The 57,671-nt window shown below is 36.8% G+C and carries 49 protein-coding genes (2 of these 49 cut by a window edge); 15 read left to right on the top strand and 34 right to left on the bottom strand.

Annotated elements, in window-relative coordinates:
* Both FW778_RS08660 and FW778_RS08655 read right to left on the bottom strand, forming a co-directional pair.
* Positions 1-1,442, bottom strand: partial view of a hypothetical protein gene (locus FW778_RS08660; RefSeq protein ID WP_150414200.1) — the 5' portion only. The gene continues 778 nt to the left of window position 1, outside the view; only the first 1,442 of its 2,220 coding nucleotides appear in the window; its start codon is at positions 1,440-1,442; its stop codon lies beyond the left edge, outside the window.
* A 24-nt stretch (positions 1,443-1,466) separates the two neighbouring features.
* On the bottom strand, positions 1,467-2,528 hold the full coding sequence (locus FW778_RS08655; RefSeq protein WP_150414199.1) for a COX15/CtaA family protein: 1,062 nt from the start codon (positions 2,526-2,528) through the stop codon (positions 1,467-1,469).
* Positions 2,529-2,660: 132 nt separating this feature from the next.
* Between FW778_RS08655 and FW778_RS08650 the strand changes: the two genes are divergently transcribed.
* Positions 2,661-3,296, top strand: a complete 636-nt coding sequence (locus FW778_RS08650; protein WP_150414198.1) for a ribonuclease HII — start codon at positions 2,661-2,663, stop codon at positions 3,294-3,296.
* 30 nt (positions 3,297-3,326) lie between these two features.
* Here the strand turns inward: FW778_RS08650 and FW778_RS08645 are convergent, their stop codons facing one another.
* Positions 3,327-3,935, bottom strand: coding sequence for an L-threonylcarbamoyladenylate synthase (locus FW778_RS08645; protein ID WP_150414197.1), 609 nt, complete (start codon positions 3,933-3,935; stop codon positions 3,327-3,329).
* A gap of 133 nt (positions 3,936-4,068) precedes the next feature.
* On the opposite strand from FW778_RS08645, the gene FW778_RS08640 reads away from it, so the two are divergent.
* Both FW778_RS08640 and FW778_RS08635 read left to right on the top strand, forming a co-directional pair.
* The gene (locus FW778_RS08640; protein WP_150414196.1) at positions 4,069-4,992 is read left to right on the top strand and encodes a PfkB family carbohydrate kinase; all 924 of its coding nucleotides are present in this window, start codon (positions 4,069-4,071) and stop codon (positions 4,990-4,992) included.
* Positions 4,993-5,054: 62 nt separating this feature from the next.
* Entirely contained in the window at positions 5,055-5,342 is a 288-nt protein-coding gene (locus FW778_RS08635) for a hypothetical protein (RefSeq protein WP_150414195.1), read from the top strand.
* A 21-nt stretch (positions 5,343-5,363) separates the two neighbouring features.
* Here the strand turns inward: FW778_RS08635 and FW778_RS08630 are convergent, their stop codons facing one another.
* Positions 5,364-7,976: a lamin tail domain-containing protein gene (locus FW778_RS08630; RefSeq protein WP_150414194.1), complete on the bottom strand. Its 2,613-nt coding sequence runs from the start codon at positions 7,974-7,976 to the stop codon at positions 5,364-5,366.
* Between the two features lie 87 nt (positions 7,977-8,063).
* On the opposite strand from FW778_RS08630, the gene FW778_RS08625 reads away from it, so the two are divergent.
* Positions 8,064-9,056, top strand: coding sequence for an aspartate-semialdehyde dehydrogenase (locus tag FW778_RS08625; RefSeq protein WP_150414193.1), 993 nt, complete (start codon positions 8,064-8,066; stop codon positions 9,054-9,056).
* A 35-nt stretch (positions 9,057-9,091) separates the two neighbouring features.
* On the opposite strand, the gene FW778_RS08620 is transcribed toward FW778_RS08625, so the two are convergent.
* The 4 genes from FW778_RS08620 to FW778_RS08605 form a co-directional block, all read right to left on the bottom strand.
* Entirely contained in the window at positions 9,092-10,393 is a 1,302-nt protein-coding gene (locus FW778_RS08620; protein WP_150414192.1) for a pyridoxal phosphate-dependent aminotransferase, read from the bottom strand.
* A gap of 20 nt (positions 10,394-10,413) precedes the next feature.
* Positions 10,414-11,580 carry an N-acetylmuramoyl-L-alanine amidase gene (locus FW778_RS08615; protein ID WP_150414191.1) on the bottom strand — a complete coding sequence of 389 codons (1,167 nt, stop codon included), beginning with the start codon at positions 11,578-11,580 and terminating at the stop codon, positions 10,414-10,416.
* 81 nt (positions 11,581-11,661) lie between these two features.
* Positions 11,662-13,452, bottom strand: a complete 1,791-nt coding sequence (locus FW778_RS08610; RefSeq protein WP_150414190.1) for an acyl-CoA dehydrogenase family protein — start codon at positions 13,450-13,452, stop codon at positions 11,662-11,664.
* A gap of 40 nt (positions 13,453-13,492) precedes the next feature.
* On the bottom strand, positions 13,493-13,954 hold the full coding sequence (locus tag FW778_RS08605; RefSeq protein ID WP_150414189.1) for a MarR family winged helix-turn-helix transcriptional regulator: 462 nt from the start codon (positions 13,952-13,954) through the stop codon (positions 13,493-13,495).
* A gap of 108 nt (positions 13,955-14,062) precedes the next feature.
* Here FW778_RS08605 and FW778_RS08600 point away from each other — a divergent pair, with 108 nt between their 5' ends.
* Both FW778_RS08600 and FW778_RS08595 read left to right on the top strand, forming a co-directional pair.
* Entirely contained in the window at positions 14,063-15,226 is a 1,164-nt protein-coding gene (locus FW778_RS08600; protein ID WP_150414188.1) for a glycosyltransferase, read from the top strand.
* 23 nt (positions 15,227-15,249) lie between these two features.
* The gene (locus FW778_RS08595; RefSeq protein ID WP_150414187.1) at positions 15,250-16,332 is read left to right on the top strand and encodes an ABC transporter permease; all 1,083 of its coding nucleotides are present in this window, start codon (positions 15,250-15,252) and stop codon (positions 16,330-16,332) included.
* A gap of 1 nt (position 16,333) precedes the next feature.
* Here the strand turns inward: FW778_RS08595 and FW778_RS08590 are convergent, their stop codons facing one another.
* Entirely contained in the window at positions 16,334-16,810 is a 477-nt protein-coding gene (locus FW778_RS08590) for an Lrp/AsnC ligand binding domain-containing protein (RefSeq protein WP_150414186.1), read from the bottom strand.
* Between the two features lie 807 nt (positions 16,811-17,617).
* Positions 17,618-19,216, bottom strand: a complete 1,599-nt coding sequence (locus FW778_RS08585; protein WP_202552118.1) for an IS1182 family transposase — start codon at positions 19,214-19,216, stop codon at positions 17,618-17,620.
* A 127-nt stretch (positions 19,217-19,343) separates the two neighbouring features.
* Here FW778_RS08585 and FW778_RS08580 point away from each other — a divergent pair, with 127 nt between their 5' ends.
* A complete protein-coding gene (locus FW778_RS08580; RefSeq protein WP_150414185.1) occupies positions 19,344-20,435 on the top strand; it encodes a DUF3644 domain-containing protein in 1,092 nt (363 codons plus the stop codon).
* Positions 20,436-21,515: 1,080 nt separating this feature from the next.
* On the opposite strand, the gene FW778_RS08575 is transcribed toward FW778_RS08580, so the two are convergent.
* Genes FW778_RS08575 through FW778_RS08555 form a run of 5 tightly spaced genes read right to left on the bottom strand, consistent with a single transcriptional unit; the run spans position 21,516 to position 32,270 of the window.
* Positions 21,516-22,139, bottom strand: coding sequence for a LemA family protein (locus FW778_RS08575; protein ID WP_150414184.1), 624 nt, complete (start codon positions 22,137-22,139; stop codon positions 21,516-21,518).
* Between the two features lie 38 nt (positions 22,140-22,177).
* Entirely contained in the window at positions 22,178-26,317 is a 4,140-nt protein-coding gene (locus FW778_RS08570) for a DUF6443 domain-containing protein (protein WP_150414183.1), read from the bottom strand.
* 35 nt (positions 26,318-26,352) lie between these two features.
* Complete coding sequence (locus FW778_RS08565) at positions 26,353-27,000, bottom strand: glutathione peroxidase (protein ID WP_202552117.1); 648 nt, start codon at positions 26,998-27,000, stop codon at positions 26,353-26,355.
* Between the two features lie 10 nt (positions 27,001-27,010).
* Positions 27,011-30,829 (bottom strand): RHS repeat domain-containing protein, encoded by a 3,819-nt coding sequence (locus FW778_RS08560; protein ID WP_150414181.1) that lies wholly within the window; start codon positions 30,827-30,829, stop codon positions 27,011-27,013.
* A gap of 13 nt (positions 30,830-30,842) precedes the next feature.
* On the bottom strand, positions 30,843-32,270 hold the full coding sequence (locus FW778_RS08555) for a hypothetical protein (protein ID WP_150414180.1): 1,428 nt from the start codon (positions 32,268-32,270) through the stop codon (positions 30,843-30,845).
* Between the two features lie 1,007 nt (positions 32,271-33,277).
* Here FW778_RS08555 and FW778_RS08550 point away from each other — a divergent pair.
* From FW778_RS08550 to FW778_RS08530, 5 genes are all read left to right on the top strand, one after another.
* The gene (locus FW778_RS08550) at positions 33,278-33,574 is read left to right on the top strand and encodes a helix-turn-helix domain-containing protein (RefSeq protein ID WP_150414179.1); all 297 of its coding nucleotides are present in this window, start codon (positions 33,278-33,280) and stop codon (positions 33,572-33,574) included.
* 37 nt (positions 33,575-33,611) lie between these two features.
* Positions 33,612-34,571 carry a CHC2 zinc finger domain-containing protein gene (locus FW778_RS08545; RefSeq protein WP_150414178.1) on the top strand — a complete coding sequence of 320 codons (960 nt, stop codon included), beginning with the start codon at positions 33,612-33,614 and terminating at the stop codon, positions 34,569-34,571.
* Positions 34,572-34,659: 88 nt separating this feature from the next.
* Positions 34,660-35,022 (top strand): plasmid mobilization protein, encoded by a 363-nt coding sequence (locus FW778_RS08540; RefSeq protein ID WP_150414177.1) that lies wholly within the window; start codon positions 34,660-34,662, stop codon positions 35,020-35,022.
* Positions 35,015-35,950 (top strand): relaxase/mobilization nuclease domain-containing protein, encoded by a 936-nt coding sequence (locus tag FW778_RS08535; RefSeq protein WP_150414176.1) that lies wholly within the window; start codon positions 35,015-35,017, stop codon positions 35,948-35,950. The genes FW778_RS08540 and FW778_RS08535 overlap by 8 nt, the downstream gene beginning before the upstream one ends.
* Before the next feature lie 12 nt (positions 35,951-35,962).
* A complete protein-coding gene (locus FW778_RS08530) occupies positions 35,963-36,508 on the top strand; it encodes a hypothetical protein (protein WP_150414175.1) in 546 nt (181 codons plus the stop codon).
* 322 nt (positions 36,509-36,830) lie between these two features.
* Here the strand turns inward: FW778_RS08530 and FW778_RS08525 are convergent, their stop codons facing one another.
* From FW778_RS08525 to FW778_RS08500, 6 genes are all read right to left on the bottom strand, one after another.
* Positions 36,831-38,117 carry a site-specific integrase gene (locus FW778_RS08525; protein ID WP_150414174.1) on the bottom strand — a complete coding sequence of 429 codons (1,287 nt, stop codon included), beginning with the start codon at positions 38,115-38,117 and terminating at the stop codon, positions 36,831-36,833.
* Between the two features lie 260 nt (positions 38,118-38,377).
* Positions 38,378-38,758: a response regulator gene (locus FW778_RS08520; protein WP_235906163.1), complete on the bottom strand. Its 381-nt coding sequence runs from the start codon at positions 38,756-38,758 to the stop codon at positions 38,378-38,380.
* 479 nt (positions 38,759-39,237) lie between these two features.
* Entirely contained in the window at positions 39,238-39,966 is a 729-nt protein-coding gene (locus tag FW778_RS08515) for a LytR/AlgR family response regulator transcription factor (protein ID WP_150414172.1), read from the bottom strand.
* Positions 39,963-41,015: a sensor histidine kinase gene (locus FW778_RS08510; RefSeq protein WP_235906162.1), complete on the bottom strand. Its 1,053-nt coding sequence runs from the start codon at positions 41,013-41,015 to the stop codon at positions 39,963-39,965. Before FW778_RS08510 ends, FW778_RS08515 begins: the two co-directional genes overlap by 4 nt.
* 6 nt (positions 41,016-41,021) lie before the next feature.
* A complete protein-coding gene (locus FW778_RS08505; protein WP_150414171.1) occupies positions 41,022-41,381 on the bottom strand; it encodes a DUF4288 domain-containing protein in 360 nt (119 codons plus the stop codon).
* 55 nt (positions 41,382-41,436) lie between these two features.
* A complete protein-coding gene (locus FW778_RS08500) occupies positions 41,437-42,228 on the bottom strand; it encodes a LiaF transmembrane domain-containing protein (protein WP_150414170.1) in 792 nt (263 codons plus the stop codon).
* Positions 42,229-42,433: 205 nt separating this feature from the next.
* Here FW778_RS08500 and trmB point away from each other — a divergent pair, with 205 nt between their 5' ends.
* The 3 genes from trmB to FW778_RS08485 are packed head-to-tail and all read left to right on the top strand — an operon-like array spanning position 42,434 to position 43,704.
* Positions 42,434-43,141, top strand: coding sequence for a tRNA (guanosine(46)-N7)-methyltransferase TrmB (trmB, locus tag FW778_RS08495; protein ID WP_150414169.1), 708 nt, complete (start codon positions 42,434-42,436; stop codon positions 43,139-43,141).
* Positions 43,128-43,346, top strand: coding sequence for a DUF5522 domain-containing protein (locus FW778_RS08490; protein WP_150414168.1), 219 nt, complete (start codon positions 43,128-43,130; stop codon positions 43,344-43,346). The genes trmB and FW778_RS08490 overlap by 14 nt, the downstream gene beginning before the upstream one ends.
* Positions 43,318-43,704, top strand: a complete 387-nt coding sequence (locus FW778_RS08485) for an MGMT family protein (protein WP_150414167.1) — start codon at positions 43,318-43,320, stop codon at positions 43,702-43,704. Before FW778_RS08490 ends, FW778_RS08485 begins: the two co-directional genes overlap by 29 nt.
* Positions 43,705-43,730: 26 nt before the next feature.
* Here FW778_RS08485 and FW778_RS08480 read toward each other — a convergent pair whose 3' ends face one another.
* From FW778_RS08480 to FW778_RS08420, 13 genes are all read right to left on the bottom strand, one after another.
* Entirely contained in the window at positions 43,731-44,339 is a 609-nt protein-coding gene (locus tag FW778_RS08480) for a DUF420 domain-containing protein (protein WP_150414166.1), read from the bottom strand.
* 27 nt (positions 44,340-44,366) lie between these two features.
* Positions 44,367-45,080 carry an SCO family protein gene (locus FW778_RS08475; protein ID WP_150414165.1) on the bottom strand — a complete coding sequence of 238 codons (714 nt, stop codon included), beginning with the start codon at positions 45,078-45,080 and terminating at the stop codon, positions 44,367-44,369.
* A gap of 85 nt (positions 45,081-45,165) precedes the next feature.
* Positions 45,166-45,603, bottom strand: a complete 438-nt coding sequence (locus FW778_RS08470) for a cytochrome C oxidase subunit IV family protein (protein WP_150414164.1) — start codon at positions 45,601-45,603, stop codon at positions 45,166-45,168.
* A gap of 48 nt (positions 45,604-45,651) precedes the next feature.
* Positions 45,652-46,389: a cytochrome c oxidase subunit 3 gene (locus tag FW778_RS08465; RefSeq protein ID WP_150414163.1), complete on the bottom strand. Its 738-nt coding sequence runs from the start codon at positions 46,387-46,389 to the stop codon at positions 45,652-45,654.
* Positions 46,390-46,485: 96 nt separating this feature from the next.
* Complete coding sequence (locus FW778_RS08460) at positions 46,486-47,040, bottom strand: cytochrome c oxidase subunit 3 (protein ID WP_235906161.1); 555 nt, start codon at positions 47,038-47,040, stop codon at positions 46,486-46,488.
* Between the two features lie 65 nt (positions 47,041-47,105).
* Positions 47,106-48,008, bottom strand: a complete 903-nt coding sequence (cyoE, locus tag FW778_RS08455) for a heme o synthase (protein WP_150414161.1) — start codon at positions 48,006-48,008, stop codon at positions 47,106-47,108.
* A gap of 88 nt (positions 48,009-48,096) precedes the next feature.
* The gene (locus FW778_RS08450) at positions 48,097-49,905 is read right to left on the bottom strand and encodes a cytochrome c oxidase subunit I (RefSeq protein ID WP_150414160.1); all 1,809 of its coding nucleotides are present in this window, start codon (positions 49,903-49,905) and stop codon (positions 48,097-48,099) included.
* A gap of 35 nt (positions 49,906-49,940) precedes the next feature.
* A complete protein-coding gene (locus tag FW778_RS08445) occupies positions 49,941-50,993 on the bottom strand; it encodes a cytochrome c oxidase subunit II (protein ID WP_150414159.1) in 1,053 nt (350 codons plus the stop codon).
* 140 nt (positions 50,994-51,133) lie between these two features.
* Entirely contained in the window at positions 51,134-52,369 is a 1,236-nt protein-coding gene (locus tag FW778_RS08440; RefSeq protein WP_150414158.1) for a quinol:cytochrome C oxidoreductase, read from the bottom strand.
* Positions 52,370-52,394: 25 nt separating this feature from the next.
* Complete coding sequence (locus tag FW778_RS08435; RefSeq protein WP_150414157.1) at positions 52,395-53,030, bottom strand: c-type cytochrome; 636 nt, start codon at positions 53,028-53,030, stop codon at positions 52,395-52,397.
* Between the two features lie 75 nt (positions 53,031-53,105).
* Positions 53,106-53,690: a DUF3341 domain-containing protein gene (locus FW778_RS08430; RefSeq protein ID WP_150414156.1), complete on the bottom strand. Its 585-nt coding sequence runs from the start codon at positions 53,688-53,690 to the stop codon at positions 53,106-53,108.
* A gap of 100 nt (positions 53,691-53,790) precedes the next feature.
* Complete coding sequence (gene nrfD, locus FW778_RS08425) at positions 53,791-55,242, bottom strand: NrfD/PsrC family molybdoenzyme membrane anchor subunit (protein WP_150414155.1); 1,452 nt, start codon at positions 55,240-55,242, stop codon at positions 53,791-53,793.
* A 69-nt stretch (positions 55,243-55,311) separates the two neighbouring features.
* Positions 55,312-57,671 carry the 3' portion of a TAT-variant-translocated molybdopterin oxidoreductase gene (locus FW778_RS08420; protein ID WP_150414154.1) on the bottom strand. The gene runs 856 nt beyond the window's last position, so only the last 2,360 of its 3,216 coding nucleotides appear in the window; its start codon lies off the right edge, out of view; it ends in the stop codon at positions 55,312-55,314.

Raw genomic sequence — 57,671 nt, 5'->3', positions numbered from 1 at the left:
AACGCATAACCCCTGTCTTTAACATAACGGTAAGGCCCAACCGAAAATTTTTGTGCAGGTGAAAGAAGATCCCTTGCTATCATCGAGGAAAAAACCGGGTTCAATAAATCTTTCGAAATATTATTTACATACTTTCCATTTTGTATATCAATATTTTTTCCAATAGCCTTTTGCCTTGCTAATTCCCTAAAGTAAGCAGCAGCCAGCATGCCACCTGAGGCACCGCTAATGAGAACTGTTTTTTTCATAATAGTTCCCTGGCTTATACTATCAAGTTGTTGTAAAATATTCATAGCAAAAGTGGCGCTTCTTACGCCACCGCCACTGAAATTAAATACAATCATTAACGGCTTTTTTTCTTCCTGCTTCGCTTTCCAGCGGTTAAGAATGCCAATCATATTATTTTTATCGGCCTCAATTTTTTCCGGAGTATTTAAAGCTTCTAGCGACTTCAGTGAATAATCCGGTCTCACAGTATGCGTATAATCGAGACCGAAAGCTTTATTGCGCGGATCAATTATATCATATTCATAAAGTGTATTAAGGACTATAAAAAGAAAGATGACAAACAAAATACTCCAACTTCTCATGAAATATGAAAGTGCGCCAATAACTGCAATCAACAAAGCAAACAATATGAGAATACTTGCCGCTGCCGGTACCTGGAAAATTTTATGATCAAGAAAGAAACCGATAAGCATCATAAAAATAAAAGCCAGCATTATAGTTATTATCGCAGAAAAATGATGTCTTTTAAATATAGTATCCAAAAACTCCTGGCTGTAATGGCCTACTTTCCTTGCTTTCCTAAACCTGAACCGCGTAGTTAAATAATGGCCTACCGGTAAACCAAAATTGTTTTCAAATATAGCGTCTTCATGTTTTTCAAACTTTTTATTTTCATCAAAGTCGATAAACCCGGGCTTAAAGGTTCTTACAATTCTTCTGTCCGCAGTAAAGAAGTAAGCGAAAGAGACTATCAACACTAACAAAAATCCACCGGTAAACCCTGCCGCAATCGCAATAAATTCCACAAGAGGAATTAACTCCATGTAACGGTCAAATGAAATTGCCTCAAAAAAATAAAGTACCAGGAAGCAGATTGGAATGATGGAATTATTGACGCAATATTTTAAAAAGGGTTTGGAATTTGTAGCGAGAAATCGGAAGCGCTGGCTGTGCAAAATGAAAGTGGTAATATTCCAGCTCATTATAAATATACCCGTCGCTATTCCTGTAATAGCTGCCCCTGCGGCATTCACATTACCTAAATACTCCGGAGCAAGAAATAAGGCATTTGCTCCAAATAATTTCATAAAATTACCTGTGATAGTTAAAAAGAGAATAAGCCAGAAAATAAGAAGTACCTGGGATTTCCTGAAATGAAGAAGTAATAGCTGGATAGGAAATGAATAATAAAAAATTTTTATAAATCCCTTCATAGAAACTATATTAATCCTTTCAATTTAACTATTATTAACCGGTAACGATTTTATAATATATAACATAAAAATCATAGACATTAAAAATAAGATAGCTACTAACTGATGGGCAACGCCAAACCATACCAGGTTATTGCCATACGGCGATGTTACTACGGTAGTTATACCGAGCAAAACCTGCACAATAATAAAAACTAAAGGAATAAGCCTTGTTTTACTAAATAATAAAGTTCCCTTAATTTTTATCGCTTTAAAAAACCATATCAATACACTTATTAAAATAATATACGCAATCCCCCTGTGAATAAACTGGATGGTAATTTTGTTATCGATAAAATTTTTCCACCCTGGCGATAAATTATTCATAGAATCGGGAATCCACTGACCATTTATCTGTGGCCATGTAGGTGCAGCCGTTGCCGCATGCAAGCCGGCCATAAAAGCTCCATAAATTAACTGAACAAAAAGAATAAAAAATATAATAAGTGTGGTCTTTCTTAATCCTTTATTTATAGTTATTTGATTGGGCTTAACCGATAAGCTAAGTGCAAACCATAAAGTGTAACAAAGCAATAGCAGCGCTGCCATAAAATGGGTTGCCAGCTCCATATGGCCCACAAACATTCTTTCAGGCACCAGCCCGCTTTTTACCATTATCCAGCCGATGATTCCCTGCATAATTCCTAAAAGAAATAAAATAATAAAAGGGCCTATCATCTCTTGCCTGAATTGTTTTTTTATAAGAAAATAAAAAAACCCAAATAAAAACACGAGGCCCATCAATCTTGCCCATGTGCGATGAAACCATTCCCAGAAAAAAATAAATTTAAAATCATGCAAAGAAAAATTACTGTTCATATAACGAAACTGATCGGTATGTTTATACCTGTTAAATTCATCCATCCATTGTGCTGTATTGAGTGGCGGCAATACTCCCGTAATTGGCTTCCATTCTGTAATACTCAATCCCGATTCGGTTAAACGTGTTATGCCTCCTAATAAAATTTGAACTATCAACATTATCACTCCAGCGAAGAGCCATTTTGCCACATTATTAGAAGTATTCTTTTTTAATTCAGCCTGCATATTTTTTTATTATTTCGTCGCAAAGTTAACCCTGTGAAGGGATAGATATTAAAACAATAATTATTGAAACGTGAATGTTGAAAAATCAAATAACGTATTTTGACAAACCTCTTTTACTTTTGACAAAATATTTTGCTGCTACCTTTTTATCATAATAAGTTTTGCGAGGCCGGTCTCGATGAGGCCGGGCGAGGTTGTTTTGCGGGCCCTGTATATGCCGCTGCTGTTATATTGCCGAAAGATTTTTATCATCCTTTGCTAAATGATTCAAAGCAATTAACTAAGGAAGAAAGAGAACAACTAAGGCCAATAATAGAAAAAGAAAGCATTGCATTTTCAGTTGCCAGTGTAGATAATGATGAAATTGACCGCATCAATATTTTACAGGCATCTTTCAAGGCTATGCATCTTGCATTAAAAAAACTAAAAAGCAATCCTGATATTTTATTAGTTGATGGGAACCGTTTTAAACGATACAAAAAGGTACCACATTACTGTATTATAAAAGGAGATGGTATTTATGCGTCTATTGCAGCGGCGAGCATACTTGCAAAAACATACCGGGACGAGTATATGATCAACTTACACAAAAAATATCAAGTATATAGCTGGCACAACAACAAAGGATATGGAACCGTTGAGCATCGCAATGCAATTAAGGAATATGGATTGTGCCGCTACCATCGCAAAAGTTTTAATATTTACGCTGCAGAAATAACCCATGATCTTATAATTGATGGTGAAATATATACTTCAGATATTTCATAGTCACCGTTTCACGTAATCTGCGGGCTTTTTTTATGCCCGCCATTCGCCTAATCCCTGACGCGTTACAATCCATTCATCGGTAGTGCAGTCTATAACTGTCGACGGCACGATACCTCCTGTACCTCCGTCAATAACATAATCTACCTGGTTTCCGAATTTTTCATAAATGATGTCCGGATCTGTGTATTCTTCTACCATTTCTCCTGGCAGTGATGCACTTAAAATAGGATTACCCAATGTTTCCAGGATTGAACGACATATAACGTTATCGGGTACACGAATTCCTACGGTATCTTTTTTGCTTTTTAAAATTTTAGGTACCAGCTTACTCGCCGGCAAAATAAAAGTGTAAGGTCCCGGCAAATAATTTTTAAGAACGCGGTATAAAGGCGTATCAATACTTTTGGTATAATCACTCAGATGGCTCAGGTCCCGGCAAATAAAAGAAAGTTGCGCTTTTTGAGGATCTATATTTTTTATTTTACAAATACGCTCAATTGCTTTCGGCTGATAGATATCGCAACCAAGTCCATAAATTGTATCTGTCGGATAAATGATGATGCCGCCACTTTTAAGGCATTCAGCAACCTGGGTCAACAGACGAGGTTGCGGGTTTTGGGGGTGGATGTGTAATAACATATATTACTTTACTGTAAAGTTAATAATTAAGATCTTTTTAATAGTTAAATTATGTGCAGTCAATTACTGTATAACTTCCAACATTAATCTTTTACATTTGCACCGCAAAACACAAATAAATCAGGAACTTTCTATGGCAATAATTACACTCGGAACAATGGCATTTGACGCGATCGAAACCCCTTTTGGAAAAATCGATAAAATTATTGGTGGCTCTGCAACTTATGTAGCTTACGCGGCCAGCCATTTATCGCAGCCTATTCAACAAATTTCCATTGTCGGCAACGATTTCCCTGAAGACGAAATGAGTGAACTTAAAAGAAGAGGTGTAGAATTAACCGGGGTGGAAATTGTAAAAGATAAAAAATCTTTCTTCTGGAGCGGAAAATACCACCTTGATATGAACACCCGTGATACTTTAATAACCGACCTTAATGTATTGGCAGATTTTAATCCTATAGTTCCTGAAGAATACCAGGGAGCTGATTTTCTAATGCTGGGGAATTTAATGCCTTCGCTACAAATAAATGTAATAAATCAACTAAGAAACAGGCCAAAATTAATTGTACTGGATACGATGAATTTTTGGATAGAAAGCGCAATTGACGACCTGAAAAAAGTTTTGCAAATGGTTGATGTGCTGATGATAAATGATAGTGAGGCAAGACAATTAAGCGGTGAATTTTCATTGGTAAAGGCAGCCAGGAAGGTAATGGGAATGGGGCCAAAATTTCTTATTATTAAAAAGGGCGAACATGGCGCTTTATTGTTTCATGATGATCATGTTTTTTTCGCCCCTGCGTTGCCGTTAGAAGATGTTTTTGATCCAACAGGTGCCGGAGATACTTTCGCAGGCGGCTTCATTGGGCATCTTGCACGTTCAAAAGATATTAGTTTTGAAAATATGAAAACTGCTATTATCGTAGGTTCTGCAATGGCGAGCTTCTGCGTTGAAAAATTTGGCCCGCAAAGACTAAAGGAAATTACTAAGAAAGATATTGACATTCGCTTGAAAGAGTTTGTACAACTGGTAAATTTTGATATTGATTTGGTATAATAATGTGCGATAGATAAAGTGTGATGTGCGACGCTAACCCTACCATTTTTTAAACTGTATTTATGCTGGAAATAATTATACTTATTTTTCTAACCAGGGAAATTGGAAGACTTGCGCATAGCAAAGGTCTTAAGCCAGGCACCTGGAAAATTTACACAGTAGTTGGCTGGATTACTTTAGAAGTCATTGGTGTCATCGCAGGCGTTATAATTTTTGGGAAGGACAATCTTTTTTCCATAGGAATGTTAGGCCTTGCTTTCGGCATCACCAGTTATTTTATAATTAAAGCGCAACTCAATAAACTTCCCGATTATTTTGATGATGATATCGATAACATCGGGAACAATTAACCATTTTAAAATAAGTTTCGGTTATTGATATTTTCGTGCCAGCACAATCGTATTTTTAAATTGCTTTTTCTTTCCCCCCGCATTAAAAATCTCTGTGTAAATAATATAAATGCCCTCTGACAATTTTCTGTTCTTATCATCCAATCCGTCCCAACGGAAATAACCTGTTATACCACTTAAGGAATTTTTTTGGAGATAACGCACTTCCCGGCCTTTAGCGTCAAATATGGTAATATTTGCAACATAACCCGGAGACGGAAAACTATAATTTATAGTTGCAAAATCATCTGTACCATCATTATCAGGAGAGAATACATCTGGCGTGACGGTAATTGTACCAGGCGCACCTTCGTTTAGGCTATATTGTGAGTTTTTATATCCCGGTGTTCCGTAGCCAAAAGAAGTTGCTGCTGAATGAAAATTACTTTGAACAGATGGTCCATCATAATTTATCCGTTCCAGGGAAACACCTTCCGTATTTGCAATAAGAGGGAACTGCCATTTATCAGAATAATCAACTTCATCAATTATATTACCCCGGTTGTTTAAAATAACTACATGCCCCGCGTCATCTGGAAAGGGCGGCATACTGCTTACCGGCATAAAGGCATCAGGATTAGTTGTTATGTATTGATTTTTTACCGAAAAGGCATCCGAAGTAAGAACTATAAAATCCTTGGGAAATAATAAATTGCCTTCTTTAGCCACTCGTTGAATACTGCTTATAATATTGCTGCCATTGCGGTTGGCGATATATAGGTGGCTTAGATCAATTATTTTTTGAGAACGGTTATACAATTCCACGTAATCAACTCCATCAGGTTTTGGATTGTATAGTATTTCATTAATAACGATATCTAAACTATCTGTCTCTTGTGCAATTCCAAACCGGGCACTGTTTTTTGAACCAATAACATTCCCTTTGCAATCCGCAATATTTGCTGCTGCAATTGTATAAATAGTATTAGGAACAATTGGAACATTTAAAGCTACGCTTACCTTGTCAAAAACAGGGGGAATGCCTGTCGCACTTATAGCAGTAATCCCATCATCGATTGTATAATTAGCAACTATAGATGCTTTCAAACTATCTAACGGTTCATCATAAACGAGGGTAATGGTTGTGTTATTTACTGCGAAAGCCCGCAAAAGTTTTGGGCCTGTTTCATCAATATTTACACCGTCTACTGAATTTTTACTGCTTGGAGTGCCGCCTGTTGCATTCATGCTGGCCTTCCAGTTACTGATGCCACTGCATGGATTTTTTGTGTCTATCATTTCCAACGTCCATCCCCCATCTTTTTTAAGTTCGTCTTGATACCATGCTGATGTGTATTGAACCGCGTGAATAGTTTTTCCATCCCTCGCATATAATGATATCATATCGCCGTCATTATCAAGAGAAGGGAAACTGGCAACTCCGAATGTAGTTCCAAATGGTGCAAGGCCGCCAACGGCAGAACCGGTACAAACAATTACAAAACTATCGGGTTGCAAAACAAAATCAGGCATTATTCCGCTTTGCCTTGTTGCATCAGCAAATTTCCATCCACGCAAATTAATTGCAAAGTCAGATGTGTTTCTTAACTCAACCCATTCGCTATTCGGCAATCCTGTCTGCGGTGTTGGATCAGCCATTATTTCATCAATTACTACATCATATTGTTGCGGTGTGTAAAAACTGAAATTTGCTGTGCCATTATTTATTGCATTTCCAGAAAGGTCTGTAACTCCATTTACAGAAAGCGTGTACGTAACGGCATTAGTAAATGAATTCGCAAACGTAAGATGCACCAGGCTGGGATTTACACCGTCAAGCGCTGCCGTTGATGGGCCCCCTAAGCTATTATTAGCGAAATAATTTGTTACCAACTGGCTGCTGTTTATTTCGACAGCTTCATTAAACAATACATCAACTACATTAGCAGATATGGCCGTTGCGGATTGCAGCGCAGGCGGCGTAACATCGGGTTCGTAGTTTTTAATTTCGATATCATCAAAAAAGTGCTTTTGAAAAAATGACGCTGTACTTTGTTTTATATAAAAACCAAAGAATGCTGACGAAGTATAAGTTGCGTCTGTAGCAGCGCCTTCGGTTGTATAACTGTTTCCCGTACCGGTTAAATCTCTAGAAAGAATCCATTGATTGGATGCATCCCTTATAACTTTTATTTTCATCAAGTTATTACTCTTATTCAAAATGCCACCAGTTCCATCAATTATCTTAGTTGTAATGCCATCATTATCTTTCCGGTACAGACATATCTCATCGTTGGTATCACCTATGCGAACAAAATATCCGGTAGTTGTATTTAGTGCAAGATCATCGTCAGACGCCGTTAAATAAACATCAACATAATTAGCGGAAGAGGGATTAAAAGCAAGCTGAATGTACATATCCCACTGAGCGGATGTAGCAAGAGAATTTGGTGCACTGAGAAAATAATTGCTATTTGCAACTGTGTTGTTACTTTGCAGTTGTAATGATGAATTCACAACAAAATCAGAAGTACCGCCTGACCAGGCCGGATTAGCAGTAAAATCCCCGTCATTAAAGTTTTCTGAAAGCTGAGCATGGGTAAAAAAGCTCATGAATAACATCATATAAAAAAATGCAAAATATTTTTTTATCATTAGTGCAGCTTTATTTAAAGATAACCACTTTATAGATTTGCATTTATTTAGAAATTATTAATTAAATCAAATATAAAAAACAGAAAAATGAAAATTGCCGTTGTGGGTGCCACCGGTTTGGTGGGAAGCAAAATGTTACAAGTGCTGGAGGAAAGAAATTTCCCCGTTTCAGAAATTATACCTGTAGCTTCTGAAAAATCAATAGGGAAAGAAATTACATTTAAGAATAAAAAATACAAAGTCGTATCTGCTGATGATGCTATTGCTGCAAAACCTGCTGTGGCAATATTTTCAGCAGGAGGAGGAACATCGCTCGCTTTGGCTCCAAAATTTGCCGAAGCCGGAATTACTGTAATTGATAATTCTTCTGCATGGCGCATGGATCCTTCAAAAAAATTAGTTGTACCCGAAGTGAATGCAAATGTTTTAACTAAGGAAGATAAAATAATTGCTAATCCCAATTGCTCTACCATACAGATGGTGCTGGTATTAAACCCGCTTCATCAGAAATACAAAATAAAAAGGGTAGTGGTTTCCACTTATCAAAGTGTAACGGGTACGGGGGTTAAAGCTGTGCAACAAATGGAAAATGAAAGAAAGAATGTCCAGGGAGAAATGGCATACAAATATCCGATTGATAAAAATGCTATTCCGCAAATAGATGTGTTTCTTGAAAATGGTTATACCAAAGAAGAAATGAAAATGGTGAATGAGACCAGGAAGATCATTGGCGATAATTCTATTCAACTAACGGCAACCTGTGTACGCATTCCTGTTATTGGCGGCCACAGCGAAAGTGTAAATATTGAATTTGAAAATGATTTTGACATTGATGAAGTAAAGAAAATTTTATCTGCTTCTCCGGGTGTAGTAATCCAGGATGATATCGAAAATTTCGTTTATCCTATGCCGTTAACCGCTCATGAAAAAGATGAAACTTTTGTAGGCAGAATAAGGAGGGATGAATCTCAGCCGAATACTTTGAACTGCTGGATTGTAAGTGATAACCTTCGTAAAGGCGCTGCTACCAATGCGGTTCAGATAGCAGAATATTTACTGGAAAAAGGAATAATCAGTTAAGAAATAAAACTAATTAAAGCATTAAGCAGATTTATCTAAGAGAGTTTGCTTAATGCTCCGTTTAACTGCTCCAGCATTGCAGGGATTTCTTCTTTTTTACAAGTGCCTACACTAAGGCGATACCAATCGGAAGTTTTTGGAGCTCCAAAGGCATAAAAAGGAACCACGGCTAATTTAGCCTCATTCAAGACATAAGAAGTAACATCAGCCTGGTTTGAAAGCATTTTCCCATCATTTGTTTTTTTACCAGCAAGGCTTATCTGTATGGTAAGATAAATAGCGGCCTGAGGTGCGCATGCATCCACAGTAAAACCTTCAGCTTTTAATTTTTGAAACCCTTTATAAATAAGTTGTAATCTTTCTTCCAGTTCTTTTTTAAAATGTGACAGGTACTTATCTATTACATCTTTTTGTAAAAGAAATTTCGCGGTAGCATGTTGTTCAGCCATTGGGCTCCACGCACCTATATGGCTGTTAATAGCTTTCATTTTTGCCAGTACATTTTCTGGACCTAACGCCCAGCCTACACGAACACCCGTAGCAGCAAAAGCTTTACTGATACCATCAATAAAAATGGTGTACTGTTTCATTTCCGGCCGTAAGCTAACTGGATTATAATGTTTGGTATCGCCAAACGTAAGTGTCCAATACATCTGGTCGTACATAAAATATAATTTTTTTTCATCATCTCCACGCCGCATATTTTCTTCAAGTACCATATCACAAATTTTCTCCAGCTCTTCCTTTTTAAACACAGTACCCGTTGGGTTTAGAGGAGAGCATAATGCGATAAGAACAGCATCTTCAATATGTGGCTGAATATCTTCTGCCGTTGGCATAAAGTTATTTTCGGCAGTAGTTTCTATTACCTCATGTTGCCCTTCAACAAAATGTACATAGTGATTATTGTTCCAACTGGGAACAGCATAAATAACTTTATCATCTCTGTCGACCACAGCACGGTATAATGCATATATAAGCGGGCGGCCACCTGCGGCAATGAGTATTTCTTTTGAATTATAATCGAGGCCTTCTCTTTCTTTTATAAATGAGGAAACAGATTCTCGCAAAGAAAGAATCCCATCCGCAGGAGGGTAGGTCGTGAACCCATGATGATATGCATTCACTATTTCTTCTTCTAGCTTTTTTGGAATTGGAAAAATAGAAGAATCAAAATCACCAATAGTAAAATTATAAATCGTTTCTCCTCCCGTAATTTTTTCTTTTATATCAGCTCCAAGCTTTACAATTTCAGAACCAATGAGCGTTTCTGAAAGATTACTTAATTTTCCTAAAGTTCTTTTTTCCGCTGTGTTTAATTTCTCGTTCACCTTCATATCGTTTTAAATAAATATACTTATAAGTTTTTTAAAAATTCCTCAATTCCTGCAATAATCCTTTGTGCAACCAAATTGCGAAATTTAGGATTGAGAATCTTTTTCTCATCGCTTTTATTACTGAGGAAAGCAACCTCCACCAGGCAATTTGGATAATCCGTTGGACCGCTTAACGAAAAATTAAAACTTCCTACATTACCATACTCTTTGAGGCCAGTTGCCTGCAACATACTTTTTAAAATAGCCTGGCTCAATGGCCTGAATCCAATATACCGGTAATAAGTGCTTACTCCACGTACAGTATCCATATCTGCGGAATTTAAATGAACACTTATTAACAGATCAGGATTTTGCTGCTTTAAAAAATTGATTCTTTCAGGCATGCTAAGAGTTGTGTCTTTGTTCCGTGTCATCACAACTTTTGCCTTCCTTAGTTTTAAGGCTGTTTCAAGTTGCTTTGCAATCAGCAAAGTATAGTCTTTTTCTTTGATATTAGTTGCAACACCGCTAGCGCCTACATTATCACCGCCATGGCCGGCATCAATTGCTATTTTAAGATTTTTTAAAGCCAATACTTTTGGTTGTCGTTTAACCCTTATCGTTAGTTTATTTAAAGAATCATAATAAATTGTATAGCCCCAAAACTGCGGATGTTTTAATTCAATAAAAACCCGCATTACATCATCTTCCGGCTGCTCATACCAGGCATTCTTAATTTCTTTTGCAGTAGATAATTGAGTAATCCAATTCGTATTACTCGTTACGCCAAAAATATCAACTACAATCCTTGACGGATGAATTTCCATAACACTACTGTAAGGAAGTTTTTCATCCAGTTTTACAGTTACGAAATCGAATAAAGAATCACCCCATACTTTCCAGCTATCCGTTAAATGCTCCAGGGTGTTAACGCCTATCGTTTCAATAACCTTGCTTTTACTTATATAAGCGGAATGTAATTTTGAAAGTTGTACTTTATAATCCGTATGAAAACTATCTACAACTTTTAAAATAATATTGCTGTCAAGAAATGTCATTTTAGCTCCTCCGAGCCGGTCTTCGCCTATACCATATTTTAAAAATGGCAATGAATCAGTTGTTTTTACATAAAAAAAATCAGGCGATTTAATTTGAGAAAAAGACAAAAAGATAGAAGAAGTGAAGAGTACAGAAAAGATAAATTTCATGCAATAAAGTTAGAACAAAAATCAAAAAGCTTTGGCTAAAAAACCAAAGCTCTCCATACCCGACTAATAAAATTAAATGGCTTAAAGCCTATAAATATTTTCTTCAATTAATTTATCCGCAATTAACCTCCTCGCATCTTTACTATTAAAAGGTTCTGTTTTAGTAAACCGTTTTAAACCAAGCAACATCATTTTTGGTTCATCACCTTCTGCAAAAGCATTGATTGCTTCCTTGCCACATTTGGCAATTGTATCAACTGCATCATTAAGATAACATTGCATCATTGCTACCTGTACTTTATTACTTTCTTCGCCATTTTTATCTGCTGCTTTCATTACACGAAGCAGGAAGCTTTCTGCAACAAAAGTTTCTATAGCCATATCAGCAATATTCATAATAATTTCCTGTTCATTAGTAAGATTGTTCATTAGTTTTTGGACCGCTGCACCAGCGACCATCAATATGCATTTCTTCATATTGACGATTATTTTTTGTTCTTTCGAAAAAGAACCTTCTTCGCCATCACCAAATTCGGGAATGCTCATTAATTCCTTTTGAACACTCATCGCAGGGCCCATCAGGTCAAGCTTTCCTTTCATTGCCCTTTTCAGCATCATGTCAACTGTAAGCAACCTGTTAATTTCGTTGGTCCCTTCATAAATACGGTTGATACGGCTATCACGATACGCCCTGCTGATGTTATACTCATCACTGTAACCATTACCGCCATGAACCTGTACCCCTTCATCAACAACAAAATCCAATGCTTCACTTCCATGAACTTTAAGGATGGCACATTCAATTGCATACTCTTCAGCTGCGCCTAGTAATGCTTCGTTGAATGGTTTACCCGATGCCAGCAATTCAGCTTCTTTTTCATCAATCCATTTTGCGGTTCTGTATAATGCACTTTCATCTGCGTAAATTTTGATAGCCATTTCAGCAAGCTTGTGTTTAATAGCTCCAAAATTTGCAATGGGTGTTTTAAATTGTTCCCTTGTTTTTGCGTATTGTATTGTTTCAGTTAAAGCGAGCTTTGCACCGCCAATGGCAGCAGCAGCTAATTTTAATCGCCCGATATTTAATATATTAAAAGCAATGATGTGTCCTTTCCCAACTTCGCCTAATACGTTTTCTACGGGCACTTTGCAATCCTGGAAATATAATTGTACCGTTGAAGAACCTTTGATGCCCATTTTATGTTCCTCAGGCCCTTGTGTAAATCCTTCAAATCCACGCTCAACAATAAACGCAGTGAATTTGTCTCCGTCGATTTTCGCAAACACCGTGTACACGTCTGCAAAACCTCCGTTGGTAATCCAGCATTTCTGACCGTTAAGCAAATAAAATTTCCCGTCGGCAGAAAGTGTTGCTGTTGTTTTAGCGCCCAAGGCATCACTGCCACTACCCGGTTCCGTTAGTCCGTAAGAACCTTTCCATGCACCGGTAGCTAATTTTGATACATACTTCTTTTTTTGCTCTTCGGTTCCAAAATATAAAATGGGCAAAGTGCCAATACCTGCATGCGCACTCATTGCAACACTGAATGAATAACCACCACCAAGCCCTTCGCTTACCAACGTGGAAGTCACAAAATCCTTTCCAAGGCCATTTAATTCTTCCGGCACTGATGCGCCCAATAATCCCTGCGAGCCCGCTTTATCCATAAGTGATGGCATCAGACCCGGCTCCATTTTATCAATTCGTTCAATAACAGGTAAAACTTCTGCCCGCAAAAACTGGTTACACATATCACGGACCATTAGTTGTTCCTCGGTAAAATCTTCAGGAGTAAATGTTTCAAACGCATTGCTTTGTTTTATCAGCCATTCGCCACCTTTTAAAAGTGAACCGGTTGTTGTAGTACTCATGATTTTTAATTTTATTAGTTAGGTATTTTTTTCAATCTTTTTATAAATCTGTTAAAGGAAGATTTGAGAGGTTATCGTATACTTTCTGTAAAACCTCCTTAGCTATTTCTATTTGCCCGTTTGTTACACCCTCCAACGCTTCGTTCAACGTTTTATTTGCTAACGCCATCGTTTTTTCCTGCAGGCTCAAAGCTTCTTTGGTTAAATAGATCAGGTTAATTCTTCTATCTTCTTTTGAAGGCACTCTTTTAACCAGCTTTTGTTTTTCAAGGTTATCCACCAACCTGGTTATGCTGGGTTTATCACGAAAGGTGGCATCACACAATTGCTGCTGGCTTTGGCCTTCCTGCTTCCACAAATGATACAGCACACTCCATTGTTCAATTGTTACTTCAATACCAGACTGTTTAAAGTTTTTCTGTAATCTTCTTGCGATAGCAGTGGAAGCTTTCCCGGTAATAAAGCTGTATAATTCCCCTTTCTTAAATTGGTTGTTTGGCATATAGTTGTTTATGCAACTACACAAATCTACTTATTCATTTGGTTCCAAAAAAATTATTTTTGCCAACGCTGCATTAAATAATTGTAAAATGCCGCACTAAATTATTTCATGATCTTATTGCTGATATCTCTATTGCTATTACTTCCCTATGTTATGCTGATCATTTATTACCGGCAAAGCTGGTTAGAGCTAAAGGAATATAATGTTCCGGAAGACCAAATACGGAAAAACGCTACGTTAATCTCGGTGATTATCTCTGCGAGGAATGAAGAAAAAAATATTGGTTCTTGTATTGCATCAATCATAAAACAAACTTATCCTGCCAATTTATTTGAAGTACTTATAGTAGATGATTATTCAGTTGATTCAACTGCCGCTATTGCCAATTCATTTAATCAAAAAAATATCAGGTTAATAAAACTCAGCGATTTTACAGCCAATGTAAACCTGAATTCGTATAAAAAGAAAGCTATTGAAACAGCCATTGATTTAGCCAAAGGAAATTTGATAGTAACTACCGATGCCGATTGTATTGTAAAGCCTGAATGGCTCAAAACGATTGCGTCTTATTATGAAGAAAGCGGAGCAGTTTTTATTGCGGCTCCTGTTGTTTATGCTAATGTATCAGCTACCGAATCAATATCAAAAAAGTTTTTTAAAATATTTCAGTCACTCGATTTTATGGCGTTGCAGGGAATTACCGGGGCTTCCGTTTATAAAAGAATTCACAACATGTGTAATGGCGCCAACCTTGCTTATGAGAAAAAAGTTTTTTATGAAGTAAATGGCTTTGAAGGAATTGATAATATTGCCAGCGGCGATGATATGTTATTGATGCATAAAATTCAAAAAATATATCCTGGTAAAATACGGTATTTAAAGTCAGCTAACGTAATAGTGCAAACGCAGCAATCAGAAACTGTAAAAGATTTTATTAACCAAAGAATCCGATGGGCAAGTAAGGCTGACAGGTATCCCGATATTAAAATTACTGCTGTGCTTTTTTTAGTATATTTTTTAAATGCATGGATTTGTTTTATTGCGGTTTATTCTATTTTTTGTGCTGAAGATTATTATTTATTACTGCTATTAGTTACAGTAAAAACTGCGGTAGAAGTTTTCTTTCTTTTCCCTGTAACGAAATTTTTTGATAAGCAAAAATTATTGTGGTGGTTCATACCTTCACAACCTTTCCATATTATTTATACTTTAATTGCAGGATGGTTGGGTAAATTTGGATCTTATACCTGGAAGGAAAGAAAAGTAAAATAAGTATCGATTGAAATAAATTAATAATGGCTGAATCTTTTTCTTTTTCGCAAAATGCATGGAAGCGGTTAAAAAAAAATAAAGGCGCAATGATCGGACTTTCGATTATTTGCCTTTCAGTATTAATTGGAATTTTTGCCTATTTCATCTCAACAGATTCAACTCCAAACGCCGACAGGCAAATTGTAGAAATACAGGCACGTAAGCCTGGTTTTAAACAGCTATTTTTAAAGATTAAAAAAGAAAAGAAAATTTCATCAACCGGCTTATTTAAACAGTTACTTTTCGGCAAGGAAGATAAATCGATTTTTATTCCAATAAATAATTATAAAGAAGCACCTGATTCAATCATAATAGAAAAATATATTGATGAAGGCGTTCAGGAAAAGGAAGCCTACCCAAAAAGCATTTTGGCTGAAAAAAATTATATCGTTTCAAAAACATTCTGGTTAGGCACTGATAAATTTGGCCGCGATATTTTAAGCCGGCTCATTGTAGGAGTTCGTGTAAGCCTTGCCGTTGGTCTTATAACAGTTTTAATTTCATTAAGCATCGGCATTATTTTAGGAGCTGTTGCCGGTTATTTTGGAGGAAGAACAGATAATATCATCATGTGGCTTATTAATGTAATATGGAGTATGCCCACTTTGTTATTAGTTTTCGGAATTACACTTTCCCTGGGCAAAGGCTTTTGGCAAATATTTATTGCTGTTGGGTTAACGATGTGGGTAAATGTTGCCAGAACGATTAGAGGACAGGTATTATCGTTGCGTGAAATGGAATACATACAAGCTGCAAAAGCCCTCGGGCTTAAAAACACGAGGATTATTATGCGGCATATTTTACCAAACGTTTTGGGGCCGGTAATTGTCATTGCCGCCTCTAATTTTGCGAGTGCTATTATAATTGAAGCAGGACTTAGTTTCCTCGGTGTAGGGGTACAACCGCCCACTCCAAGCTGGGGATTGATGATAAAAGAAAATTACAATTTTATAATAACACATAATCCCGCACTGGCGCTGGCTCCCGGTGTGGCCATTATGATATTGGTACTTGCCTTTAATCTTTTAGGCAACGGGTTAAGAGATGCGCTTGATGTGAGAGGATAAGTTAACTGACATCTTTGGCTACCAAAACACTACGATTAAAACTTTCCTCAAGGGAAATAAGTGTTTCGGTACGTTCTATACCTTTAATTTTTTGAAGTTCGTCGTGCAAAACATATCGAAGCTGGTTAATGTCTTTACAAACAATTTCTATGTACATACTATAGTTGCCTGTTGTGTAGTTAAGCCTTACAATTTCCGGAATCTTTTCCAGCTCTTTGGCAACAGAATCGTAAAGGGAACTTTTTTCCAGGAAGATTCCGACAAACGCGGTAATATCGTACCCCAATTGTTTTAAATTCACATTTAGTTTTTTACCTTTAACGATGCCAAACTCCTCCAGTTTTTTTATGCGAACATGTATTGTACCTCCGCTAACAAAGAGCTTTTTGCCAAGTTCTGCATAGGGCGTATCAGCATTCTGCAACATTTCCTGTATAATTTGCAGATCGAGTTTATCAAGATTTAACTTTGTGGCCATATTGGTTTTTTATTTTAAAAATATTTTATAAAAATAAACATTTTATTGAATTATTTCTATATTTATTAGATTTTATTTAAAATATTTTTTTAAATAAGCTCACTATATTAGATTTGCATTATAAAGTTCTTAAAAATTGTGGGGTGATGAAATTTTTGGCAGACATGCCCTCTTGTCTCGGGGGTGAGGATAACAGGATAAACGTAGCATAGAGCCGTGTTCCAATGCAAATTGGAATGCGACCAGGGTCGACCACTGAACTTTGTGCTATAGCTAACTGCCTCGTGGAGGTTCGATCCCTCCCCCTACAGCTCTATTTAGCCGTTAACATATTATAAATCAATATTTTAACGGCTTTTTTGTTTTTAGGAGTTTCACTAAAAGTTTCACTAACAACTCTCGTTTTTAATATCATCAGGTTCGTTTAGTTCATAACTCTCCAAGAGTTGTTGGTGATTGCTATGCAACAGGCCAGCAGCACGAACACCACAACAACGTCGATGTGTGGCTGCACAGATGCAGGGTATTGTTTTGGGAACACCAACTTCTGCATAATAAAATCTTTTGACTTATTGCACAAATTGCTTTGTAAAATAAATGGACTTATAACACAAATAATACTTTGGTTTATGCGGGCACAAGGATTGCTAACTCACCCACAGCCGCCCTACACCTTTAGCCAGGCAGCGTTCTTATATGCTTGCACCAAGACTAGGCTAACGTCGCAAGCAGCCCCTATCGTCAGACTGTGAAAAAACTATCTACTTTTAAATTACGGGCTTAAATTTTTTCGTGTAGGCCTTATAGTTACTCATTTAGGCTTGCCGCAAAAAATTTGCATCGGATTATCTTCAAAAAAACGGAGGGCACATTTTGGTTGTAATCGGCCTTGATAAGAGCTTTTTTAATGGCACAGATTACTTTATCGTAATCCGGTGTCCACTTTTCAATGGCCTTTAGCATGTTTTCTATGCCCAGGATATTTTTGGTTCGCATAAAGTTGTAACAAAACATGATGAGGTTCATTTCTCCATTTACTTTTTGCAACCCTTTTAATAAAGTGTGTGTATAACCCCAGTGTCGCTTGATGCTTCCGAATGGATGTTCGCAGATGGCTTGCCGTCGTTTATAATACTCAGGATTTCGTTTAATGTTGTTATCATATACGTCTACGGCATCCTGGTATTCACTTCGCTGGATGATGCGTTTGGGAAGTTTGGTGCATTGATTTTTTAAGTTGCACGTTTTGCAGGCATCAGTACGGTAGGTTTTGAAACGGAAGCTGGTTTCACCGGCTTCTCCTTTTTTATTATGCCATGTACCCAACGACGTTAGTACCGCTCCTGCAGGACAGGTATAACTGTCTGTTGCTTTATCATACTCAAAACTTTCTGCTAAAAACTCGTTGGCAATATGTTTTACCGGGGGTTGCTCTTTATAAGCCACATGGGTTATCATATTATCCAGGTGGCACTGCTGCAGTTCGGCACCAGTGTGATAGCCTTTATCGGCCAATACCATCAGTGTATCTTCTTTTTGTAATTGCAAATTAGCTTTGGCTTGTGTAGCGGCTTTGTACAATGCCTTACCATCATTGGTGTTGGTAGCCTGGGTATGTACAACCAGGTTGTGTTTATCATCTACTGCATTCTGCGTATTGTAAGCTACTTCCACAATGCTTTTTACAATGAGGATACTTCGGCTATCGGTATCCGTTGTACTGATCTGTTTGTCGGCGGTATCATTTAATTGCTGTTGTAGTGTATCGTATTTTATAGTACGTTCTTTCAGTTTGGCAAGGCCCTGGGCTATCTTTTCTTTTTTTATCAACAACTCACCGGTACCGTTAGTGTTTTCTTCTTTATCGAGTTCATCGAGTTCCTGCAGATACCTGGCAGTCTTATCTTCAATAAACTGCCGGTGCTTATCTATCTTCTTTTGATTGTAATTATTTTTTTTGCTGTTAACGGCTTTAAACTTGCTGCCATCTATACCAACAGTGCTTTTACCCAGCAGGCCTGCATCTCCAAGAAACTGAACATACAGCCGGAACATGGATTGCAAGGGAGCTGCATGTACTTTGCGAAAGTCGGCAATGGTATGATAGTTCGGCTGAAGATTTTGAACCAGCCATTGCAGTTCTATGTTACGGCTACATTCTTTTTCTAATTTGCGGCTGCTGCGGATCTTATTAAGATAGCCATACAAATACAGTTTTAAAAGTACAGCAGGTGCATAAGGAGGGCGCCCTTCGCTGTTGTGAACAGTTTTGGTAAAGCCCAATTTTTGTAAATGAAGTTTGTCAACAAAACCATCAATAAGCCTTACCGGATTATCAGCGCTTACCTGGTTTTCGAGTGTACTGAAATAAGTCTGATGACGGCTATTGCCTTGTATGTATTGCATACTTTATTTCTTCAAATATTATACAGCTTTTGAGTAATTAACATAGTGTGTATATTTGATAAGCAATGATAGTTTTTTCACAAACTCTCGTTGGCTGAAACCTTAATGAGTGCTTAATACTTTATAAATGCTTCTTAGAAAAGGGAAAAGCAAAACTCTTCTTGACAGCTCAATTAATTGCGCTCTTCTTGCTGTTGAAATATACAATAAGCCAAGGACCCCATTTCGTGTTGAAGAGTTCATTACACATATGATTATGGCCTGGACACGTCTTTTTCATTCACATTTTAACCATAAAAATGGTGATAAATTTTATTATAAGGAAAAGGGGCAGTATAAAATAGTTGATGGAGAAAAGAAAGCTTGGGAACTTAAAACATGTATTTTAAAATACGGGCAATTACAAGACGCTGTAAAATCCAATCTTGATTTTTTTATACGGCTCAGAAACAAAATCGAACATCGAAGTATAGATAAAGATGAAATTGGGATAATGATTTTTGGCGAATGCCAATCACTTCTTTATAATTATGAAAATGAGTTAATAAAGCTATTTGGAATTGAGTACGCCTTAAATGAAAATTTAGCCTATTCTCTTCAGTTTTCAAGAGTAAGAACTTCCAAACAAGTGCAAGCAAACAAAGAAATTCTCTCAACAGAAATTCAGGAGTTAAAGGAATTCATAGACCGATACAGAACATCTCTCTCAGATAACATATTCAATTCACAAGAATATAGTATTAAGCTTATTCAAATTCCAAAGATCTCCAACACTAATCGAAATGATATCGCTGTTGAATTTGTAAACTGGAATTCACTTTCTGAAAATGACAAAAAGAATTATGAAAAAGTTACTGCACTGGTTAAGGACAAAGTAATAAAAGCAGAAGTAATAAATCCAGGAAAACTAAAACCAGGTAAAGTAATTCAAGAAGTAAATAAAAAAATAAGTATTAAATTAAATCACGCCGATCATAAATGTATTCTTGCTATTTTAGGTGTCAGACCTTACAATGGGTTTGAGAAGAACCATGATCCTTTCGAAACAAATCCAAAATACTGCAACTATGATGAAGCACATGGCGATTACTTATATCAAGAAAAATGGGTAGAGTTTTTAATAAAAAATATATTGAATGGGAAGTTAGTACGAAACAACTGGCGTAAATATTTTGAACGCAAAGACAAAATTGATATTTCTTTTTTTGAAACAGAATAAAGGCTTCAGTCGATCGCATAAACAAGAGGGATTTCACCTCACGTCCTCACAGAACCTTACTTGATAATCATCACAGGCTATTCGATTATGCGTTCATTTGGATTAGTTACCTCGTCTATCCAAGAAAAGGCGGCAAAGAGATCTCCAAATTGGTAATTGGTACATTGAGTAGTTCACCTTTTTCTCGGCTTATATCCCGGATCAGAACGTGAGTTTTCAATTTGGTGAGAGTACTTAAACTGCACGTTACAAAGTAAAATCTTATCCAGATAAGCTGGCTTATCCCCTAGTAAATTTTTGGACTTCTGGTTAAGGGGAGCAATTAAAATCGTTCGAGATTCGAAGAAATTCCCATATTTAGCTATCTAATACTTTTATGAGGTCCAAAAGATGCTGGGAAGAATGACGGAGGATTATTGGGGAGGATTTTCTAACCGTTAAAACTAACGTGCGCATGAGGAATTTTTAATCCTGTGTAAAAGTTCCTCCCACTAAACGAGCATGCCCGGAAGCTTTTATCAAGACAGTTGCTGATCAAGTTGGTGAATCGCAAGTTGTTTTAGCAGCCTATAAAAAGTCTTTTACCGGGATACAAACCCTATCTGAAACCAACATAACCGGCAAAAATTATAGGTGATCTATTGCTGGTAAAAGATTCAAGTCAATTTCAATCTCCCTGTAAACTTTCTCCTTTACAGATACTTGCGAAGTTTAATCCTAGTGGCAATAAAAGTAGAAGCAACCCATGAAAGGACATAGACAGTACTTTGTTTGTTGTAATGGTTTGGCGCATCTATTTGCTGACAAAGCCGGCGATAGACCTATTTACCTTTTTATTATTTACTCATTAAGGGAAATCTATTTTAGTACTTCATTAAAATTTTTTTCATAAATTTTTATAACCAACATATTACGTAACACGCAATAATATTTACTAGCATTAGAGTAAGTTTTAAGGTAAAAAGAAAAAAGGCAGCCGTTAAGCTGCCCAAAATAATTGTTTTTATTCTTTTGAAATCCCGTATTTATATTCTTTTGAAAGTAAAATTTTGCAAAACAACATTTCTGATACATTACCAATTAAAGCGTATCCTTGTTTTTTGCCCATTCTGGTAATTTTTTACTTTTTTCAATAGGATCTTCATTTTTAATACCATATTTTATCGTAAAAAATTTCTTTTTAGAAAAACCATTTCTTTTTGCAAGAATAAAATTGGGGAAAGTTGATATATATTTATTGTTCTCTAAAACTGAATTATTGTAATCCGCAATAACGTTGTTCATCTCATTGTCACTTACTTTCAACTCTTTTAAAGTACCCCATCCCTCTTTATTTAATAACGAAGAATCAAGGGAAAATGCTTTTAGAGATTTCAAATACTCGTTGTTTAAGATATGCTCACCTTCTACAAAATCCAATGTGCAGCCCTTTTTATACAGAGCATAATTTTTATAAACCTTTTCTAAAACGACTCTTAAGCTATCAAAAATTTCGTTCTCTTTGTTTTTTTGTGCAATAATTTTTTTAAATAAATCATTACGCTCGTTCACGCCCTTATATAATTTTGCCCACTCTGAATCAACAATTTTTTGATTAATTTCGAAATTATTCAGAGTATTTAATCTTAGTAAGAAAGTTAGCACTGTTACAATTAAAAAAATTACGATTAGTGTTATAAAACAGCTTCTGCTTTTACCTTTCATATTTTTTAGAAAATTTAAAATTAAGACTTTAATTTATATTAATATGAAGAGTCCGCCCCGCCCCCACCACCGCGATAATCCGTGTCCGGATTTAAACTGTGATAAACATCTCCATCTAACATTTTTATGGTTTCCATCAATGCAGCGTCCTCAGCTCCCAACGTAATTGCCTTGGCACCAAAAGCGGCCGATGCAATTGCGATATAGCTATCAGTCAATTCGCCACCTGCTACGTCTTCCTTTATCCCTCTTACTAAGTCAATAACTTGGCTATATACTTCACTTGCCTCTTTGGAATCATCATCTCCATACGTTTCAACCAATGCGTCCCTTGTTTTTGTGAGAAGTTCGCCGGCACTTGTCACCTCAGCTAAAGCTTCCATCGTTAAGGAATAAGCCATTATACGTCGCTCATTTTGTTTATACGTGTTTGCAAGTTTCTTTGCTACCCTATTTCTCCATCCACCACCACCACCTCCTCCTCCACCTCCTCCTCCACCTCCTCCAAATCCAGCATAGAAACTACCGTCTCCAAATTGCGACATCAAAGCATCCCAAACAGCAAAGCTAATTCCAGCCGATGCTGTAGAAGGCATTGCTATAATCACTGCTTCTAATGTTTCCGGATTGTCTTGAGTTGAAAGCAATCCACTTGGGTCATTAAACCTTATAGGATCATTATTTGCATATTGATAAGATGTAACATTAGAAGACATCTCAGATAATGCATCTATTCCTGTAAACCGCCCAATCTGCGGATCATACTCTCTGTAAAAAGTCGCATACAAATTTACTCCATAGTCTTCTTCCAATTCCACTCCTCCATTAAATTTATTTTTACTATCCAATTTATTTAAGGCTTTATCACTTATACCTGCCATTTGCAATCCAAAAGGATAATAACTTTGTTCTTGCAACAATGGGCCAGTTGTATGTGTTACAATAAGATCATCAAAATATACATCCTGCGGGCTTTGGTTACTTACGTACACATAGAGGTATCCATTCTTTGCCATAGTTTGTAAAGATGGTGCCAACGCCTGTTTAGCACTGCCCGCCTGAACCTGTAAAGCTCCCATGCTGCCGGCTACATATCTAAACTGATCATCTAATAAAACCCAGTTAAGATAAGCTTTTGGTAATGATGAATTATAAGAGCGGGTCCCTAAAAACGATAATACATTTGGGCTAACCGTATTACTTAATGCCGTGGAATTTCCACTTCCTATTTTACCTCCACTTTGATTGGTAATCCCGCTTACTAATGTGGAAAGCAGATCCGTGACTAAAGTATTATCTGTTACAGGTGATTGTGTTGCCCCTGTATAATACGCGTAAGTACTAATCTGCACTTTATCACCCGCCATCACTTTTAAAATAATGGAAGGCCCGATTCGCCCCCCTGTCGTGCCTGTAAGCTTGCTTACATAATGATTGTTAGGATCGCTATCGAATGCTGAGGGTTTTGGTGATACCGTCCTTACGGGGTCATAAACATTGCTAAACAACGCTTCAACTGTAGCGCTATCCGCAGTTTCCATGGTAGCTGCATACGTTGCCGTATCTTTTCCTTCAGTAAGAACCGTTCGCACATTACCCAAATGGTCTCTTAAATAATAATCATATTCAAAAGCATAATAAATAGTGCCATTTGTATTATTTCTTTTCTTAGCCCATCGTATTCTTCCTTCTTCTGTGTTTACATATTGCAGGGTATCGTTCAAATAAACAAAACCATCGAGGTAAAGATAGTTAAGTGTTTTGCCGGTAGTATAATCATTTACCTGCTTACGTAATTTTGTTCCCGCTGCATCGTAATAATAATATAATGTTGCTTTGTTTGCAATAACCATGGAATCAGGCTTGTCTAATAAATTATACACATCGCCATTGCCATTGGCTGTAGTATGCATGTGGCGGTTATAGTCCTTAGTAATGTTGCCATTAACATCATAAGTATAATCGGTTGTAAGCGAAGAGTCTTTAAAATCTCCCATCGGGCTTGCATCTGCTATCCCATCACCCACTTTCTGCAACTGGTTACTGTTGGCAGTATAAGTATAGGCAAGTGAATCAATTGTTGTGGAACTTCCTATCAATAACCCTCTTTGTCTCATAGTGAGGATATTGCCCCCACCATCGTAAGTAAGATTACTAACGGTATAGTCTACACTCGAATTTGTCCAGGTGGTTGTATTTCTAATATTCTGGCTAAAATCTGCCTTGGTAAGCCGGTTGGCATTATCATAACTAAAGCCGTAAGCCCGTGCTATGGTATCGCCGCCAGCTTTCCATTTTACTCCGGCAATGGCGCCATTAAGCTGGCTATTGGTAAATCCAAAATCGTAAAAAAGATCTTCCCCAAAATAATTCGTCGCACTATTAAAAGTATCTACAAAGCCCTTATTGATACCGGTGAGCCAGCCTCTTATATTGTAAGCGTAAGCCAACGAATCAATACCGCTTCCCAGCACTTTTGATTTCAACTGGCCAAGTTCATTGTATGTGTTGGTGGCAATGGTTTTATCTCCTAAGCCATCAATATTTTTAACAATGGTTTTTATTCTGCCAACGTGGTCAAAGGTGTATTTGGTTAACAGCGTATGTGTTTGAGCGTTAGTACCCGATTTCTGCTGGTAAAGGTGGGTCCGTAATACGGCTCCGTTAAAGCGGTATTGTTTGGTAAGTACATCAGTGCCGCCGGTATAGTTGGTTTCTTTCATTTGAATTACTCTTCCATGATCATCATACAACGGTACAGTATATAAATACGTTGAGGTATTAAGGATTATTCTTTTACTGCCCGTTACGGCACCCCTTATCCGGCTACTAACGGTTATCGGTTGCGCATAATCAGGGTAAGTATTATAGCTAGTATTAAAATTGGTGCTATTTATATAAGTTGACACCAAACTGCTATTGGGTGCTCCGCCTGTTATCCAGCTATAGTCATCAAAATAGGTTTCGGATGTTATAGTGTAGGTTCCGGTGAGTGTGGGATAATCGTTAGCTCTTGCAGCCTGCGCAATAATACTGTCTTTAGTCAGCGCACTGGTAATAACGCCCGATCTGAAAGGCCTGCTTTGTCCATCGTATTTTACAAAAGCCCATTGGTTAGTTTGCCGCAGGTTTGGATCCTGTGTCATTACTACCCTATCAAACAAATCATAGGCAATATAATTTTTCCCTTTACCGGGGATATATTTCATGATAACTCTTCCTCTTGCATCGTAGAAATAAGAAAAGCACAACCCTGTTTTTATGGTAGGAACACCTGACAGATTCCAGTTAACGGTGGAGGTATTTAATGCATCCACTGCTTTTGGAGGAATTACCACCCGCAAGTGGTTCATTTCATCATAAACATAATAAGTACACAACCAACCGTAATGCCCGGTCGTTGGAGAGGCGCTCGCTTGTTGTTTGGTAAGAATTGTTCTACCCATTTCATCTCTATAGGTTACCGTTTTTACACCCCTTTCATCGGTCGTCTCAGTTACAGATAAGCTTCCGGCTGAATAAGCTATTGCAGTTGCGGGAACATCATCTTCATTGCTGATGGCAATCGTCCAAAGCCTTACGCTGTCCGACGTCACATTGGCTCTCCAGGTATTGCTAATGCCAACGTTGGCTCCCGTCCAGCTATTGCCTGGCGCGGTTGTTTTTAGCGCTCTTTGTAATGGAGTTGCATCATATGTTGCCTGGCTGTAATTGATCTGCTCTGAAGGGAAATTCGTTTTATAAAAAGTAGAATCATAAACAAATTGGGTGGATTTAAACTGCCCGTTGTTATTATTTCCTATTGTTTGCACGTAAGGTAAATAGCTATTAACTACCCTTCCAAATTCGTCATAAGTATTCGGGGAAACATAATCATTTTTTGCGGGTGAGGCTTGTTTAATAACCGTTTGCAATGGTCTGCTTAAAGAGTCGAAATATTGTGTTGTAATATTTACCGTGTCTGCCCATGCATTTATAGTTACCCTTGCCGAATCGGTTGTAGGCATAACGGGCACGAGTGTTCGCAAATATGAGGCAGATGGGGCAGGATTATAAGAAGGTAATGCATTTGGAGTGGCAGATGCCGGACCGGTAGTCGTAGTAGGTATATTACTTTGCGCTGTTAAATAACCAGCAATTGCCTGAAAAAAGATCAAAAACAGTATTTGCTTTCTCATGAGCTTTAGATTGGTAAATAAAATTGTCCTTTATTTTAATTTGTTATTACACCCTGCATATCCTGGCTCATCGGTTCAACTGACGGCATAAATGCACCTACCAGTTTGCCCGATCCGTCTACCAGGAATTTAAAGAAGTCGCCTTGCACACCGTTACTCATCATATTGTTTTGTTCAATGTGTGTAAGCCACGAATACAATACAGACTGGGCATCTCCCATTACGTTCATCTTCTGCGCCAGTATGTAATGAATGTGATAGTTACTCATTACAAACTCTTTTATTGTTGCATCATCACTACTTTCATTCCCAAATGAGTTAGACGGTATAGCAATGATGACGAGACTGTCTTTATATTTCTGGTACAATTGCTCCAGGCTATCATACTGGCTTACATAGCTGCTGTTAGTAGCAGTGTTTATTATTAATATTTTCTTCCCCTGGAATTGGTCCAGGTTTATAGCATTGCCATCAATGTCATTTAAGGGAAGGTTGTAAATAACAGAGGTATCCATCTCATTAGCAGATATGCGAAAAGTTCGATTGTAATTGCTTAATGTTTTCACCTTTGAAGGAGTAAACGCCGGATTGGAACTCTTGTCCAAAAGTTTTTTCGGAATACAATAAGTAATATCACAGAAGAAAATAAAGAGTATTAACAAGTTTGTCATTTTTGTGTTCATATAGTAAGTTTTAGAAGGGTATATAAGTTGAGCAGCCCAAAGAATGTCCATGTGAGGGATTATATTCAGTAAAATCTGCACTGTTACTGTTATTGGCAATCCAATGATAATGGTAAACGGATTTCCATGTCCAGTAATAAGTATTATCGGGATTAATAATTTTAATATACGCGGAATAGGTATAGCATATTTGGTCTGCAACGGTACATATGGAGCTTATTAACTGATAGTCCGGATGTGCAACCGGAACATAGCATCGGCAATAGTCTGTACCATGATTTGTAAATGAACTGTTATAGGTATCGCTGTAGATATTAGTATCCTGAAAAGTTGAATCAACTAAGCCGTCAACCAGACCGTCACACTGATAGTTTACTAAAGTCCATATAGGTCCCTGACTAATAACCATATTAGAATCAGAATAATCATATTTTTTGAGTATGTTTTTATCCTTATCCCTTACTAATTTTATCCGGTTCAGGTTATCGTATTCATTATACGTAATAGTATTATTGGCATCTGTAGTGCTCGTAACACCCACCATTGGCTCATAGGTGGTAGTAACCATATTGGCATCTTTCGGATGCAGGCGCAACTCGTCTATGGAGCCACTTCCACTCACGGTTACAGATGTTATTCCGGATAGGGTGGTGGAATAAAAATTCCATCCTTGCTGCGAAGCTATTACAGTTGACAAGGGGCTGCTATTCACGTTTACCGTAGTGCCGCTTTTTGCCCATACTGTAAGGAGATAATATGTTGTTGATGTAAGCCCTGATTTTGTAATATTTCCGCTGCTGAGGTTATAGCTCTTTTTGCCGGTCATCGCATTTAAGGAGTCTCTTGCAGTTCCGGTAATTGTCCAGTTCCCCGTCCCATCCGATTCAAAACTCGTGTAGGCTATATCGTTATAAGCAGCATTACTTACCTTAGCTACCGGAAATTGTTTGTTATAATCCATGATCACAGAGTTATTAATCCCTGAAAGTGCATTTTGAGCTTGTTGCAGATTTCCTTTATTATCATAGCTCACAAAATTGGCTTGCTTTACAAAATACGTCGTATTCCTGTTGAGTACTGCAGGATTGAAAGTGCCAATAGTACTTTGGGATACCGGCGCGTTAGACTGCAACGCATAAGTGGCAAGGGGTTTCAGGTAACCGGCGGTTGACTGGTAATCGGTGATACTTCCTGCAATTATCCTTGGATTTGCATCCCCGGTTATCCAGCTTTCGCTTGAAATTACAGGAGTTATGATGCTGCTGTCCCTGAAAGTTTTTATGGGCCCGCTGATGGTATAGTTATAGGGGTAATATAACCTGTTTTCCAATTGCAGACCCCGGGTCCGGTCATAGCTACGCACCGATTTTATTACATTATAATTAGTATCATAATAATAGTTGACGTAGGAAGTATTTTGTGAGCCATTGGGTTGAAATAAAGTATCGTAAGAACTGGCGAGATAAGCATGCCCGGTTACAGGATAGTATTCCTGGCCTATATATGTCCTTGTTCTGGGTGTCGCGGTATTATTTGGGTCACCATTTACATAGGTGTAGGTATTACCCAGCTTTAATGATTTGAAATTGCTGTTTCTATAAAATGAAGAATCAAACACATAATTATTTACGGTCCTTTTTATTAAACTTCCTGTGCTGTCATAAACAGAAACTTTTTTGGGAAGCCCGATGCCATAATCTCTTAAGTCCTGCGGAACATAAGGAAACGCTTCTGTGAATACCCCTGAATTTACATCCTGCAGGTTTGTGAATTCATAAACCGTTTTGCCGAGGTTATGGGTTGTTGTTCCTTTGTATACTTCCACGCGGCTATAACCTACAGGGCTTCCCTGCGCATAGTCCATAGTATTGACAGGTTCACCGCTTACTACTGTATAGCTGGTTGTGGTTAAGCCGCCAAAATTTACCGATTCAAGATAGTAATAGAAATAGCTTGGAAGATCTCCAAGGAAACCGGAACTTGTGCCATCTGTATTGATGTATTTGTATTGCTCAATTACAGGATTGGGGTCTATAGGCCCATCTCTCTTGGTGATCTTTTTTACCCTGATTCCACCTGCAAAGTTGGATATATGGGTATTGTCATATGTTTTATTCTCCCACTTGATATTGACAGGAAAGCTACCGGTAATTGTCGTGCCGGTGACCGCAGGAATGTTCAATTGATAACTACCATTGGGAACATTGAAAGAAAACGTGGCAATGCCTTCATAAAAAAGATTATAAAGCGAAATCGTGTCGGTTGCGTATGTGAGGGTGCCTGCTGTATTTTTTATGTAAACAATCAGATTTCCTGTTCCTGAAACAGGTATACTCCCCGTTCTTGATACGGTACTATCCAATATAAATGTTAACTGCTGCTTTGTGTTAAAGACCTGGTTTAGTGAAATAGTACCGGAATAAGCAGTGGTGGGAGAGATGGATACATTATACGGTGTTTTTATATAAGGATAATGGTCGTTTAATTCATAATCATAAGTGATAGTGCCCCCGGTTGGAAGAGTAACACTTTGTAAGGAACTATTTATTGCCGAAGCTGAATCAGGATTACGATCACTGGACCATGGATAGCCGTTTACTGACGGGAAATTATTACTTCTCGGGATTTCACTTGCATCATTGAAAAACCCCCAGTAATCAGAAGATTTTTCAATCAAACCGTTAACAATGCTGGAACCGAGAAAGCCGTAGTAGGAAAAAGAGTATCCAAAATTTCTTCGGGTGGCGGTATACGGAACGACCGATGTCAGCTGAGGCCGTATTGCAATATTGGAATGGGAGTATGGGTCATAATAATTGGTAAGATAATTTAATAAAAATCCCGACCGGAAGATAGAATCACTTATTTTAATCTTGGTAACGAGATTACTTAGATTATAAGTAAAACTAATGCTCGTTTTTTCTGGAAATATTACAGAACTGATGCGCAGGTCCGTGGAAGAATTTAAACCCGCCGGCATGATGGTCTTAATACGGGTCGTGTCTGGGTTTTTAACAAATGTCATTTCAGGATACGCAAAGCTGTAGTTATTGGCTTGTGTAGTATAATTAATTTTAATTGTATCAGTATTAAAAGGAGCTATAATTTGGCCCAGGTACCATGAGGAAAAATAAGCCTTACCCGAATATGCCGAACGAAATAAAGTACTATCGGCTGCCTGGGTAGTAATGGTAGCGGACTCAGCATTATTAAAATCGTATTTGGTTCCATCTTCAGTTATTATTCTAAAAGCTACAATCCTTTGTGCCAGCCCGCCGGCCCCAAATGTCGGAATGACCTTCAGTTTACTATTGGGAACAACGACAATCTGCCCGTTTTTCCCCATAAAGAATTTACCGGAGCGTCCGTTAAAATTGAATTGGAAGATGTCTTGTTGTGCATCTAGTGAATCAAAGAAATATTTATCACCGTTACTCCTGTAGTCAGTCGGAATGGCAGCGGCATACAAGTAACCACTGGTAGGCATATCATCAGGAGCGCCTCTCACCGTGCGGACTATACTGCCTCCGGCATTAAGATACCATCCCACGCCTACGGTTCCGGCAGATTGAGCTACCTGCACACCCCCGGCGTAATAGTCAAGAGAAATGTTCAGGGACAAGCCATTCCTGGGACTTGAATAGGAATAAATGGGAACGCCGATTTGCGGTACACCGGTAAAAATATTTACGGGTACAGAACTCAGTTCGCTGCTCATCCCTGAATTAGAGGACAAAACAGATTCATTCGCAAGATTAGGTACATTTTGACCATAGCTTATGGAACAACAAATACTGCTTATCAAAATGATACTTAGAAATTTTCTCATACTTGTGTTAGTTTTAAAAACTATATCCTATTCTGAATAATATGGGTGATGTAACGGGTATATGTTTCGCAGCTAAGAAATCATATAGCAGTTTCATTTCGCCTTTTGTTTTTTTAGTTATTGGGTACTTTTTACTGATGCCTATTAACCCGCTTCGTTGCCAGGCAGCATAATTTTTTAACTGTTCAATATTGTTAAAAGCTGAATTGTAATTCAGCTCATAACCACCACTGGCATAGAATTGCTTTTTTATTTTCCAATCCAGGTAACTTCGCAGCCCCAGTCCCTGGCTGGAAATTGATATGTGCCTGATGGTTCCCATTCCAATGTTATAACTTGCGCCTACACCAAGGCTGCTTTTATCGTTCAGTTTGTAACCCACAGTGAGGGCTAAATTCGCGGTACTTGGCAAAAGGGAGCTGCTTTTTGCAAACTGAACATTGAATCCATATTCTAACCTTCTAAGCAACGTTTTGGTCTTTTGTGAATTTGGTTTAAAGTTGGGCATTTCAGGGTCAGCGCCTCCCTGCCCCATTAGTTGACTGAACTTATCTTTTACTTCATTTAATTCCGCTTGCGCCTGGGCAAGATTTTGTTGAATCTGTGATTGCGCATTAGGTCCTCCTGCCGCGATTCTTTGCTGTATCAATGCCTGTACGGAACTGCGTGTTTGCAAGCCCGTTAGGTTTTGTGTGGTTCCATAATTGGAAGGGATCCTGAATAGCGACGCAACCTGGCTGTTTTCCTTCATGAACTTCTGAAATGCGGGGAGCTTGTTTAAAATGACCAACGCTTTCTGTTCTATTTTCTTAGGATCTTTCATCATGTCCTTATACTCCTGCACCTGGGCCGAATAATAATATGCGGTCTTACTTAATTGATCATATTCCTTTTTTAGCCCCGGAGGCAGATGTGTATATTTTGATAAAATATCTTTTAGCTCGTTTTTACGTTGGGCAATAAACGCTTTTATCTTTTCAGATTCCTGGAAATTGCCCTGCAGCAGGTCGAAATTCTCAAGAGGATTCTTTACTTTATCACTAACACCATTAAACTGTTTTAAAAAAGACAGGGAGGTTCCCAGGCTATCCATGTAAGGACTGTATTCACCACCTACAACTTTTGCTATTCCCGATGTTTTGTTTTTTATTTTTTGTGAAAACTCATTATACTTATCGGCCGCATTGTTAAGTGCTAATTCAGGGTGTAGTTTTTGTAATCTTTGCTGAAGCTTTTGTTCCTGCCGTTGAAATTTTGCAAGATATTTAAGTGCCTTCTTTGTAAGTTGCTCATTAATTCCGCTGATCTTTTTGTTAACCGTTGAATAATATTTAGCGGGAATTTGAGAAGCGTTCTGTAAAGCTGAATCCCGATCCTGGGCGAAAGAAGAAAGGTTTATTGCAATCAGCAAAATAAGTATATAGGCCCTTTGAAAACCCATTAGCGTCGTTTTAGTAATTCGGGAACAATATGCCAAAATATTTTTCGAAAGAGCAACTGCGTCTTTACGCAGGCATCATTCTGATTGAGACGATGGAAAGTTAATTTTTAAGCATTTAATTTACCTGTGATCTCATTATAAAAAATCATTCAAGAAATAGGGAAACACAAGACTGGTGAAATTTTCCGGATTCTCTTTGCCAAGCATCCATGCAAGAAAACGTTAACGGATAAACATTGTAACCGTTATTGGAAATCAACAACAAAAGATATGAATGGTGTCCTATATTTTACCAAAGAAAGACAATGGACAGTATATTTACTATGGAAATTTGTCAGGCTTATTGCGGTCCGACAATGTTGCTAACAACGCATTGTTCGTATTTAGTTCCGGTTTCATCTTTCAATTTAAAAAGTTTAAGACCGTAGCTAATACTCATTAAAATCATGCCTTAATTAATTTATTCTTAATCGCATTTCCCAATGGAATACAAGTCCCATCTGAATCACGTTTTTAACTTTGCCAATACCATCTTGATTTCACGCAAATAACAATTATCCCAAAAAAGTTTAACGAAAAACTTCCACCTAATAAATTGTCGGCCAGCAAAGCGCCCAGAGCCGTACTTAACACCATCACTATCTTTTATTATATAGGAGAAAAATAAATTTGCCATTTACTTCTATTCCATCACTCATGAAATAACCGTATCATTTGTTACTATTGAAATGACAGAGCCAACAGAGAATTTTTGCTTTAATTCTATAAATTGTATTGTTAAAAATATAAAATATTTTTCTCGCTTACTCGAATACAATTTACCAGAAATTTACTCATCTTAATTTCATTTTACTTCGTCTACTATTAGCCGTTATAAGTGAATAATCTCATTTGTTAATAAGACCTTACCAACACCCCTTCAAAATTTAGCCATGTATTGTTTTTAATATTCAACCTTATTAATTTTGTTATTGGAATTTCAATTGTGAACAAGAAAATGTAGAAGTATGAATGAAACGCCCATGCTGTTTCCAATAGCTCCGTCTGAGTATTGGAAACAAATCAAAATTATCATCGAAGATGTAATTGCTGAAAAATTAAACCAGCAAAAAATCTCTCCAACAAATTCTCATCTGCCTGAGAAAGCTTTACTGAAAGCAGCAGATGTTTGTGAAATTTTCCAGGTCTCCAAGCCAACGCTTTATGAATGGTTGAAACAAAAGAAACTGAAAAGTTTTAAGATTAAATCACGTAGGTATTTTAATCGTGCAGACATAGATGCATTAATTAACAGCAGCCTTTAGCTACTATATCAAGCTTAATCATTCAAAAAAGTGTGTGATGAACTGTGAACAAGCCAACCGTGTGGACCTGGTGGATTACCTTAATTCTTTAGGGTATCAGCCGCAAAAAATAACCGGATCAGATTACTGGTATTTATCTCCATTCAGAGATGAAAAAGAACCTTCATTTAAGATCAGCAGAAATAAAAATGTATGGTACGATCATGGCCCTGGCAAAGGTGGGAAGTTGGTTGATTTTGTTATGGAATTTTATCGCTGTGATGTTAGTGAAGCTTTACAAAAAATTTCTTCTTTTCACCCGCATAATAATTTTCAAAATACTATTGTCAGACCGCAGTTTCACTTGCATGAAAACTCTTTAGTGGATAGTAAGGATGCAAGAGAAACTGCTATCAAAATAATAGCCGCAAAGCAGCCCATCCAGGACCTGATGCTTTGCCGCTATTTATTTCAAAGAAGGATCAACAAAAGTATTGCTGATAGTTACTGTCATGAAGTTCATTTTACCAATGGAGATACCGATAAAATATATAAAGCCATAGGCTTTAAAAATAATGCGGGAGGATACGAATTACGCAATGAATATTTTAAAGGAAGCAGTTCTCCCAAGTATGTTTCTTACTTCGATAATGGCGCAAAAAATATCTCGGTATTTGAGGGCTTTTTTGATTTCATAAGCTATGAATCTATGAATAAAAATCAGCGGGAGGATCTAACAGGTCTGCCTAATCGACACATGAATTTTTTAATCCTGAACTCCCTTTCGTTCTTTGAAAGAAGCCTTCTTTTAATGGAAAAGCATGAAAATATTCACCTCTTTTTAGATCATGATAATGCCGGAAGAAAATGCACCAGCCTCGCTTTGAAAAGGTCCTTAAATTTTAAAGATGAAAGCAAATTATACAAAGGATATAAAGACCTCAATGACTGGATAATGAATTTCGGAAAATTAGAGCAGAAAATATATGTAGGACAAAAAAGGGGGAGACACCTTTAAACATTTTTCTTAGCAAGCGGTGTTTTTGTGTTACAAAAACCCAGCTTGCTTTTTCTCCCGTCGGTCGCAAAAGAATATTACAGAGGATATGATAAGTGAAGCATTCAAAATACAGCACAAAAATGGAAGGCCTAAAAAGGCTGTCAGGAAGGAAATTATAAGAAGCATCCGGTTTTCAAAAACAGAATATTTTATTGTTAAACAACAGGCCTCCAGGTCGGGATTAAAAATCACCGTCTATATCCGGCAGATGGCAATGCAAGGAAAAATAATTTCAAGATTATCTGAAGAAGAAAGGCAATTTGTCAGGCAATTAATCGGGATGGCAAATAACCTAAATCAGCTCACAAAGAAGGGACACCAGGAAGGGTTTATTACCGCATCATTGATGTTTGAAAAATATAAAAATTTAGTGGGTGAACTGTTGGAAAAACTAAAAAGAAATGATTAGTAAAGTGGTCATAGGAAAAACATTTTACGGAGCATGCAGGTATATATGCATGGATAAAAGAAGAGCGGTGGTTTTGGAAGCAGATGGTGTAAGGGATTATGATTATAAACTCATGGCTAAAGATTTTGAATTGCAGCAGTCGATGAGACCATCTCTTACAAAGGCAGTCTTTCATGGCATCATCAGCTTTTATCCCGGAGAAAGAATTGAAGATAAAATGATGGCTAAAATCGCCCGAGAATACCTGGCTGAAATCAAGATTACAGACACGCAATTTGCGATTGTAAAGCACATTGATAAAAATCATTCTCACCTGCACATTCTTGCCAATCTTGTGAACAATAATGGAGAAACGATCAAGGATAACTGGATCGGGTTAAAAGGAAAAAAGGTTGCGCAGAAACTCACAAAAAAATATGGATTAAAAGAAGCGATCTCAAAAGATTTATCACTTGTAAATCTGAACGCATTAAATGAAAAGGAAGCGAACCGTTATATCATTTACCAGGCTATTTTGGAAAGTCTCCCACAATGCAGAACCTTAAATGATTTAACGGAAAAGCTGGTGAAAAAAAAGATTGAAACATTATACAAATACAAAGGGCAAACAAACGAGCTACAGGGTATCAATTTTAAGTTGGGAGAGTATAAATATAAGGGCAGTGAGGTAGATAGAAAGTTTTCCATAAATAATCTTCAGAAAATATTACAGCAGCAGCAAGCGGAGAGATTAATAAAATTACCGGCAGATTCATTGTATTCAAAAAGCATTTCTCAAAACAAAGACTTGGAAATAGACAAGCGGTTGAACAAGGATCTGAATATCCTTAATGAATTAATAAAGCCGGAACAACAAGATCAATCGTTAGCAGCTGAATGGAGGTTACAACAAAAGAGAAAGAAAAAATCAAAACGAATACATCTCTAAAAATGAATACTGATGAGTGAAATATTATTACAAGCGATTGTAGAAAAACTGGAAGCTCTGGAAATCGCTTTATTAAAACAAGGTAATGCAGGTAAAGATGAAGAATTAAAAACAGCAGTTAAATCATTTCAATCTGAATTTATAAAGTTCAGTGTCACCTGTAATGTAAACATTGAAAAGATGAATAAATTATCTGAAGAGATACATGCATTAAAAGTTAATTCAGGTAATTCTACACAAAATCAAGTTAAGCACATACATCATTTCCATAAACAGGTATGGCTCTCCGTTAGTTTGTTTATAATTTCTTTATTGCTTGCATATGGATGGATTAATTGCAGCAATGAAAAGAAATCTTTTGAAGCAAATGATATAAAGTATAGATTTTGGAAGGCTAATGGAAACAGTCACTTATTAAAAATCGTTTACTATACCGATAGTTTATATAACCTGGATAAGAACAATTTTATACAACAGGTTGTCCGGTCTGAACGCAATATTGCTAAGCAGGAGAAAATGCATCGGCTTGCAGGTGAAAAAGAAAAAGAAATAAGATAAATGAAGCTGTATCCCTGCCTGAATATTTTCAAGTGACATAATCTTATAGAAATGTCTTATCTATTTTTATTTTTTTTTATGAGCCGATTATTTAGCTTATTCGGCTCATTTTATTCTTTTATTTGAGTCGAGAAATAGGCGCTTTTATTCCGGCCGGCCAAGCCGGTGGGCGTAGCACAAGTTACCTGGCTAATATCTTGAAGAATATAAATCTTTAAGAAAAGCTCTTCTGATTTGAAAGCCAATTTTTTTAAAACGCCTGCTCAATTAAAAGTATCAAGGATGGTTATAGGGTTTTATTAACCATAGAAAGGCAGGCTTACTAAGCTACTCTCAGCATTTTTTCACTCCACATTTTTTTCATGTGAGAGCTTAATCTTTTCGCAGCATCGAGTTTGGAAATGCGGATATATTTCATAAAAGCCTTCTCAGTCTTATGGCCAGTAATTTTCATTAAATCAATTACCGGGAAACCTTGCAGATAGTAATTTGTTGCAAAGGATCTTCTTGCTGTATGGCTGCTAACACACTGCCATAGCTCTAAATTGATGTCATTTGCCAGGCGTCCTTTTTCATTAAATCCTGCAGCTTTGAAAACGTCTTTTATGTAATCATTAAATTTCTGATTACTTATTGTGTTCGGAAGTTTATTGGGATTATGCTTATATTTTTCAAAAATGTCCAGGACAATAGGGTGACAAGGAATGATAACAAGCTCTTTTGTCTTTTGAGTAACAATTTTGATGAAATATTCACTATCAATTTCAATAATATTTTCCGGCATTATGTTCGAAAAATCAGAAAATCTAAGTCCTACCCACGCACCAAAAACGAACAAATCCCTTACATTTTCCAGCCTTTTGGTTTTTGAAAAATCAAACTTGTAAAGTATTTCCAACTCTTTTTCGGTTACATAGACAGCATCCGTCTCTATTTCGCTATATGAAAATTTTTTATGCCTGAACTCATTATTCGTCGTATATCGCAAATCAACAGCCTCTCCCATAAAAACCTTAATAATAGAAATATCTTTTGCTATTGTGTTAGGCGATAAGCCGAGAGTATCCTTTAGATAAGTGGTGTACTTGTAAAAAAAATCAAGATTGATGTTTTCAAAAGTTATTGAATATTTTGTCGCTTTTTGAAAATTCTTTAAATGCTTTGTTACAGCGTGATAGTTCTGCAGACTTGATATGCTTTTATCTTTCCCGCGATTTTTGATTTCACCTCTAATAAATCTATCAGCCAGCAAAAAAAAGTCTGATTTTTCAGGATCAGCTTCAGTCCTATTTTGATTAATTAAATTTTTTAGCCTTGTTTTTATATAAGCCGGATTTGGTATCCCATCTTTCATAGATTCATGGTAAGAGGTAAGACATAAATTTTGTAATCGTTCTAAAAGATCATTTAAAAAAAATTTACCCTCTAATGTTGTCTTATCCTTTTTCTTTATTCTTTCCTTATTGAAATTCCAATCATCAAAATTTACACTTTGCCCAAAAGAAAAAAATAAACGATTACGGTTATATATGAATTGAAGGTATATAGCGCAATCTCCCTTTTTATTTTTTGCCTTTAATCGGAAATGAACTTCGGGGTGACGAGGCATACGATTCGAACTTTTAGTAAAGGTAAAAAAGGTTTCACTAAAGGTTTCACTAAAATCTTATTTTAACTTTTTTACCAATTTGTATTTTTCCACCAAACGTAATCCTGTATTGAATTACAGCGATAAACTAAGTTAAGTTGAGAAAAGTAAATTTAAGTAGGTTCCTGTACTCCCCCTACAGCTAAAAAGGCCTGTAAAAAAATTTTTTTACAGGCCTTTTTATTTAGGACCACTTTCAAAGGGGCGAAAATTTTTATCTTTCAAGCCGTCCCTGCCTTTATCTGGAATTGAATTTTGCTTACCAACTCATTAACATCAAAAGGCTTAGCTATAAAATCATCGGCTTTACAGAATTTTTGAATATCCGTAAAATTAGTGTGCGCCGAAAACATAATTACGGGTATATCTTTGGTCTTTGGGTTATCCTTTAATTTATTGCATACTTCTATCCCGTCAATTCCGGAAAGGAAAACATCAAGCAAAATCAACTGTGGGCAAAAAACTTTGGCTTTAGGAATTACGTCTTCGCCTCTTGGCAAGGCCATTACCTCAAAACCATATCTCTTTAGCACAGTTTCAACAACCCATAAAATGTCCGAATTGTCATCCACAATTAGTATCTTATCCATAAGCTTTTCCATCCTACAATAATTAAACCAGATCATGCTAATGATAAATTTTGGCTCAATATCACCTTTTATCACGAAAAAAATTATATCGTTCGCGGTTTCGACTGTTCTAATCTCTTGTCGACAAGTCTATTTAATGGAAACTTTACTTGTTGTGTATAAACCAATTTTAGATGATTTATTAAAATCTTGTCATGCTGAACGCTATTTTCCATAAAATTTGATTTAAAAAGCACGAAAACAGCAGTTTGTATAATTTAGCCCTAGGTTCTTAAAATATTATTCTGCTGGAAGATCGCCAGCACACGTTTCCACTGTGGACGGGGGAAGATATTCCGCACACCACAATTATCAAACTGGAAATAATGCTCTATTCTCGTAAACTTATACAAATGTTCCTATCGCTGAATTCGATATCCCCTAAAAGCGGTGGAATATTACTGGGAACCATGGAAAAAATTCCTTAGCGTTAAGGTTGGAAATATTTAAAATTATATCTCCAATATATCCTTCAACTTCGAATATCCCGATTTGCTAACCTGTAATTTGGCTCCAGTATTCAGTAAAACCAGGTGGCTGTCTTTTTCATACACTTCAATACGGGTTATAAGCTGCGTATTGACTATATAGGAACGATGTATCCTTACGAATTGATGAACCCCTAGTGACTGTTCAAAAAAACTCATCGTTCTTTTTTTTAAGAATTGTCCTTCGGCCGTTACTATTTTTACATAATCATCCGCGGCTTCCAGGTAATGAATTTGATTTACCGGTATAATTTTAATCTTACTTCCATCTTTAACTACTATGCGGTTTTGCTGCCCCGGCGATTGTGCGGCAGTTTCAATTACCGGTTGTGATGCTGGTATGGAAGACGTGTTTAAATATTTTTGAACAGCCTTATTAAAACGTTCTTTGCTAAATGGCTTTAATAAATAATCAGTCGCATTTAATTCAAATGCTTTTATTGCAAATTCATCAAATGCAGTAGTAAAAATTACAGCAGGTGGATTTTCAATCAGCTCGAGCATTTCAAACCCATTTATTTTAGGCATTTGTACATCAAGAAAAATCAGCGCGGGCTCGTGCTGCACTATTGCCTTCATGCCTTCAAATCCATCTCCACATTCAGCAACTATATCAATTTCCTTATACAATTGTAAATATTCTTTTACAATACTTCTAGCCAGTGGTTCGTCGTCAATAATTATAACTTTCATTTTATTTGCGGTATAAGTATGACTGTAATAAAATTTGCCTGGTTTTTGTGGGTTTTTAACAGATCTTGTCTTGCGAACAAAAGAAATAATCTTCTTTGAATAGAAGATAATCCAAACCCTGTTCCTTTTAGCGGCTGCGATGTTTCTGGATCAAATGGATTTTGCACCATTATTTTCAAATAATTATTTTCTTTTGTTGCTTCCAACTTTATTAATATTTCCCCGGTTGTATCATACAATCCAAATTTAATTGCATTCTCTACCACAGGTTGCAACAATAGAGACGGCAATTTTAATAATAACACCTCATCGGTATAAATTATTTCCGTTTGCAGGCGATGTCCAAAACGAACCTTTTCTATATCAAGATAAAGCCTGAGGTATTGTATTTCTTCTTCGAGCGTACTCCATTGTTGATCATCTTTTTTTAAAGTGCCACGTAAAAAATCGCTTAGCTGCTGTATCATGTGCCTGGCTTTTTCCGGCTGGGTTCCGGTAAGTGCACTTATAGAATTTAGACTGTTGAATAAAAAATGGGGTTGAAGTTGTTGCCTTAATTTGAATAACTCCGCATCCTTTGCAAGACGCTCTGCATCCGCTTTTCTTTCACTCATTGTCTTTTGTTCTTCCTGCGTGTACCAAAGCAGGCTCATCATTGAAAAGCAACCAATCAATAAAAAAGAAATTCCATAACGTATACCGGTTGATTGTGAAAACGACTGAAGATAATGAGGGTCATCATTAAATATTATCCACAAAACTCCTTTTGCTATTAAGAAACAAATCCCGCTTAATCCGAGGCTAACAGTTAAAACGTACCAATACTTCTCTTGCCGTGGTAAATAATATCGCATATTATTTAAAATAAGCACACAGCTTGCAGTAACTAATATGTTACTAATAATTGTGTCGATAATAACCTGGGCAGTTGTTAAGCTAAAATTTTTTAATGTCCCCGTTAATATAATCGAGTAAACTATACTTATTATAGCCCAATAAACTATACCTGCAATTACTAAATTTTTTCTTGCTGTAAACGGAGTATTCAAATTTTATTAGTTTAATGGAATATATTTATGCATACTGTTTTCAAGAATATAATTTGCTCTTTGCTTGGTAGTCTTTATATAACTTTCAGCTTCTTCCTCTTCGCAAATCCGTGAATATAATTCTGCACCATCAATAAGTTCGGTTAAAGGGTGTAATTCTGAAACATCAATAAATTTCCAGTGGACAGGCTTTTGAATATTGTTTAAGAAATTATCTTCTTCAAGATGACCCGTTGTGCGTGCTTTCTGAAAAGCATGCAAATCATCTTCAGCATATACCAACCTCAATTGTTCATCGAATTGAGGTGTGTGCATTCCTTCGCCACAAATAATTCTGTAAACCAGTTTTGCAAGATACCATTTCATATAATTGATTTTATAAGATGAATAACTTAATGTAATAGTTAATAAAAATTGAGAGTTAATAATTAATTATTTCTATACCTCCAAAAACACAAGTGCCATGAAGAACTAATACTTTGCCGGGATCAGTAACTCCTGCAACATTTCTTTTATCTTCAATACCCCCAAACACTGCAGTAACTTCATTTTTTACATCCCAGTTGGAGGGCACAATTAATTTAGTTCCGCCAAATACATTGTTAACCTCAAGATTTATCGGTTTCTGCATATCTGCTTTCATAAGATTAAGTTCGGCGCCTCCCATAAAACAGTTTATTTCACCGCCCTTAAAATTTTTTGATAGAATAATTTTTTTCACACTTCCAAATACAGCATTGATTTCAACGTATTCAGCAGTATCTTCTGTAAACTCTGCATCAGCTTTCGCCTCAGAATAATTTGACGGTGGAGTATAGTTTGGAGGTTCATAAAATGATCTGCGCCATCGTCTGTCATACCGTCCGCCCCACGTATGTCTTGGTCTGAAGATGTATATAATCCCAACAGCTATAAGTATTGCAGGCAGAATATAATCATGGAATTTTAAGTCCGGACTTGTTTGATCAATTAAAAAAATACCGCCGATTACAATCATAATAAATGCTCCGGGATTGTGAAACCTGCTTTTAATGCCCGTTAAAAAACCCAACGCAATTAATAATACCGGCCAGGTAAAAACCCATGCGGGAACAGGAGCACCCATTTTATAAGCCAGCAATAAACATCCTGCTATTAATAAAATAATACCGCTCCACACCCTTGGCCGTCTTTCGCCACCAAACTTGTTTATCTCATTTTCGTTCTTTTCCATAAAATTTATTTAATAAGACACAAAACTAAAAGCAGAAATTATACTTTGAAATACCAGATAGGTTCACAGCGCAAATAGATCGGTGAGCTGCGGAATAATATCGGCAAGCATTTTATTCCGAAATTTTAAAGCAAAAAAATAATTACAACATTTAATATTATCGTTACATTCTTAAACACTGACGTAAGGCTTACATTTGCCGACTATGGCGCAAAAAAAATTAAAAAGATTTGCCGAGATAAAAGAATTTCCAAATGTGCTGGAATATCCTGAAAACATTGCCGGTAAATGGAATGAATTTTTTAAAAACAATTATCCTGTTACGCTGGAACTAGCTTGTGGCAAAGGTGAATATGCTGTTGGTCTTGGGCAATTGTATCCTCAAAAAAATTTTATTGGGGTCGATATAAAGGGAAATCGCATTTGGGTGGGCGCTAAATCTGCTTTGGATAAAAATCTAAAAAATGTTGGTTTTCTTCGTACACAAATTCATAAAATAGATACTTATTTTACTAAGAATGAAGTAGAAGAAATATGGATTACGTTTCCCGATCCGCAATTAAGAATATCGAAAGCAAATAGAAGGCTGACTCATCCACGATACCTGAGGCTATATAAAAATATTTTGAAAACAGGAGGTAAAATTCATTTGAAAACAGATTCCCCCGACTTGTATAATTTTACAAAAACTGTTATTGAATTGTATAACCTTACTCTAAATTTGGATATTGATGATGTATATAAACAAGAACCAGTTTCTCCGGAATTAAATATTAAAACTTATTACGAAAGTCTTGATATTGCGAAAAGCAAAAAAAATTTTTATTTATGTTTTTCTTTACCGGAAAAAATAATTGATAAAGACAATGATCTTGATACAATTTTAAAGAATACAACGAATGACCAGCAGTGATGATAATTTTATAGAAGGAATACATTTTTATTACAATGAAAATAATTTTCTTGTATTCACTGAAAAGTATCATTTGCAAAGAGGTTATTGTTGTGGTAACGGATGCAGGCATTGTCCATATAATTATGAAAACGTATCGCAACCATTAAAAAATAAATTGATTGCAGAACAAAAAAATGTCAAAAAAAATAAGAAAGAATATTAAGAAAGAATCGCCACGAGCTACAACAAAGCAATATAGTTTTTTTCAAGATGTCTATGAAGTAGTAAGGCAAATTCCTAAAGGAAGAGTTACTTCTTTCGGTGCTATTGCCAATTATTTGGGCACTAAACTTTCAGCCCGAATGGTAGGCTGGGCAATGAATGGCGCACATAGCGTTATTCCAAAAGTACCTGCACATCGTGTTGTTAACCGCAATGGGATGCTTAGTGGTAAAGCGCATTTTGGTACGCCAACACTGATGGAAGAATTGTTACAGAAAGAAAAAATTAAAGTAGAGAACGATACGGTTGTTGATTTTGAAAAATTGTTTTGGGATCCTTACAAAGAATTGGGGTTATAAAAATTATTATACAAAAAAAAGTTTTATCAATTATAATAAGGCTTTATCATTAAATAAACAGTGACTCCTGTTATTGCAACATAAAACCAAATAGGCCATGTTATTCTTGCCAGTTTCATGTGCCTTCCATAATCTGCAGTTAAAGCCCTGTAAGCTGTAAATAAAATAAAAGGAAGAATTATACCGGCCAGGGGAATATGTGTTGCAAGGATAAAATAATAAACATATCGCATAGTTCCAGCCAGCGATTTTTCATCAGCGCTCAAAATACCATCATGGTTAAGATCCCCGTATTTGGTATCTCCGGCTAACAAATGATGACAGATGTAGGAAATTAAAAAAAGCAATGAAAGAATAATTGCCGTTAGCATTAATTTCTTATGCAAATAAAAATTTTTGGATTTTACTGCAAATAATGCTGCAACCAATAATACCGCTACAATTGAATTGATGATTGCATTTATTGTGGCAAAAATATGTGGGTTAAAACTTAAGTGAATAATTAATTTTACTTCCGATAGAAATGCTACTGCTGCAAATACAATTATAGAAACAGTCCAGATAGATATTTTTGCCTTTTTATCATTGCGTTGTAAAATCGGTTTGGGTAATTTATCCTTAATTTTTGCTTCCATTAATTAATTCTTATTTAAAAATCTACCCTAACTATTTTGTAAGAGCCCTTTTAGAAATTGTCCGAAAGTTTTCTTCTGATCTTTTTCGAGCATCAATAAAGGAATGTCTCTTACTAATTTTTTTTGAGCAGTTGTATCAAAGCCATTGTACCATCCTCTTATAACTCTTTCTTTATCGATCAGGAAAAAATTCTCTGTATGGATAAAGGCTGTATCTACATTTGTGTCTGCTATATCCGCTTTCATTTCATTTATGGCGAAGTGATATATACTGTCCCTGTTACCTGTAAGCACCCACCAGCTATCAGGATCTACATTAAATTTTTCCGCCCATTTTCTTAACTCAGGAACTGAATCATGAACCGGGTCTACAGAGATAGAAACAAATTGAACTATTGAATCATTATTAGTAAATGAATTCTGGAGCTTTTTCATCGCTTTAGCAAGCTTTGGACAAATTGAAGGACAACGTGTGAAAAAGAAATCAAGCACAATTATTTTCCCTTTCAAATCGGCAAAGGAAACTTTTTTCCCAAACTGGTTAGTAAGCTCAATATTACTTAAATGATGCCAAGCGGTGTCATTAATAGATTTACCATTTTTATACGATACAGTTACGCTATCATAAAAATAACGGGGAGGCATTTGCGTATCTCTTTTACTGTAATAATCGGTTAACAGGTAGCCGACTGTTGGCAATAATATTGCGATCATTAAAGCCAGTAGTGCTTTTTTTCTCATTAGTAATATCTTTCTAAAACAAAATTAGCCATCACACAATGGCGATGGCTAATTAATATTTTTTTTAACTGAATAATAATTCCTATCAATTTTTTTCTCCTTCTTTCATAGCAGGAACAGGTTGATGTTGAACTTTTTCAATGTATGGACGGCTACCCGCATCGGTATTACGCAGGTTTCTATAGCTATTCCCTTCGTATAAGAATGTAAAAATAAACCAAATAAAAAGAAGCGCCGGTATTCCAAGAGACATAATAAGATTTCTTACCTCATCTCCCAAGTGCATAAAAATTGATATAATATAAAATGCTTTTGCCAATGTAAGAATTGTTATAACACCTTTTAAAAATAAAATGAGTGTTTCGCTTGGATTAGCTTCCAAATCTATATAATAAATAGATAGCCCGAGTCCCAATTCAATAATGGTAAGTATTAATAATATCCAGAAGGCCTTCCATATTCTCTTAACCTGTGCTTCGCCATGACTATGATCAATTGCATGTGTTGTTGTAACTGCAGACATATAATTTCTTTAATCTTTGAACTAAATATTTTTCTTTCTCTTAAAAAATTAAATTAAATAAAAACAAAGGAATACAAAAACCCATACAAGGTCCACGAAGTGCCAGTATAGCCCGGCTTTTTCAATCATCTCATAATGGCCACGTTTTTGAAAATCGCCTATTTTGGTTTTAATGAGCATAACTAAATTTATTACAACCCCACTAAATACGTGAAAGCCATGAAACCCTGTAATACCAAAGAAATATCCTCCAAATGCAACAGGGCCAGGTGTGGCAACCATTTCGCCATTAAACATTACGTGTGGCCCCCATGGGTTGTGGCTTGTTGTTGTTCCCCAATATTGTATAACGCCATCTACTAAAACTTTATGACGACTTGTGATAAGGTGAGTCCATTCCCAGGCCTGGCAGGTTAAAAATGCCAGCCCACCGAGTATGGTAAGTATCATCCATTTTTCAACACCCTTTTTATTCATTTTATGTCCTTCATGCACAGCCAATACCATTGTTACAGAGCTGAAAATAAGAATGAAAGTCATTAAACTTACAAATGCCAAAGGAAGGTTCGCCTCCCCTGTTAATGGAAATTTGTTGAAGACATAATTATGATCAACCCAGTTGTTGAGGCTGAAACGTATGGAGCCATAGGAAATTAAAAATGCACCAAAGGTGAAAGAATCACTCATTAAAAAAAACCACATCATCAATTTCCCGTAGCTAACGTTATAGGGGCTTTTGCCGCCGCTCCATAACTGTGATTTTGTTCTTGTCAGCGCTGTTTCCATTTATTAGTCGTTAAAAAGTTGTTACAAAAATAAATTAATTGTTCAATTATTATAGCGTTTATTATTTCAATGCCTCTATCAATTGTGGCGTTTCCATTATCTTATCATTGATAAAAATATTAACAGGTATATCCATAGCAGATCTACAAAATGCCAATAGGTATTAATAAGATCAACCGGAACAATATTATAAGTTTTTACTCTTGGGCTATATGCTTTTACTAATACAATTCCAAGAGCTACTACACCTCCTATTACATGCAATGCATGCAGGCCTACGAGTATGTATAAAAATGAAAATGATACATTCTTTGTAAGCGTAATACCGCTATGCCATAATTGGGTAAATCCTATATACTGCATCAATACAAATGCAATTCCCAATACCAAAGTAATTGCAAGCCAAAGCCTGTATTGCTTCATTTGCCTTTGCCTGAAATAATTTCGGCTAATGATTATCGTTATGCTGCTTATAATTATTACTGCTGTAGAATACCAAAAAATTTGTGGTAATTCAAAAGTGATCCAATTCGCCAGGTTGCGCTTTATGATGTAGGCACTGGTTAACCCTGTAAACATCATTATGATGCTTGCCAAAGCAATCCACAAAGTAAATTTGTGTGGATGTATTCTTTTATTTTCCTGCTTCATCACGGCTATCATAAATTATCAGTCCTTTCTAAGTAATTGTTTTTAATTCTTTTCCCAATCTCACTTTACAGTTTATCAAATAATAATGATAAGAGAACAACCAGCAAATAAAAGTAAGATCCAAACATTACTTTTCTTGCGGCCTTCACATTCATTTGTATAAACAGCATTATGCTTAAGTATACCATTGTAAGATTACAGGCCAATAAAATCCACAACGAAATATTTCCACTTAAATGAAAATAAAAGGGCAACATTCCTACAGGTATCATGAGCATTGAATAAATAACTGATTGCAACGCAGTAAATTTAGTAGGCCCTTCCCTGCCGGGTAATAATTTAAATCCCGCTTTTTCGTAATCCTTATGAGCGACCCAAGCTATCGCCCAAAAATGTGGAAATTGCCATAAAAACTGTATACCAAATAATATCCATCCTCCTGCACTAAATCCATCTGTGGCGGCCACCCATCCTATTAAACAGGGTAATGCTCCCGGGAAAGCGCCCACCAATACCGAAATTGAATTTATTTTTTTAAGAGGCGTATAGATAAATGCATATAAAACCAAACTGAATAAACCAAGCATCGCACTCAGCCAGTTAAAGTAATATCCCATTAAAATAACCCCGGCAAGTCCCGTAAGGAGAGAAAACATCCATGCTTCATTCACTCCCATTCTTCCTGCAGTTACAGGCCGGCCCGCTGTTCGCTTCATCAGCGCGTCCGTATCTTTCTCTACTATCTGGTTAATTGCATTAGCCGAACCAGTTATCAGCATCCCGGCAATAAATAATAAAAGAACTGATAGAAAATTAAATTGAATATTTGGCGCCAGCAGATAACAAACCACGCAACTAAAAACAACTGTAAAGCTTAATGTAAATTTTATCAGCTGAAAGTAATCTTTCACTTTACTTGCAAGTGCAAACGAAAATGAATTTGGTAAATCTGTTGCCACATTATTCATCTATAAATTCTATTTTAAAAAAGCCCTGAATGTTCAGGGCATTAGTATAAATTTAAATTATTACCACATTAACCATAACGCCGCAAAATTAATGTCGCTGTTCATCTGCTCCCACAGGTTCTGTCTGCGGAATAAAATCTCTTCCATCTTTTCCATAATCATAAGCCCAGCGATGAACTTCCGGAATTTCACCAGGCCAATTTCCATGTCCAGGCCTAATAGGTGTGGTCCATTCCAAAGTATTAGCGCCCCATGGATTCGTGGTAGTAACTTTTCTGCCTTTAAATATCGAATAGAAGAAATTAAAAATAAACAATAGCTGAACGGAAAAAACTATCATGGCAACTACGCTTATAAATTCGTTGAGCCCCCCAAACATTTTAAATGATTCCCAGTTGCTAAAATCATAATAACGTCTTGGCATACCCGCTAATCCTTCGTAATGCATAGGCCAGAATATACAATAAGCCCCGGCTATCGTTACCCAGAAATGGATGTAGGCAAGTGTATTATTCATATATCTGCCATACATTTTAGGATACCAGTGATAAATGCCGGCAAACATCCCAAACATAGAAGCAACTCCCATAACAAGGTGAAAATGCGCAATTACAAAATAAGTATCGTGCAAATGAATATCAAGAGACGAGTTACCCAGCCATATCCCTGTTAATCCCCCCGAAATAAATAAACTCACAAAACCGATTGCAAAAAGCATAGCGGGTGTAAAGCGAATATTGCCTTTCCACAACGTGGTAAGCCAATTGAATACTTTTATGGCTGAAGGTACTGCTATAAGCAAAGTAAGCAATACAAAGAATGAGCCCAGGAAGGGATTCATTCCAGTTACAAACATATGATGTGCCCAAACCATGAAAGATAAGCTTGCAATTGCAAAAAAAGAACCCACCATTGCCATATAGCCAAATATTGGTTTCCTTGAATTTACCGATATTACTTCAGACGTAATACCCATAGCCGGTAAGGCAATAATATAAACTTCCGGGTGGCCCAAAAACCAAAATAAATGTTGAAATAAAATAGGGCTTCCTCCCTGATTAGGAAGAATTTTTCCATTGATCACGATATCGCTAAGGTAAAAGCTGGTTCCAAGATGACGGTCAAATAACAATAATACTACGGCTGACAATAACACAGGGAATGATAACACTCCTAATACAGCAGTAAAGAAAAATGCCCAAATGGTAAGAGGCATTCTGGTCATACTCATTCCTTTAGTCCGCATATTCAAAATGGTAGAAATGTAATTCAATCCACCAAGGAGTACCGAAATTATAAACATCGCAATACTTGCAAGCCATAAATCCATCCCCATTTTCGCGCCATCTGAAGCCTCACCCAAAGCACTTAAAGGTGGATATATAGTCCAACCCCCGCTTGCCGGACCTGTTTGAACAAATAGGGAAGAAAACATTATAACAGATGATAAAAAGAAAAACCAGTAGGAGAGCATATTCAAAAAAGGAGAAGCCATATCTCTTGCTCCCGCTTGCAAGGGTATCAAAAAGTTGGAAAAAGTTCCACTCAATCCAGCCGTAAGCACAAAAAATACAAGAATGGTTCCGTGCATGGTAACCAGTGCATAATAAAATTCAGGATCAATCTTACCACCTTTTCCCCAATGGCCTAAAATATCTTCAAGAAATGGAAATGTTTGATCAGGATATCCCAATTGCAAGCGAAATATTACAGAAAATAATCCTCCAATAACAGCCCAGATTATTCCTGTAATAAGAAACTGCTTTGAGATCATTTTATGATCCTGGCTAAATACATATTTTGTAATAAAAGTTTCTTTATGATGGTGCGTGTGCGCCTCATGGCCCAGATCATGCACTACCAGCGGTGTCTCATGTATAACCTCGTCGTTGTTCATAATGATATATTTTAAAAAGCCTTTGGGCTTAAATTTTATTTCTTAATATTTTGTGCTACGCTCTTAGAAGTTGAATCATTTACGGCAACTTTGTCAGGATCCAGGTCTGGGAAAGCTTTGTAATATTCAGGTTTTTGAGAAGCCATATACGCATCAAACTCCGGTTGCGTTTCAACAATAATAACACCGCGCATTGTATAATGTCCTCTACCACATAACTGATCACAAGCTATCTCGTAGGTAAAATCAGGATTACCTGTTTTTTCCTTCATTTGTGCGGTAGTATAAATTGGCGTAAACCACATAGTAGTGGGAGTGCCGGGTACAGCATCCATCTTCATACGAAAATGGGGAAGCCCAACATCATGAATAACATCCTGGGAATTTATTACAAGTTTTACGGGTTTATTTACCACCACATGCATAGTTGTTGCTACATGTATATCATCGTGACTTGCTGCATCGGACCAATCAACGCCTAATGGATTTGCCTTTGCAGGATTTGTAAGTTTATAATTTTTTCTTCCCAGTACTCCATCCTTTCCAGGGTATCGAATTTCCCATCCAAACTGATGACCTGTTATTTCAACTAACTGCGCCGTTTTTGGTGCATCGGATGTAAACTTAAACCAGTACTTCAACCCAAAGACAACTAACACTGTTAATACTATTGCCGGTATTCCCGTCCATATTAATTCTAATTTATTACTGTGCGTAAAATATAATGGTTTTCTTTTGTCGCTTTCCTGGTATTTAAAAGAAAACCAAAACAATAATATTTGAGTTATAAAAAACACCGTTCCTGTTACCACAATGGTAATCCATAACATAGTATCTATACTTTTCCCTTCTACAGAGGCAGCTCCCTGAGTAAATAAAGTCTTAGGATAATACAACTTATTACAATACCACACGCCTATAAGACCTGCAATTAGAAAGGCGATCATAAAAAATCCATTTATTTTATTATTCTGCTTCCTGGATTTTTCTTCACCCTTTAAAATGCTTACATATTCACTGGCTTTTGATATCTGGAAAATAACCAGGAATATCAGCACAATGATCGCTATCAAAAAAAAGTCAGTCATGTTTCTTAATTTTCCCCAATGCTGCCCTTAAATAGAGGACGGCGCAAAGGTACTTTTGATGTATTTTATAATTTCCCTAAATTTATTCTTATGTCTTTTGTTCTAATTTAAAATAAACCCCGTTTGAAATATTCCTTTTCTTACGTATGATGAACAATACTTTCTTTAAGAAATGGGTGATTGACAGGCGTCATTGGCATCTTTGATGCAAAACGACTTACTCCCCACATAATAAAACCTATGAAACCCAAAGGAATTCCAAACTCAAACCAGCTTAAGTGAGGATTATTTTTTACCGTTCCTGGCATAATCATAAGGTAAAAATCTATCCAATGCCCAAAAATAATAAGTATACACATAAACGTGACAACAGTATAATTCCTTTTGGGTGCCCTCTTCATAAATATCAGGAAGGGGCATAAAAAGTTTAAAACGAGATTTAAATAAAAAAGTCCTTCATAAGTTCCCTGCAGCCTGGATTTAAAATAGATCGTTTCTTCCGGTATGTTTCCATACCAGATAAGCATAAACTGATCGAACCAGAGGTAAGTCCATAAAATAGAAAAAGCAAATATATATTTACCGAGATCCTGCAAATGTTCCTGAGTTACAAACTGAAGCTGCCCTTGATTTTTAAAATAAATTACAAATATTGTAATAAGCGCCATGCCGGAAACAAAGGTACTTCCAAATGTATACCAGCTAAACATTGTGCTAAACCAATGTGCGTCGATACTCATTATCCAAAGCCATGGTAGTGTAGAACCAACCGATAGGCCAAAGGATACAATATAAACGGCTGCCCAAAAGAAATTTCTATTTACCCATTTTTTACCTTTTTCATAATCCATGGTACCGATGCTATCACTTTCTTTGCTAAAATCTCTTAGTTTCTTACTGATCAATGACCATATACCTATAAATAAAAGTGATGCGATAGAATAAAATCCAGGATTTAAAAAACCTGACTTCCCCTTGATTACTTCGTCGTGGCTTACGAGGTCTTTATTCACCCAAGGATAAATATCGCCGCGATGACCAAACACGATACAAAACAAAATTAATAATGTAAGAATAGACATTAGCGGTACTACTGAAGATATAGCCTCCGTTACCCTCCGAAATGCTACTTGCCAGCCTGACATTGCAAGTATACAAATTACCATAAAAAAGGTTGCTGTGTTTACCAGGAATAGCCAAAACAAGCCGTTTTGAAGCAGTACGGCCCAAAATCGTGTGCTATTTAAATTGTCCCCGTTTGAACCGGCGCCGGGATTTAGAAAGATAACTCCCAAAATTAAAGTAAGCAATCCTGCAATCATAAATCCGACTGAAAACTTCTTATATATTGCCGGTGTTACATACTGATTGTTCATTAAAAAATTATTTTTAGAATTAAACTTATTTTTTTACAGCTAGGGAATCCTTTACTGTTCCACTTGTCGTTTTGGTTGAATCTGTAGACTCACTACCTTTCAACTGTTGTGATTTCACATATTGTATAACCATCCATCTTTGCTCGCGGGTTAATTGAGAGGCATAACTTCCCATATTATTTTTCCCATAAGTTACCGAGTAAAACATTGTTCCTACAGGCATGTCGACATATTGTTTCAATGTTAAATTTGCAACCGCGGGTACTTTCCCCCCGGTAGCCAACGGACCTTGCGCATCTAATTTAGGACCATGGCAAATGGCACAATTAATATTAAATAGTCTTTGCGCTTCGCCCATTTGTACGGAATCAAGAGGTGGCAGAGGGTCTTTAACATCTTTACTCATTGCATAACCTGTCGAGTCTTTAGGGAGCGTAAAGGGAAATAAATCTCCCCTTCTTATGGTACCTTCAACAGGATACGGAATATAATTAATATTCTCCGCTTTTAGGCTATTAGGTGCATAGGCTTCATAGGCTCGGCTGTAAGTCATATCCGGCATATATATTTTTCCCGGTTCGCGTTTGCTATCGCAGCTTTCAAACATTATTACTAATGTTGCTATCAAAGAAAAAGCAATAAGAATTTTTATTTTTTTCATACTTCAAAAATAATATCCAATCAATTTTAATTTATACTTCCAAAAACTTCTGCTCTGCATTCTTTTACAAATCCATTAATATCCAACTTCTTCGGTTCTGTATAGTTTTTGCTCTTTATCATAACGACCAAACCACCATCCATCTTCGGCTTCCTGAACATTTATTTCAATAGCGCCGTTATTTTGCAAAAAACTTTGTACTTCGGTTTCATTCGTTTTTGCAGTACATTCAATTACCATCACAAAAAGATCATCAGTTGCCCTGGGATGAAAGTGATGTTTCTTAACACCGGGCATCATTTTGCAAAGCCAGCAAAAAGTATATACCATGCTTATTGCAGAAAGTAATACGGTAAGTTCAAAGGTAATTGGAATGAATGCCGGTAATGGAAAATGAGGTTTACCGCCAATATTCAAGGGCCAATCTGTAGTAAATATCCATCCCATTCCTCCAATTGCAATACTTGTTCCGGTCAATCCAAAAATGAAACCTACAGTATGCAAACTTGTTTCTCTCAATCCCATGGCATGATCAAGCCCATGAACAGGAAATGGAGTATAAACGTCGTGTATTTTATAGCCAGCTCTCCGTACATTCTTAACTGCAGGAAATAGAACTTTTTCATCATCGAAACAACCTACTACAAATTTTTTTCTCATACTAATGCCTCCCAAATTTCTCCTTTAGAAGGATAATTTAAAGTGTTATTTATTAGAATCTTTTTCACAAATATTTTTTCTTCAGTTTAAAAAAGTATTATTAATGCGCATGCTCTACTTCTTCAATATAGAATTTTTCAGCATCCATTTTTTCGGTTGGTGTCATTTTCACTTTATAATTTTCTCCACTGGTTTTTAAAATCGCTTTAATTTCCGCAACGGCAATTACAGGAAAATATTTAGCAAAAAGAAAATAACACGTAAAGAACAGCCCGAACGTACCAAGATAAAATCCAACTTCCCAAATGCTAGGGCTATAATAAGTACTCCATGATGAAGGAAGAAAATCCCTGTAAATTGAAGTTACTATAATTACAAACCTTTCAAACCACATTCCCACATTTACCAATACCGCCATGAAGAAAGTAAAAGTTATATTTCTCCGTAATTTCCTTGACCAAAATAATTGAGGTGATACAACATTACAAAACATCATTCCATAATATGCCCAGCCATACGGGCTGAAAATATTTACCCGGTTTTGCCGAAAAGCCCACCATTCATATGGATTTTGGCTATACCACGCAATAAACAATTCACTTAAATAGGCGATACCAACAATAGAGCCTGTAAGAACAATTACTTTATTCATGGCTTCAATATGCCCTACCGTTATATAATCTTCCAAGTGTAAAACTTTGCGGGTAATAATTAATAGTGATTGCACCATTGCAAATCCTGAAAAAATTGCGCCCGCAACAAAATAAGGAGGAAATATTGTTGTATGCCAGCCAGGAATTACCGAGGTGGCGAAGTCCATGGATACTATCGTATGTACTGATAATACAAGGGGTGTGGCTAAACCCGCTAAAACAAGCGAAAGACTTTCATGACGCTGCCAGTGCTTGGTACTTCCAGTCCACCCAAAAGAAGCCAGCCCATAAAACATTTTTCTAAATTTGGTTTTAGCCCTGTCACGCACCGTCGCTAAATCTGGCAACAAACCCGAATACCAAAACAACAATGAAACGGTAAAGTAAGTGGATACCGCAAATACGTCCCACAATAACGCTGAATTAAAATTTGGCCAAAGAGGTCCGCGACTGTTGGGATAAGGCATTACATAAAAGCCAACCCATACCCGGCCCATGTGAAATATCGGGAATTGTCCCGCACACATAACAGCAAAAATTGTCATCGCTTCTGCAGCCCTGTTCACACCGGTTCTCCAACCTTGCCTGAACAATAGAAGAATTGCAGAAATTAAAGTACCCGCATGACCGATACCAATCCACCATACAAAGTTGGTGATATCCCAGCCCCATCCTATGGTATGATTCAGATTCCATTGGCCAATACCATAAACTACTTCCCGGTAAACAGAATAGACCCCAAAAAGCAAAAGACATAATGCAATAGAAAGCCCAATGTACCAAAGCCGGCCGGGCTTCGCTTCAATTGGTCCAATGATATCTTCCGTTACCTGGTGATAATCTTTATCTCCATCTACCAAAGGTTCCCTCAATTGGGATTCGTATTTTAATAATGACATATTCTATTTTAGCTTTTGCTACAGTTTGAATGCTGTATTCTATTAATTTATCGATCCGTTGTATAATAATTAGCTTTCTTTTTCAACAAAACTCCCAACTCTTCTATCCGTATTTCTAATTTTTTCCAGGTAGTTAACATTAGGTAATGTGTGTAACTCCTCAAGCACATAAAATTTTCTTTCATTTTGTGCCCTGGCTCTTAATTTCGAAATTTGACTATCCTTATCATTTACATTTCCAAACACAATTGCGTGTGTTGGGCACGCCTGCATACACGCAGTTTTAACTTCCATATCTTTAAGTGGCCTGTCTTCTTTTTTAGCATTTAATTTGCCTTCCTGGCAGCGTTGTACACAAAAACTACATTTTTCCATTACCCCTCTTGAACGTACGGTTACATCAGGATTGAGTACCATTCTTTCCAAATCTGCATTTAGCTCAGTTGTAGCATCAGAAATAATTCCTCTTTGGTTATCAGGGAAACTATCTGCTCCGTTATAATCTGCCCAATTGAAACGACGAACTTTATAAGGGCAGTTGTTTGCGCAATATTTGGTTCCAATACACCTGTTATATACCATTTGATTAATTCCCTCGCTGCTATGGTTAGTTGCAGATACGGGGCAAACATTCTCGCAAGGGGCATTGTCGCACTGCTGGCATGTCATTGGTTGAAAAACGATGTCAGGATTTTGCGGATCCCCTGTAAAATACCTATCAATGCGAATCCACTGCATGTCATGAAATCTTGATACTTCATATTTACCTACGGTGGAAATATTATTTTCGGCAACGCACGCAACCGTACATGCAGAGCACCCAATACAAGTATTAAGATCAATACTCATCCCCCATTTAATTCCGGGCTTATCAATTACAGGATAGAGTGTGCCATCACGCTCAAAACTTTCACCGAACTTTTTTAACTCCTTTTCCCTTTCTTCCTGCACTTCGCCGGGCCTTGCAATAAAATTTGCAAGAGTTGTTTCTCTTACCACGGGCCTTCCTTCAGTAATTTGGTGAACCTGGGTTTGAGCGATTGGATAAGTATCACCGGTGTTTTCAATAGTCACCGGGGCTGAATAAATAACAGTTGTGCCATTATAATAAGCAAGCGGATATACATTAACTCCTACACCATTTGCAGCAGGCCCGATGTATTCAGCCGTTTTATCTTTATTAATACTTTGTCTTCCGTATCCTACAGCCATTGCAATTACATTGGGATGAATTCCAGGCATTATAAGGATCGGAATTTCTATTGTTTTTCCATTAACTGTAACTTTAATAATGGGCTTTTGAATGTGGACTTCATATTTGTCCATATCATTCCGGTTAAAAATATCTACACCAAACAGAGACTTTCCCATTTGAGGGGATATCATTGCGTAATTATCCCAGGTGGCTTTCGAAATAGGGTCACTTACTTCCTGTAGCCACGCATTATTTGCACGGCTGCCTGTTCCTATAGATACCTTTTGATATAAAACCATTTCAGTTTCTCCTCCTTTAATGCTGCTAATTTTCGATGCAGCATCGGCCACGTTGCCGGAAAATGTGGCTCCTGACATTACCGGAAGTGGCACAGCAGGATTTATTTTTTGAGAAGCAGAATCAGCTTCTTCTGCAGAAGTTACACCAGCAGTTGCTGAAGTTAAATCAGAAACATTAACGAAGGCTGATTGTGTTTTAAGTTGTGAATTTTCAATTACCCCATCTTGTAAAAACTTTTCAAAATTCTCAACGCTACCTAATTTAGTAATCCAATAATTTCTAAAATAAGCTTCGTAATCATTTGCATTGCCCGTAAGTTTCAAAAGAGAGCTTTCAAACTGGCGGGTCTTAAATAATGGATGAATAATAGGTTGAATTACACTTACGTAACCTGTTTGCATTTCTGCATCTCCCCAGCATTCCAGCCAGTGATGAGACGGAACAATATATTTGCACAGTTCTGTTGTTTCATCCATTTTTTCGCTGTAAGAAACTGTGAATGGGCATTTTTTTACCCCAGCAATAAATTTATCTGCCGCAAAAAAGCTATAGGCTGGGTTAGCGCCATAAACTAAAAGCGCACCTACATTTCCTGCGTTAAGATCGTTAGTAAGTGCAAGCACATCTGCGTCTATGCCCTGGCGATAGTTAACGGGGGTGTTCCAGTCAATCGTTTTACCACCCGCACCTATGGCTTCATTTATTGCGTTTACAATTATTTGAATATTGGGGTCGTTACTTCCACAAACCACAAGAGCGGCTCCTTTGTTGGCAGAAAGTTCCGCCGCAGCCTTTTTAATTCCTTCAGCAACTTTCCCCGAAATATTAGAAGAAGTTCCGCCACCTAGTGCACCTAGAAGCGCGAGTGCAACTGCACCTGTTTCAGATGGCTTATGTAAATAGCGCTCATCCGCATTTGCCCCGGTAATGCTAT

Source organism: Ginsengibacter hankyongi (assembly GCF_008710285.1).
GTDB lineage: Bacteria > Bacteroidota > Bacteroidia > Chitinophagales > Chitinophagaceae > Ginsengibacter > Ginsengibacter hankyongi.
Note: the sequence above shows the minus strand (reverse complement) of the source record. Positions and strands in the feature narration are given on the sequence as shown.

Excerpts from the sequence above, each read along its gene's own strand:
- FW778_RS08470 (WP_150414164.1), bottom strand. The coding sequence starts at position 45,603 with ATGTCTGCAGTTACAACAACACATGCAATTGATCATAGTCATGGCGAA.
- FW778_RS08530 (WP_150414175.1), top strand. The coding sequence starts at position 35,963 with ATGAGTGAAATATTATTACAAGCGATTGTAGAAAAACTGGAAGCTCTG.
- cyoE (WP_150414161.1), bottom strand. The coding sequence starts at position 48,008 with ATGAATAATGTGGCAACAGATTTACCAAATTCATTTTCGTTTGCACTT.
- FW778_RS08435 (WP_150414157.1), bottom strand. The coding sequence starts at position 53,030 with ATGAAAAAAATAAAAATTCTTATTGCTTTTTCTTTGATAGCAACATTA.
- FW778_RS08450 (WP_150414160.1), bottom strand. The coding sequence starts at position 49,905 with ATGAACAACGACGAGGTTATACATGAGACACCGCTGGTAGTGCATGAT.
- FW778_RS08540 (WP_150414177.1), top strand. The coding sequence starts at position 34,660 with ATGATAAGTGAAGCATTCAAAATACAGCACAAAAATGGAAGGCCTAAA.
- FW778_RS08610 (WP_150414190.1), bottom strand. The coding sequence starts at position 13,452 with ATGAGTACTACAACAACCGGTTCACTTTTAAAAGGTGGCGAATGGCTG.
- FW778_RS08620 (WP_150414192.1), bottom strand. The coding sequence starts at position 10,393 with ATGAAGGTGAACGAGAAATTAAACACAGCGGAAAAAAGAACTTTAGGA.
- FW778_RS08585 (WP_202552118.1), bottom strand. The coding sequence starts at position 19,216 with ATGCAATACATACAAGGCAATAGCCGTCATCAGACTTATTTCAGTACA.
- FW778_RS08640 (WP_150414196.1), top strand. The coding sequence starts at position 4,069 with ATGGCAATAATTACACTCGGAACAATGGCATTTGACGCGATCGAAACC.
- FW778_RS08580 (WP_150414185.1), top strand. The coding sequence starts at position 19,344 with ATGCTTCTTAGAAAAGGGAAAAGCAAAACTCTTCTTGACAGCTCAATT.
- FW778_RS08600 (WP_150414188.1), top strand. The coding sequence starts at position 14,063 with ATGATCTTATTGCTGATATCTCTATTGCTATTACTTCCCTATGTTATG.
- FW778_RS08515 (WP_150414172.1), bottom strand. The coding sequence starts at position 39,966 with ATGAAAGTTATAATTATTGACGACGAACCACTGGCTAGAAGTATTGTA.
- FW778_RS08615 (WP_150414191.1), bottom strand. The coding sequence starts at position 11,580 with ATGAAATTTATCTTTTCTGTACTCTTCACTTCTTCTATCTTTTTGTCT.
- FW778_RS08465 (WP_150414163.1), bottom strand. The coding sequence starts at position 46,389 with ATGGAAACAGCGCTGACAAGAACAAAATCACAGTTATGGAGCGGCGGC.
- FW778_RS08520 (WP_235906163.1), bottom strand. The coding sequence starts at position 38,758 with ATGGAAAAGCTTATGGATAAGATACTAATTGTGGATGACAATTCGGAC.
- FW778_RS08605 (WP_150414189.1), bottom strand. The coding sequence starts at position 13,954 with ATGCCAAACAACCAATTTAAGAAAGGGGAATTATACAGCTTTATTACC.
- FW778_RS08575 (WP_150414184.1), bottom strand. The coding sequence starts at position 22,139 with ATGAAAGGTAAAAGCAGAAGCTGTTTTATAACACTAATCGTAATTTTT.
- FW778_RS08440 (WP_150414158.1), bottom strand. The coding sequence starts at position 52,369 with ATGAACAATCAGTATGTAACACCGGCAATATATAAGAAGTTTTCAGTC.
- FW778_RS08630 (WP_150414194.1), bottom strand. The coding sequence starts at position 7,976 with ATGATAAAAAAATATTTTGCATTTTTTTATATGATGTTATTCATGAGC.
- FW778_RS08590 (WP_150414186.1), bottom strand. The coding sequence starts at position 16,810 with ATGGCCACAAAGTTAAATCTTGATAAACTCGATCTGCAAATTATACAG.
- FW778_RS08635 (WP_150414195.1), top strand. The coding sequence starts at position 5,055 with ATGCTGGAAATAATTATACTTATTTTTCTAACCAGGGAAATTGGAAGA.
- FW778_RS08655 (WP_150414199.1), bottom strand. The coding sequence starts at position 2,528 with ATGCAGGCTGAATTAAAAAAGAATACTTCTAATAATGTGGCAAAATGG.
- FW778_RS08490 (WP_150414168.1), top strand. The coding sequence starts at position 43,128 with ATGACCAGCAGTGATGATAATTTTATAGAAGGAATACATTTTTATTAC.
- FW778_RS08625 (WP_150414193.1), top strand. The coding sequence starts at position 8,064 with ATGAAAATTGCCGTTGTGGGTGCCACCGGTTTGGTGGGAAGCAAAATG.
- FW778_RS08475 (WP_150414165.1), bottom strand. The coding sequence starts at position 45,080 with ATGAGAAAAAAAGCACTACTGGCTTTAATGATCGCAATATTATTGCCA.
- FW778_RS08505 (WP_150414171.1), bottom strand. The coding sequence starts at position 41,381 with ATGAAATGGTATCTTGCAAAACTGGTTTACAGAATTATTTGTGGCGAA.
- FW778_RS08545 (WP_150414178.1), top strand. The coding sequence starts at position 33,612 with ATGAACTGTGAACAAGCCAACCGTGTGGACCTGGTGGATTACCTTAAT.
- FW778_RS08480 (WP_150414166.1), bottom strand. The coding sequence starts at position 44,339 with ATGGAAGCAAAAATTAAGGATAAATTACCCAAACCGATTTTACAACGC.
- nrfD (WP_150414155.1), bottom strand. The coding sequence starts at position 55,242 with ATGTCATTATTAAAATACGAATCCCAATTGAGGGAACCTTTGGTAGAT.
- FW778_RS08550 (WP_150414179.1), top strand. The coding sequence starts at position 33,278 with ATGAATGAAACGCCCATGCTGTTTCCAATAGCTCCGTCTGAGTATTGG.
- FW778_RS08560 (WP_150414181.1), bottom strand. The coding sequence starts at position 30,829 with ATGAGAAAATTTCTAAGTATCATTTTGATAAGCAGTATTTGTTGTTCC.
- FW778_RS08595 (WP_150414187.1), top strand. The coding sequence starts at position 15,250 with ATGGCTGAATCTTTTTCTTTTTCGCAAAATGCATGGAAGCGGTTAAAA.
- FW778_RS08430 (WP_150414156.1), bottom strand. The coding sequence starts at position 53,690 with ATGAGAAAAAAATTTGTAGTAGGTTGTTTCGATGATGAAAAAGTTCTA.
- FW778_RS08500 (WP_150414170.1), bottom strand. The coding sequence starts at position 42,228 with ATGGAAAAGAACGAAAATGAGATAAACAAGTTTGGTGGCGAAAGACGG.
- trmB (WP_150414169.1), top strand. The coding sequence starts at position 42,434 with ATGGCGCAAAAAAAATTAAAAAGATTTGCCGAGATAAAAGAATTTCCA.
- FW778_RS08535 (WP_150414176.1), top strand. The coding sequence starts at position 35,015 with ATGATTAGTAAAGTGGTCATAGGAAAAACATTTTACGGAGCATGCAGG.
- FW778_RS08570 (WP_150414183.1), bottom strand. The coding sequence starts at position 26,317 with ATGAGAAAGCAAATACTGTTTTTGATCTTTTTTCAGGCAATTGCTGGT.
- FW778_RS08565 (WP_202552117.1), bottom strand. The coding sequence starts at position 27,000 with ATGAACACAAAAATGACAAACTTGTTAATACTCTTTATTTTCTTCTGT.
- FW778_RS08555 (WP_150414180.1), bottom strand. The coding sequence starts at position 32,270 with ATGGGTTTTCAAAGGGCCTATATACTTATTTTGCTGATTGCAATAAAC.
- FW778_RS08645 (WP_150414197.1), bottom strand. The coding sequence starts at position 3,935 with ATGTTATTACACATCCACCCCCAAAACCCGCAACCTCGTCTGTTGACC.
- FW778_RS08485 (WP_150414167.1), top strand. The coding sequence starts at position 43,318 with ATGTCAAAAAAAATAAGAAAGAATATTAAGAAAGAATCGCCACGAGCT.
- FW778_RS08445 (WP_150414159.1), bottom strand. The coding sequence starts at position 50,993 with ATGACTGACTTTTTTTTGATAGCGATCATTGTGCTGATATTCCTGGTT.
- FW778_RS08460 (WP_235906161.1), bottom strand. The coding sequence starts at position 47,040 with ATGAAGCAGGAAAATAAAAGAATACATCCACACAAATTTACTTTGTGG.
- FW778_RS08525 (WP_150414174.1), bottom strand. The coding sequence starts at position 38,117 with ATGCCTCGTCACCCCGAAGTTCATTTCCGATTAAAGGCAAAAAATAAA.